The sequence below is a fragment of the Paenibacillus qinlingensis genome, from assembly GCF_031455095.1.
Lineage (GTDB): Bacteria > Bacillota > Bacilli > Paenibacillales > NBRC-103111 > Paenibacillus_E > Paenibacillus_E qinlingensis_A.
In genome coordinates this window covers 57,672-114,920 of sequence record NZ_JAVDSB010000019.1, presented here as the reverse complement: position 1 = coordinate 114,920, position 57,249 = coordinate 57,672, and the positions used below count along the sequence as shown (strand labels likewise).

Sequence of the window (57,249 nt, the reverse complement as noted above, 5' to 3'; positions counted from 1 at the left end):
TTGAAGCTAGCGAGATTTTGCAATCTCATTTATAGTCGATTACTCGACTGTGCTTACTCACTCGTTGTTCAGTTTTCAAAGATCAATTTCTTTCGTTCGCTACCGTGTTACCGAAGCAGCGAGAAGTAATATACCACATCAACTTGTTCGAATGCAAGAACTTTTTTCAGAAAGTTTCTTTCGTTCATTCGTTCTTTTGTTCGACCGCCGAAGCGACAAGGAGTAATATAACAAATCCTCCAAGGGATTGCAAGTTTTTATCCCATGGGAAAAAACGACAATTAAAAAAGGCCCTGGCGCATGATGCACCATAGCCTTATCTTCTTTTAACCTTGGCTTCCAATAAAGACGTATCGAGCAATAATTAGAATAGCTAGTATCCACATTAACCAGTGGACACTGTATTTCTTCTCACTTTTGCCACTAGCATTAGCTGCTGCTGCAAGTACTACATAAGTAACGATACCGAAGGAAATCCCATTTGCAATGTTGTATGTGAAAGGCATCAATACAATTGTAAGGAACGCTGGGATCGCGATAACGAAGTCTTGGAAGTCGATCTCTTTAATAGATTGAACCATGAGAACACCAACCACAATCAATGCCGCTGCAGTTGCAGATCCAGGGATTAGCATAACAATTGGCGCTAAGAACAGGGCAAGCAAGAAACACACACCTGTAGATACTGCTGTTAAACCTGTGCGACCACCCTCGGCTACACCTGCTGAACTCTCTACAAACGCTGTTACTGTACTCGTTCCAACTAATGCACCACCGCTGACGCCGATCGCATCCACGAACATCGCTTTACCCACGCGTTTGGTACCCTCTTCTTTATTCTTCATAATACCAGCACGATTCGCTGTTCCTACCATTGTACCGAATGTATCAAATAGCTCAACGAACGTGAAAGTAACGATAACAGATACGATTCCTGTTGTCATAATGCCTGCGAAATCAAAATCTGCGAAACGTAGCTTTGACATATCCGGTACCCATGTTGTTTCGCTGCTAGTTAATGTAGCTAAATCAACCATACCCATGAAATAACCGACTACAGTCGTTCCTAGAATCCCGAATAGAATCGCGCCACGCACACGCATTACCAGCAAAATAGAAATCAACAAGATACCGACGAGTGTTAAAATAACACCTTTATTTTCTAATGAACCCATATGGAAAATAGTTTCGAAAGAAAGAACATCCGTAAATTGATGTGCTTTAATATCAGTACCTGATTCAACGGCTACCGTAAGGATACCGCTGTTTTTAAAGCCGATCATCGCGATAAACAAACCAATTCCCACAGTAATCGCATGCTTCAAACTATCTGGGATAGCGACTAGAAGCATTTGACGCATTTTCGTAATCGTAAGGATGATGAAGATAATCCCCGAAATAAACACGGCTGTAAGAGCCATCGAAAACGTAAATTTACCTTGTGATGTCAAGATGATCGTCGCGAAGTACGCATTCAAACCCATTCCCGGAGCTAGAGCTACAGGGAAATTAACGAAAAGCCCCATCGCAATTGTCATGACGCCTGCCGCGATAGCTGTTGCTAAAAACACAGAGGTCCATTCTCCACCAGTTGCCCCTGTTTTAAAAGCACTCAGGATATCTGGATTAACTGCTAGGATGTAAGCCATGGTCATGAACGTCGTGATCCCCGCCATGATTTCTGTTCTTACGGTGGTGCCATTTTGTTTCAACTTAAAAAAACGATCCAAATCCATCTTCCTACTCCTCCTAATGAATGGTGGGGAACCACAGATAAACGCCTCCATCGTCCTTTTAGGACGAACGCGTTTATAAAGGTTGTGTAAAGCAACGTGTACCTATATGCTTTCCGGCCAACAGCAAAAAACCCGGAATCGTGGTGTCTGATTCCGGGTACGAAAAAGGAGCCGTCCATATGAGGGCTGCCTTCAGAAAGTGAAGTTACAGAAAAAACTCATAGGGATACCGTTCCTTTTTTTCGTAGCCAGATCATTTGCGGTGATCTCGTAGAAACTCCCAGGCCAATCCCCGAGATTATACGAAAAACTGTTATCCAATTTCATATTCTATTGAAGAATTGGGCAAGTGTCAATAAAAAAAGACGAACGTTTACAGGGTAAATTATAACAAATCGTTCGTCTTTTTATTTCACGTAAAAAGAACAAAATTAACGTGGGGATCACTTGCGTGAAAAGCAAAAAAGAAGCGCATCTCTTCTGTATGAAGAGACACGCTTCTCATCGTATGTTGATGTCAGTCTGCTACAGCCAGCCAATGCCCAGGCTGCACTTCAACAAATTGCGAACGGTCCAACCCGTACGGATCTTGAATGGACGGATCGAGGAGCGGCACGAACTTCTTGCGAGACTCTACCGCTGGATTGGGTACAGGAATGGCCGCAAGCAGTGACTTCGTATAGGCATGCAAAGGGTTCGCATACAACTCTTCGCTCTCTGCTAGCTCTACGATTTTGCCTTTATACATAACCGCCACACGGTCACTGATATGTTTGACCATTGAGAGGTCATGCGCGATAAATAGGTATGTTAACCCTAACCGTTGTTGCAGCTCCTCCAGAAGCTTAACGATCTGTGCCTGAATAGATACGTCCAGCGCCGATAACGGCTCATCGCATACGATAAATTCCGGCTCTACTGCCAATGTTCGTGCGATGCCGATTCGCTGCCGCTGTCCGCCAGAGAACTCATGCGGGTAACGCATCGCATGAGCTGCGCTAAGTCCCACCATCTCCAGCAATTCTTCGATTCTATGCTGACGCTCAGACTTGCTTTTCGTCATCCGATGAAGATCAAGTGCCTCGCCAATGATGTCGGCAACGCGCATACGCGGATTTAATGATGCATACGGATCCTGGAAGATCATCTGCATATAGCGTCGCATCGTCTTCATCTCTCCGCGGGATAAGCGGTTAAGTGAGATCCCCTTGTAGAGAACTTCTCCACCTGTTGCCTCGTTTAGGCGTAGGATCGTTCGACCCGTGGTGGATTTGCCACTACCTGATTCTCCTACAACGCCAAGCGTCTCCCCCGCACGGATATCAAAACTGATATCATTAACGGCTTTGATGATCTGACCCTTACCTAAGTTGAAATGTTGTTTCAGTGATCTAACCTGAAGCAAGGAACGTTCATCTGCTGAATGACTTACAGCGGACACCAGCTTTGGTTTCTTTTTCTCATCAAGCCTAGGCAGTGAATTTAACAATCGTATCGTGTAGGGATGCTTCGGTGCAGCAAAAATTTCTTCTGTCGTGCCCGTCTCCACAACCTCGCCATCCTTCATAACCACGACCCGATCACACATACCTGCCACGACACCTAGATCATGGGTAATCAAAATAATGGACGTGCCCAGCTTCCGCTGAATTTCTTTCATCTGATTCAAAATTTGCGCCTGAATGGTGACATCAAGCGATGTGGTCGGCTCGTCCGCAATGAGCAGCGACGGCCGGCAAGCAAGCGCAATTGCAATCATTACCCGTTGACGCATACCACCGGAAAACTCATGGGGATACTGATAGTAGCGTGTTTCTGGGAAAGGGATACCAACTAGCTTCAGCATCTCAATGGCTTCCTGCTGTGCTTCCTGTTTCCCCAGTCCCCGATGCTTGATTAGACTCTCTTCAATCTGCCGGCCAATACGCATCGTTGGGTTAAGTGAGGACATCGGATCCTGAAAGATCATCCCGATATCGCGACCGCGAATATGTTCCATCTCCAAATCTGACTTATCAGCTAGATTCTGACCTTGAAAGAGGACCTGTCCTCCCTTCACCATCGAAGGCGGGGACGGCAATAACCGCATGATCGTACGTGCAGTAACACTTTTCCCGCTGCCGGATTCTCCTACGATGCCCAGCGTCTCTCCTTCGCGAACGGAGAAACTTACATTTCGAACCGCTTCAACCTCCTTATCGCGAGCGTAAAAAGAAACTGACAATTGCTTCACTTCTAAAATGGATGTCATATAATCACCTTTGAGTTGGGATAAACTTGAAAAGAAAGTTTCTATCATACGTAAATACATGTTAAAATATAAGTTAATTATATCAAAACGATAAAAAAATTATATAATTCAAATAAAATAAACAATTTTTCGACTTTCATTGACATTTTTCGTTACCACTCTTAAAATCTACTATATCGATCGGAATAATGCAATATAAAAACTGACCGACAAAGGAGCACACGAACTTGACCGGGCACACTGCAGCTACAGAATCCCTACTCGTCGATCGACTCGGGAATCTCTTTTTCAAAATGCTTTTACATCCTACTTACCGTTTTTTGCTACTGCTAGTGGGAGCTCCCTTGCACCTCATCGTCTATTCTGTCTATCTTTACAGTAAGAAGCATAGTATGCACAAGGTTGAGCTGGACAAGCTAGAGCAGCAATGGACGTCCTCCGGCTATCGAGATCGACTTTTCGAAGAGACGAAGGAACAACTTGAACGCAAGCACCGATTCTTTGGTCAAACCGTTGCACCTGAGAAGCTGGAACGTGAAGCTAATCAGATTACGGCGATCAAATTTAAGGAAGCTTTACTGAGTCAACTTGAAGCTGCGCAAGAGGGAAACAACAGGTCGAAGGTCACCTATGCGGATACTTTCAGCCAGTTGATTCGAAACCCAGCGTTTCTTGCTTTATCCATAATACCTGGCGTTCTCATGTATGTACTCATGTTCGTCTATAGCAACGCCTATCTCAAATATATTATGGAGCGGCTCGTGATGACCGTTTTCGTCATATTTGGCGTCGCCTTTCTCGTCTTTACGATTCTATACCTGTCCCCTATGAATCCAGCGGCCAACATTATTGGAGAGACCGCTACAGCAGAGCAGATTGCTTCGTTCAATAAGCTATACGGATTGGATCAACCTTATCTGGTTCAATTGTGGGATACGTTTCGGGGGATTATCACCTTCGATTTAGGCAAATCATTCGCAGGCAACGAAGTTGTCACAACCTCAATCGCTGCGAAGTTTCCTGTAACGCTCACGCTCACAGTTATCTCTACGATAATTGCCGTATTGATCGCACTGCCGATCGGGTTGATATCGGCTACACGGCCAAATTCTTTTGTGGACTATACGTTCATGTTAATTGCACTGATTGGCTTGTCCATCCCTAACTTCTGGCAAGGTTTGGTTCTTATTTTGAATTTCTCAATCAAGCTGCACTGGCTGCCCGCTACCTATAACCCGCAGAACGCCTTATCGATGATTATGCCAATCATTGTCTTGGGGACAGGACTGACAGCCGCGGTCGCTCGGATGACACGTTCTTCCACATTGGAAGTCATCCATGAGGATTACATTATTACAGCTCGGGCGAAGGGACTCTCACGCAGACAAGTGCTGTGGAAGCACGCCGTGGGTAATGCGTTGATCCCAATTATCACAGTCATCGGATTACAGTTCGGTGGGATGCTGGGAGGCGCAGCTGTTACGGAGAAGGTTTTTAATATCAACGGAATTGGGAGTTACATCGTGGACAAACAGTTTATCCCCGATATTCCGGCCATTATGGGTGGTGTCGTCTATACCGCTATCACCATCTCTATCGTAAATGTCATCATCGACATTCTGTACGCATTTTTTGATCCAAGAATCCGTTCCAAAATGAAACAATACTAGCAGGTGACCAACGTGACGAAATCGATACTTAGTAAACAGGACATTCACTTTAGATTACAGACCTGCTCCGAATACGGACAGGCCAGCTTTGCCGGAATCGCCACCTTGAGCTTGGCGTTGGTTCTGTTGTTTAACAGCTTTGACGGTGCACAATTGGCTACGAATTCAGTCGTTTTCGTTGCCTTTGTCTCTTACTTGGTCTTTGCTCTGCTCCAATTGGGGACAATGGCCTTGATTCGCAGAGACCTGCTCCAATACGGAGAGATACGTCGCACCACGCGTTGGCTAGGTTACGTACTGCTGGTTAGCTTGCTGACGGCGAATATCTTCATCGCAACAGCAGCTTTTCAACTCATTAAGCGTAAGAATAGTGCCATTTACACACTCTCGGTCTACGCACTATTAACAACTGTGTTTGTGTTCGCCGTTTCGGCGTTAAACGTCTTCAAGCCCTATGTATCCAATATGTTTGTACCTGGTATGGCTCTCATTCTATTCGCTGGCGTCATTCAAATACTTGGCTTACTTCTGATCTCCCGCTATGCAGATCAACAACTTCTGCCCAAATGGTTCTGGATCGTCGCCGTCCTGGTGCTTGCAACCTCGCTAACGGGCAATCTCTTCGCTCTTGCACTTGGCATCTTATTGATAACCAAGCTTCAGAACAAGGAAGGCTCGTCGGGAACCAAATTAAATGAAGTTGTCGAGCGGCTATCCCGCAGTACGACTTCCATGCTTGGCCTGTGGTTCATCGGATTCTTGATAGCCATTTCATTGTGCAGCTACTTAACGTTCGACTATGGACTAGCTATCGATAATAACTACTCAGCTATCCTGCAATCACCAAGCCTTACTTATCCCCTTGGTACGGATAACTTTGGCCGATGTCTATTCTCTCGCATTGTATTCGGTGCACGTATCTCACTCTTCGTTGGTATTCTCTCGACATTGATCCCCGTGATCATTGGGGGGACATTAGGAGCGATATCCGGCTACTACGGACGCAATACAGATAATCTCATCATGCGAGCGCTCGACATCCTTTATGCGATTCCTGGCATTCTATTGGCGATTGCGATCATCGCGGCATTCGGCGCCAACACGGTTAATCTTATTATTGCGCTCAGTATTGGGGCGATCCCAACCTATGCACGAACCATGAGAGCCAACGTGTTGCTCGTCTCTACGCTGGAATATGTGCAGGCAGCGCGAGCTTTCGGTGCAGGCGATCTAATCATCCTACTTAGACATATCGTACCCAACTCGATTGCGCCGATGATTGTCAAATCTACGTTAACCGTAGGCGGGGCTATCATCTCTACGAGCAGCTTAAGCTACCTCGGACTCGGCGTTGAGCCGCATATCCCCGAGTGGGGCAATATTTTGAAGGTAGGAAGCTCCTATCTCGAAACTCACTCTTATACAGCCATCTACCCTGGCTTGGCCATTATTGCGCTAGTGCTGTCTTTCAACTTCCTTGGCGACGGTCTTCGCGATGCGCTTGATCCCAAGCTCGACTAAACAAGCTATTCCTCTTGGAATATTCATTCTTACTCCATGACTTCATCGTAACGATTTAACTTGAAGGATTATGGAATGAATGTGCGTTCATATACTTAAATTTATTAGGAGGGTCAAACTATGATTAAGAAAAGCAAGGTCGTCATCCCCGTTATCCTCGGTGTCTCCATGATGCTTAGCGGATGCAATTTCACAACCAAAGACCAAGCCGCTGCAACACCAACACCAGCCGCAGGTGCAACAGCAGCCGCTAATACTACGCCAGTAGATATCGAACTACTCGGTACGAGCGCTAACGAAACGGACCTCAACATCGTTCGTGATCAACTTACAAAGAACGGTTTCAACGTTAAGCTGAACATTCAGCCGGATTACGGTACGTTCAAAGCCCAACAGGATGCAGGTAACTTCGACGCTGCCCTATCCAGCTGGACTACAGTAACCGGGAACCCTGACTATGCGGTACGTTCCCTATTTAAAACAGGCGGCGACTACAGCATCATGTCCGATCCAGAAATCGACAAACTGATTGATCAAGCAGCCGCTCAGACGCCAGAGCAGTATGCAGAGACTTACAAAAAATTCGAGCAGCAACTCGTTCTAGACAAAGCGTATATCGCACCACTCTACAACTCACTTAAAGCACAAGCGTTCAATCAAGATGTATTGAAAAAAGAATCTGTACGACTTTCGAAGTCACGCTCTCTCCCATGGGAAGAACTTGATTTCAAAGATGCCGCTAAACGTGCGAAAGAACCGATTATTCTTCAGTCCACTCTTCCGTCTTTGACATCCCTCGATCCGATCAAAGGGAACGACGGTTCGATTAACATCATTAACACAAACATGTATGTACGCCTACTTAACTTGACGGACGACGACAAGCTAACGCCTGAGGGTTCCCTCTCACACAACTTTGCAATTGCTGAAGGGAATTCAGACTACTATTTCGTACTGCGTGACGATATTAACTTTGCGCAAATCAAGAACAAGCTAGGGGCTGATTCTGGCGAACGCGTTGGCGCTGAAGATGTTATCTTCTCGTTGAATCGTGCTAAGAACAAAAATTCCGTACCGAATCACCGTACATTCACATTGCATGAACATATTAAAAATGTTGAGCTTGTGACTGACCCTGCAGTACTAGACTCCATTAAAATTTCCGGCAGCTCCGACACGATCAAAGCAGGCTTGGAAAAGGGTCTAGGCTCCAAAATCTCTTCCCTTGTATCTGACAAAACAAAAGTAAGCAACAAAGAAGGCAAATATCAAGTTATCAAATTGACAACAACAGAGCCATTCCCACAAGTATTGAACTATTTAGCTCATCAATCGGCTGGTATCGTCTCCAAGAAACAAGTCGAAAGCATCAACACATATGATGTAGCCAAATATGATGTAAACAAAGACATCGCCTACGGCGACCAAGCAGGGGTTACTGAAGGTGCGAAATACAACAATACGCTGGCAACAAGCGGTCCTTATATCCTGTCGTACAAAAATGATTATGAAGCCGTCTTCTACAAAAACCCTGGATATATGAAGGGCACAAAGTATGAGCCAAAAGTAGATTCTATCAAAATTCGTTTCATCAAAGATGCTGAAGCTTCCCTATCCGCACTAAGAAGTGGTGAGATTCACCTGTACTACGGTGTGTCCGAGACGAAGTACGATGTCGTTAAAGCAGATACTAAGCTTTTGCTACAAACAATGCCTAGTAACGCTGTGTCCTACCTTCTGTTCAACACCAAGAACCGTGACATTGCCAAAAGTTCTGATTTGAGAAAAGCTGTGCTGCACTCGATTAATCAAGACGAATTCCTTGCTTACTACAAAAACAATAAGTTCAAAGCGATCTCGACATTAAGCCCACTTGTCAAAACAGGCTTAGAAGTCAAAGCAGATCCTGCAAAAGTAAAGGATTTCCTAAGCAAATATAAAGCCAGCAAGTAAGAATCACCGCTGAACATGCTAAAGACTGCCTCATCGTCGATATGACGATTGGGCAGTCTCTTTCATACAACGCCATGCGCATAGATAGGAGCGAAACCAAATGCCAACTTCCGAATCAAGTCCAGTTAAACTGTCGCAATGGGATGCTCTCATCCTAGAATCACTTAAGAATCAAGGATGGTCCACAGACGAGCTGCTTCAACGGGTTCGCACTGGCCACCAGCTTCCGGTAGACGATAGCAAATTCCAATTTGACTATGCGCGCTTAACGGAGCTCGAGAGCAGCGATCCGGGTGCATTCGAACAAGCTGTACGGCACGGCTACCAAATCAAATACAACACGCTCCGCGGCATTGCCAGCTGGATACTTGTCGTGTTCGGACAGGAAGCTGAGCTGCAGCTCGAGGCGGGTCAAGAGTCAGTTGTAGCGAGCCTTTCGTCAGAAGAGTATAGCCTTCTAACGGCTGTGCTTTCATACGGGTGGGTAGTACGCGGCGAGCAATCGTCTTCACCTGAGGCGAGATCGACATTCGTCATAGAGCCTCTCGTTCGCGGCTGAAGCCGTCATCCTTCCGCGCTAAGTCGCTGTGCTTTACGTTAGTGGACTCAACTACGTACAGATATGCATTTACCTTCGGAACCCCTCAAGCAAGCTTACAGCGGATTCTAGCGTTCTGTGTGAGGTGACAGGCTATAGCTCCTCCCAAATAAATTTAAAATACTCCCTTCTATTCGCAAAACGCGCAAATAAAAGGGAGTATTTTTGTGTAACTACAGCTCTTCAGCTAGGAAAGAAGAACGAAAACAAGCGCTGCTAGTGCAGGCAAACCCTGAACGAGTAAAATTGATTTCTTCGCGGTGGCCCCTCCGAATGCGGCTGCAACGAGCACACACACAAGGAAGAAAATTTCAATCGATCGGCCAAACGATGCATCTGGATGGACAAGCCCCCAAACAAGACCAGCTGCCAGAAAACCATTGTAGAGCCCTTGATTAGCAGCCAAACTCTTCGTGATTCCAGCATTTTCTTTCGTCATTCCAAATGATTTCATTGCACGTGGAGTTGTCCATAGGAACATTTCCAGCACCAAGATATACAGATGTTCAAGCGCAACTAGACCTACCAAAATCGCTGCGATTATTGTCATAACTATTCCTCCAATCAAATTATGCCATATGATTAATGTAACATATTTGTCCAGTTCTCTGGCTTAACAAATAAAAAACTCCCTTTGAGCTGTATACTTTAGCTTAGCTCAAAAAGAGTTCTTATAGCTTTGAAGTTTTTTGGGCAGGTTCATCGCTCTCTTTGTTGACTGCAAGCCTGTGATCTCGCCATTGGCCAGTTCTGAATTTCATAAGTGCAAAGCATGCAGACGATAGCAACAACAGCAAAAAAGCACTATAAGCTGCTATACTCCAAAATTGCGCGTTCATGGATTCCTCCTATAAATGAACTTCCCATTAGTGAAAGTAAACGTAATGTTCATATTACACGCACCAAAGGATAGAAGGCAATACAAATTCTGGTCATAAAAAAATGACTCCCTTTTATTCGCTAAATAACGCAAATAAAAGAGAGTCATTTTTACAAGCTATATCCTATTCCCACTCAATCGTAGCTGGCGGCTTCGAAGTGATATCGTAAACGATACGATTCACGTTCTCAACTTCGTTGACGATACGAACGGAAATTTTCTCAAGCACATCCCAAGGGATACGCGCCCAGTCCGCTGTCATCCCGTCGATGGATGTAACTGCGCGGATACCTACCGTGTAGGAGTATGTTCTAGCGTCGCCCATAACACCAACGCTCTTCATGCCTGGAAGCGCCGTGAAGTACTGCCAGATCTCGCGATCTAGGCCAGCTTTGGCGATTTCATCGCGCAAGATAGCGTCGGATTCACGAACGATTTTCAGCTTATCCTCAGTCACTTCACCTAGAACACGAATCGCTAGACCAGGACCTGGGAATGGTTGTCTCCAAACGATAGCCGCAGGAAGGCCGCACTCTTCGCCTACTTTACGCACTTCGTCTTTGAATAGTGTTTTCAATGGTTCAACTAGCTTGAACTTCATATCTTCCGGCAGTCCGCCTACGTTGTGGTGAGACTTAATCGTTTGCGCGGTAGCTGTACCACTTTCTACGATATCCGTGTACAACGTGCCTTGCGCCAAGAAAGTGAAGTCATCGAACTTGCTGGACTCTTCTTCGAACACGCGAATGAATTCAGTACCGATGATTTTACGTTTTTGCTCTGGATCCGCAACGCCAGCTAATTTGCCGAGGAAACGATCTTTCGCATCGATTTTAACGACTTTCATGTCGAACTTGCCGACAAACGTCTCCATAACGCTTTCGCCTTCACCTTGACGAAGCAAACCGTGGTCAATGAACATGCACGTCAATTGCGCACCGATTGCTTTATGAAGCAGGATCGCAACAACGGAGGAATCCACACCGCCGCTAAGTGCGCAAAGCACTTTTTTATCGCCAACTTCAGCACGAAGCTCTTTAATCATATCATCAACAAAAGAGGACATCGTCCAATCGCCATGACAGCCACACACTTCATAAATAAAGTTGCGAATCATTTCGTTCCCTTGAACAGAGTGACGAACCTCTGGGTGGAACTGCACAGCATGGATGTTGCGATCACGGTTGCTCATTGCAGCAATTGGAAGGGACTCCGTACTTGCTTCAACAACAAAGCCGTCAGGTAGAACGGAAACATGGTCACCATGACTCATCCATACCGTTTGTTTCGCCTCTAGACCTTTGACTAGCGGACTTTGGTTCGAGAACTCAAGATCTGCTTTGCCATATTCACGCGTATGTGCACGTTCAACTTTTCCGTTCAATTGGTGGGCTATCAACTGCATCCCGTAGCAAATTCCTAAAATTGGAATACCCAAATCGAAAATGCCAGCATCGACTGAAGGAGCTCCTTCGCCATATACGCTTGCAGGTCCGCCAGAGAATACAATCCCTTTTGGGTTAATTTCACGAATTTTATCAACCGTTGTGTTGTGCGGCAGCAACTCGCTGTATACGCCCAAATCACGGATTCGTCTAGCAATTAGTTGGTTATACTGGCCTCCAAAATCTAAAACAACAATCAATTCACTCGGTTTACTCATTATCCGACCTCCTAGGTTCATAGCGATTGAAGCTTCGGGTGAACCCTTGTCCACTTACCGCTATTTCTAGGTACTAATTTTAAACATTAGGCACCTAGGATGTAAAGGGGATTTAATGTGTCTTTTGAATGGCTTTCCAAATCGCTGTAATTTCCCGCTTCGAATAAGCGAATGCACGCGTAGGATCGTAGCGGACACTTTCATAGATTTGAGCGAAAGTCATCAGTGCCTGTTGCTGCCCTTGATGGTTCACCTGAAGGTTCGTGACGTATTCGCGAACCGTTTGATTCGCTGGTTTTACACCATATTTGCGGAAAAGCTGTCTCCACAAACGATCCATATACGGCGTCAACGGATGCTGCTGCGTTAAAGTTCCATTGTTGTAGCCGGGGAGCTCCACCGTTCTACGCAACAAATAACCTTGACGTCGCAGCAAAATAACCACACCAATAAGCAGGCAGATGCCCCCAAGCACAACGAAAACAGCACTCTTATAAGCCTTTACCAATTGGATAAGATTATTCTTCAATGTATGCAGCCACTCGCTCGACTTCGTCATGACAGAACTTGGCACTGGTGTACGAGTGATTGAAGCGGTTAATCCCAGCTGTTCCATAGCTTCGCTAGTCAACATATCTCTCGGTTGGTCTGCGGATATCCCTGAGAAACCAGGAGTAGGCTCAAACGGCACCCAGCCCATGGTTGGGAAATAGACCTCGACCCAGGAATGCGCATCTTGATTCCGAACGATAACTTCTTGCAATCCATTGTCATCACTGGAGCCTGCTGATCCTGGAGCGAACCCCTTCACCCAACGGGCAGGTACACCCACAGAACGCAGCATGACAACCATTGCAGTCGAAAAATGATCACAATATCCTGTCTTATCCACGAACAGGAAATGATTGACGAAATCCTCGCTGCGGCTGGGTGCGGTAGGCTTTTCGAGACTATACGGAAAGGTTTGGCTCAAATACTGCTCGATGGCCACCGCTTTGGCATATGGCGTCAACCGATTCTCGGTTACCTGCTCTGCCGTGCTCCGCACCGTTCGTGGCAATGTTGCCGGCAATTGCAAGTATTCACTAGTGATTTCATCCGGATAAGGACCGATATCTGTGTTCAACAGATCCGGGTTCTCCTTGATGGGTTGTACGGTCATTTTGTAGTAGGAGAGCGATTCCTCCATTTCCGGCAAGGTCATTAAGCCACTCGTTTTGGAAGTCAAAAGTTGACTGGACGAAATCAGCTTCCCTTTATCACTCAGCAGCATGTCAACACTCCGCAGCTGACCACCGGCGAACAATTGTTTACTTGATGAGCTCCCACTCCACAAGATCTCCTGCTGTACGTCTGGCAGTGCCGATGAGGATAGACTCGAGGTCGTAAAGGGCTCCAGCTTCTGAACGGGCTGTGTCCAGCCTTTGCCATCGTAATAGCTTTTGGATTCGCCACGCCAGTAGGTTAATTCAGAAGTCTTGGCGGTAAACACTGGCGATGTGTCCACTTGGAGTGGACCTCCTAGCGAAGTGTCGTTGTGACCATAGCCAGATGTCGACACGGCAGAACTCGCTTCCATGTCTTCGTTATAGAGCTCAAATAAACGATCATACCAATGCGTCCAACTGACCGGTGCCATCAGAGGCTCAGAATCTGTTTGTTTGGCTGAGAACCAGCCAACCCCTGACAGAACCCCAACCACAATCACACTGACGATTAGCCATTGCATATAACTAGTTGAACGTGTCATTGACACGCGATATGTCTGCTCGATTCTCGATAGATTCAGTAAAGCCATCAGGAGAAGCCCATAGCCTAATGTGCGAATAATCCCTTGCACGGTATCTGCCCCTAATACGAGCTGTAGACCGACAAGATATATCAGCGTAGCCATCACAAACCAAAGACTATGCTGGCGCTGCAGCATAAGCGCTTGGACGACAGAGAGCAGCAAAGCCCAGCCCATTAAGAAAAGGAGTGTTCGCAACTCACCGCTGATTAGATCAAAATGCGCTTGAACGATGTACATGAAATCTTGCACGAATGTCCTCAGCAAAGAGAGGATCCATTCTCCAGTAAATAAGGTCTCCCGATAAAACATATAGCCAATGAACATCACGATCATGCTGCACTTCGCCAGCCATCCCCAGCCATAAGGAACCCTAAAACAATCCAGCGCCAGGCAAAAGGCAAAAACAACAAGGACCGGTCCAATTTGTATCGCTTCATCAGCCATCCAAGCCAACGGGCGCAGCCATTCCGTAAGAAGTAGAAAGAGCAGCAAGGTGATGAGACTGTCTCGAAAGAGATTGCTTTGCATAGGCGGCAGGCTGTCTGCACGGAAAATGAGTTGGGAGCTGGTGCGAGATTGCGATGCGTCTGAAGGCGAAGTGCCTGAGTGTGAAACATCAGAGCGTGAAACACCAGTGTGCGAAACCCCTGAGGGCAAAGTACCCGAAGGCGAAGCGCCTGAGCGAGAGCGGCTAAAAGGTGAAGTGCGCGCGCGCAGCCCGCGGCGTGGTTCAAGCGGTTGCATCCGCAACACCCCCCGGCTTTGGCCACTGGCTCTGCGGATGCGGCACTTCCGTGAAGCTGCAGCCTGCGGCCTGCAGCTGAGAAGCCCCCTCTCGCTCTGCGACCGAGAGGGAAGGCCGCGCGTGCACGTAGATCACGTGCACGGCTCGGCGCCTGGTGCCGCTATCTGCGATAGCGCGCACCAGCGCCACATCCAGCGTCGATGTGATGCACAGCATCGACGCATGCAGCGGCAAGTCTGCCGCCTCTTTCCTGACGAGGTCAGGAAAGGAAATGGCGGGCTTGCCGCCAACGCTCGCGAGTACTTCGTACGCGAGCGTTAGGTCAGGGCGAATCGTCGGCGCGATTCGCCTAGCACTGGAGCTGCTGCAGGCGAAGCCGCAGCTCTCTCGCCCGCTCGCGGCGGCTTCGAAGAAGCCGGCCGCCAGGGCGACGCCCTTCTCCAGCAGTGGCTGAGCCGCCTCTGCTGGGCCCGCCGCAGGCGCGACATCGAGCAGCAGCATCCACTTCGTGGAGGCGGTCTGCTCGGGGTCCTTGGTCATCAGACGGCTCAGACGAGCCGTCGATTTCCAGTGGATGCGGTGATACGGGTCACCGCTGACATAATCACGTACGGAGCTGATCAGCGGCGTTTCGGCTTTTGACTTATGTCCGGAAGAGCCCTCATCAGATTGGAAGGTCATCCCGCTTCGACCCAACGCATCCGGCCTTGGATACACGACATATCGTTGCAGATCTTCTCTATGTACTTTGCGAAGGGCGAAACCAAAAAGATCTCCCGCAGCAGCTTCAAGGTGAGCAAATCGGTAGCAGCCTCGCATCAAATGGGTCATTTTATAAGAAAGCAACAGCGACTTCTGAAACCATGGGAACAGCAGCTTGCTGTACGTCAACTTCCGCCCGCTTCCTTCATGGATCCAGGTTTCCTTCATCAGCAGCCACGGCATAGGCACCCAAGACTGATGCTTAATCTCCACGACAATCGTCACATCTTCACCGGAGAGTAACACATCACCAGACAGATGTCGCTTTAAACTCAAGCCTTTCAGGGCAAAAACATAAAATATTCCGGCCTGTATCCAGATCAACGATAAACAAATACCGAGATACCACGCGGCAAATCCACCTTGGCGATAAGCCAAATAAATCACCAACACACAACTTATGAGCAGTATAGACGTCTTCCCCCAGCTTCTCATAATGGCCCCCTACTTCGCTGTAACATAACGAAGAACTGGTGTTTGCATGCCATCTAGTATGCTTTGGAGAATGAGTTCTGCCGAACGCCCCATCATGCGAGCATCCGAAGTCAGAATAAGTCGATGCGTCCACACGGAAAGTACCAAATCCTTAATATCATCTGGAACAACAAAGCTTCTCCCTTTCACATAAGCCGCCGTTTGCGCAGCACGCATCAAGGCATACGATGCCCGAGGACTTGCGCCCACGTAGAAATCAGCATGATCCCGCGTCGCTAAAGCTAAGCGCACAATGAAATCTTTTAACGTGTTATCCACATGGATCATGGCCGCTTCTTTTTGCAATTGCACAAATTCGTCCTGCACAATAACAGGTTTCAAACTTTCGAGCGGGTGGCGGTCCTGCAAGCGATCCAGCATGAGAATTTCTTGATCATGCGTAGGGTAACCGAGCGAAAGCTTCATCATGAACCGATCCATCTGCGCCTCTGGCAGAGCATACGTGCCTTCATAATCCATGGGATTCTGCGTCGCGATGACAACGAAGGGCTTAGGCAGCTCATAGCTCGTGCCATCGATCGTCACTCGTTTCTCTTCCATCGCTTCCAAGAATGCAGACTGTGTCTTCGGAGAAGTCCGATTACACTCATCCGCAAGTACGACAGATGTCATTAACGGCCCTGGACGAAACTCAAACTCATTGCTTTTCACATTAAAAACAGAAACACCGGTCACATCCGAAGGAAGCAAATCTGGCGTACATTGAATTCTCTTAAACTCGCAACCGATCGTTTTGGCTAACGCGCGTGCTAGCATGGTTTTGCCTACACCTGGAACGTCCTCTAGCAGGAGATGCCCGCCACTTAACATCGCGATAAAAGCTTTCTCTATCGTCTCTCTTTTGCCAACAATCACTTTCTCTACGTTCATGATCATCCGTTCCACGAGAGGCTGCGGTTGATCGAATATTCGGGTTTTCGACGCCATAGACAAGAAGCCTCCTTAATAAGGGTATGCTTCTAGTTTTTCCAGCTCTCTACTCTTTTAGACATTAACCACCCATGGCAAATAGAGAGTTTTTGAGAATACTATTATTTTCTTTGAAAAAGTAGAGTGGCCGCAGCGCCATAGTCACTTGACGATTGTCTCCTGCCATCACCGCGTTCGTAATCCGTCCGCCTAGTGAATCAATTGTTTTGCGCAGCGGAACGATAATTTGATTGTTTTGCATATCCATATCCGCTAGCGAATAGGTGGCTGTTTGGGTCCCTAAGGTGTACAAACGAATGCTTCTATTGGTCAGATCATAATCCATATCATAAATGCCGTAATGCGCATTGGCTGTTTTCGTACTTGCTTGCCACTCTACCTTGCCGCCCATCTTCTCGATCAGATAGCGCAGAGGCAGTTCTATTTGATTTGCACGCAGCTTATAGACGGACGGTTCTATGTTAAATGTATTCCCCCCGAGCACATGAACCTGCAGAGGCAATGCCGCCTGTTGGGCAAGTATACGCGCAGCCTCTTCCTCTTCTTCCTTCTTCGCTTTGGCTTTTGCTTCTTCCTCAGCTTCCAGTTTCTGAGCCAAGCGTTTTTCTTCAGCTATTTTCGCTACATTCGCAGCATTCGGGTGTGCGGTGGCATATTCCTGTGTTTGATCTAACAGCGCTTGAAAACGCGGCAAACTCATACTTCTTGACCATTTCGGCTTCGAGATGGCAAATTGTTTGGGTTTCACTTGCTCAGTTAACGCAGCGAACGTATAGCCTAACTTTTTGTAATAGCTAATCACTTGGGGTAATACTTGGACAGAAGATTCATGCCCTGTTCCATCGTGAAACAGAATATTGATCTCGTGATCCAGCGGTGAAGCCTTCACCGTCTGCCAAATTTCGTTCACAGGCACGTTCGCTCTCTTCGAGTCGCCGCTGTCGACATTCCAATCATGCACGATATAACCCGCTTGCTCCATGAGGTAGAAGTAGTTAGCATCAAAATTAGTAGCAGTCCCGCCAGGCGCTCGTGTAAGCTGCGGGCGTATCCCCACGATACTTGAAATCACGTCCTCACTGCGCTGGATTTGGTTCCAGAAGGTTTGAAAATCACTATAAAGCTCTTTATAAACATGATTATAGGTATGATTGCCAATGGCATGACCGTCTTTTACAATTCTTTTGAGTTCGTTAGGATGCGCTTTCGCTTGCTCGCCAAGTACAAAGAACGTCGCTTTGACATCTTCTTTATCTAAAATATCCAGCACCTGATTCGTCAGCTTGCTAGGACCATCATCAAACGTCAGATACACAGTCGGCTGCTCCGGTGTTACATAAGTTCTATCGCTCTTCAGTCGCTTCCCTGCTTGAAGCTGCCCAAATACTTCTTGCACGGCTGGATCCGCTTCAGACTCCGCAGCTTTGGCTGGCATCCAACCAACCAAAAGTGAAACTAGTAAAACAACAACCATCATGAATTGAATCCGCAGCCTTCTGTTGTTAAGAGCCTGTACCTGTAAGCGCATCCGATGATCCCTCCGCATGTTCTATCATTTTGACATCTGATAGATTATATGGGCGAAGGTACGAGAGTATGACACGAAAAAAAACGATCCCTCTCCGCAAGGAGAAGCATCGTTATAGGTTTATCTATTCACAGCTTACGCTTCCTGCGGCAAGGTAGAACGCTCCGTTTTGGTCCCCATTTTAAACAGAGATCGACTTCCTATCAAGCCTACAAAGCTGACAATGAGCAGTACACCAAGCAGCAATATCGCGCTTCTCGCCCCTTGGAAGGAAACGATTTGCGTGCAGATTGCAATGAGCATAACGCGCATCCCCATCCCTACGGTGTTGAAGAAGCTGTTCACACGACCGATCAAGTGGTTTGGCACCATTTCCATCAGAATGGTATTCCGCGCTACGCGACTCCCCGCATTTCCCCAGCCATTCAACGTTTTAAATACTAGAAAGATAGAAACGATTGGGAACGAATAGAAAAACACAATTGATAGACTAAACATAACAAATGCGAGAATCGTTGTGGCATATGCCCCGAGACGCTTCATGATCAATGGGATCGTTAAACCTGCTGCAATTGCTCCTACAGCAAATATCATATCCGCTGCTCCAAGCACATTGGCACCGCCATGAAGAACGCTGGTTATGTACACAGGGTACAGATAGTTACCCACCATGACACAGAGGAAAGGCATTAGCGCACACAGGAAAAATAAGACCAATAGCGGTCTCGTCCTCAAATAGGTGTATCCTTCCTTAAAATTCGCCCACATGGAGACTGCGCCCGTTGCTGTAACGGACTTATTCTTGATATAAGGAATGAGTAGAAAAAGGCCGAATCCTAAGAAATAGGTCATCGCATCCGCTATTAGGATCCATCCAAAGTTGATATGGTCGATAAGCAGACTCGCCAAGCCCCCCGCGATCATGGAGGTCGATTGATTTTGTACCTCAAGAATTGCGTTTAATGTCTTGTACTGTTCTTTGGAGAAGATCTCCTGTGTAAACGCGAACTGCGTTGGAAAGTGCACATTGTAATACAAAGAGCCACTAAAGTAGATCACAATTAACTGCCACGTTTCAAAATGACCATCAGCAATCCCCCACAACGCCAATAGCAGCGTCACGGTACCGCCGACTATCTCGCTGCCTAGCAGCATTTTTTTCCGGGAAATGCGGTCGATATACGCGCCTATATGAGGCGATAGCAGGAACAAAATGAGGGTAGAAACAAGCGTTGCGTACCCATAGATCTCACTCCCCCCTGCTCTATTCACCAGTAACCATGGCACCCCGATCATCGTAATCCCGGAGCCAATCGAGGATAACATGTTTGCTAGCATGAGAAACTTCATTCTACGGTCTTTGAGCATAAGCCACATATTGGATACCACCTCAATACAAAGTATGGATTGTTTATTTCATTTCCATCACAGCATCTAATACCGATTGTACGTGATTTTTAATTTTCACTTTACTCCATTCCTTCACGATGTATCCTTTTTCGTTAATAAGAAACGTCGACCGAATAATGCCCATATACTCGCGGCCATACAGCTTTTTCAACGCCCACACCCCATACTTCTCTGCTACCTTATGATTCGTGTCTGAAAGCAGGAGGAATGGCAGCTCGTACTTGGCGATAAATTTATCATGCGCCTTCAGCTCGTCCGGGCTAATGCCAATCACTTCTACACCTAACTCAGCAAATTTCCCGTTATAGTCTCGAAAGTCGCAGGATTCCTGTGTGCAGGTTGGTGTATTGTCTTGTGGGTAAAAATAAATGACGACTTTGCGCCCTTTGTAATCCGATAAAGAAACTTTCTCGCCGTTAGAAGCTGGCAGCGAAAAGGCTGGTGCTTTACGCTTCGTTAGAGCTGTTTCATTCCCTTTTTTCATTGTAGTTCTCTCCTCAATCTTCTCTTGCTGTCTCTTGCTAGCCAAGTATCAACTTTATCCATTATGCGACATTCCATGAATGACATCAAACGGAAAAAAGCTGCTGCGAATCGCAATGACTCGTAAGCAGCTTTCTATATGATGTGGTTATGGTTTCACTCGTCTTCACTTGTCCTCACGCTTCCGTTCGGCTTTTCTCGAGGTGCCGCAATTTATCAGGATTCGAGACGATGTAAAATGACTTGATCTGACCATCCTCTACTTGAAAGGTCATGACATTATTAGGCAGCTCATTCACAAACGCAACAATGCCTAGTTGGTCATTCACTGACGTTAAGGTAAAGTGATAGCCCTCTGGTAATTTGGTCAAAACCCCAGACAAGAACTTGGCGATCCGCTCTACTCCTGTAATAGGGTGGACCGCAGCCTTCACCTTGCCACCGCCATCTGAGAACAGTACCGCATCAGATTTCACAAGGGTTAACAGCTGGCCTATATTGCCGGACATTAGAGCATGCACGAATTGTTCCACGACGGCTGTCGTTTGTTTGAGCGGTGCTTTTGCTTCCAGATCCCGCTCTGGCGGGAGGCTAATCGCATTCTTGGCCCGTCGGAAAATTTGCCGGCAATTGGTACTGCTTTTGCCTACAATCTCGGCGATTTCATCATACTCGTATTGCAGGACCTCGCGAAGCAGGAAGACCGCCCGCTCTATCCATGACAACTGCTGCAGGAGCAATAAGTACGCGGTGGACAGTGACTCTTTGTGTGTATATGCAAGATCAGGCGAGATCTGACGATCTGCACTTGGCGTCAACAGTGGCTCTGGCAACCAAGGCCCGACATAGACTTCGCGCTTTTTACTGGCCGAGCGCAGGTTGTCGATGCAGCGATTGGTTACGATTTTGCATAGATAGGCCTTGGGATTGTGCACATGGTCCAGGTTCGTCTCATTGGCGTACAGAAACGCCTCCTGCACGACATCTTCCGCATCCATCACACTACCCAGCATGCGATACGCAAGTGAGAACATCAATGGCTTATAGGAGAGATAGATCTGCTCCTCCATCTTGCCACACCTCCCGTTTGTACTGTGATAGGTTCATTCTAAGCGAACTAAGACGTTTTTAAAATAGCTTGCGCCGCGCGTCTAGCGCTTGCGGCCGAAGCATCAGCCAGCATTTCCCCATGGCTTACCCAGTCACCAGCGACATAAAGACCACGAAGGCCTTGGACGTCTGGGCCTGTTTGCAGATTCGTTTTTCCTACATGTAAAGTATCGTTAGCGACCGTTATGTTCGGCAGAAACTGCCTAGCTACGACTTCTTGTTCCCAACCTGGATGCAGGGTATTCATGACAGCTGTAAGGGTTGCCTCATCATCTTTCGGATTACTTTCTCCAGATCCGTTATATTTGACCATATGCACAACGAGAGTGCCGTCCTCACTAAGCTTGGCATTCAAGGTGTGATGCGAGAAAAAGATCGGTTGATCTAATGCGATTGCCGAATCTCGTCCTGAGATGGGGAGCTTCTTCAAACCTAAGTCAAGGCAAGCTGCCTTCGAGGGGCGCGCTTCTTCCTTCCACTTCTTCAATATCGTACGGTCCGCATTCGGGACTAGCTTGTAGGTCTCCATTGGGGACGCCGTGCTGATAACATGCGATACTTCTAGCACTTGTTCGTCAGCCAGCTTGATGCCCTGCACTTGACCATTCGCATGCACGATTTCTTTTACATCAGAGCTGCTTACGATGTGGACACCCGCTTCAATCGCTTTCTCTTGAAGCTGATCGATGATCGTTTGCCAGCCTCCGTGAATGTAGAGAACGCCTTTTAATGCGCGCTGCACCTGCCCAAGCACCGGACCAGCAAGCTGATGATCTGGATCATAGGCATATGTGGCCGTTCGGCACAATGAGTAAAAAATATGCCGAACCATCGGATCAGTAATTTCTTGCTCCGCCCATTCTCTCAGCGATGCATCCTCAACTTTGCTGGCATCCATTTTCGTTAACCGTATGACGAGTCGCAGAAGTCCCAGCTTCCCAGACCACGAAAGCAGCTTCGATGTGAGCATACTGAGCGGTGTTGCTGGCATTGGCACCACACCATCGTTCCACAACGCTTTGACCTTCGATGCAGGCGCGCCTCCTTCGATGCGAATCCCTAGCTCTTTGAGGATGCGAAAGGCATCCCCTGCCCGGTATAAAGCATGCCCGCCAAGGTTAAAAAGCGCACCATTCTTTTTATTCGTCATCGCTCGGCCGCCCATTCGCCCCGATCGTTCTAGCAGAACAACCCTCCCGCCACCTTTTGCTACTTCGAGAGCAGCTATGAATCCAGCTAAGCCTCCACCAATAACGGCTGTATCGTATTTGGTCATCATCTTCATCATCCTCCGTTTCGCTTTATATCTATATGGCGAAATGGGTCCTTGTTTTGTGACAAAAGTAGTTAGGATTTTGTTCATGGGGTGCTCAACATGGAGTTGAGGTACGTAAGGAGGGATGGCAGCTCGCGCGTGCGGGGCGCGGATGGCGGAATTGCACTCTCGACCGCGGGTCCAAGGTGCGTGGAGGGCTTGTTCGGCTCCAAGGCGCGGAATTATGGTTTGCGAGGACCTTGTTCTACCTTTAGCTGTATAAACTACAGTTAATTCTCGCGATTTCGACGTTTTTTCGAGAATAGCTGTAAAAACTACAGTTAATAAATTGGTAATCGATAGAATTGGAACAATCTTCGAAAAATAACTGTAGGAAATACAGTTAACCCATCCAAAACATGAAATTGGGTTCGAATAGCTGTAGAAAATCCAGTTAATTAGATTGGAACCAGCTACTGGGGTTGGGGTTGGGGTTGGGGTTGGGGTTGGGGTTGGGGTTGGGGTTGGGGTTGGGGTTGGGCCCTGAGTTTTAGTCTTTAGTTCTAGTCTTTAGTTCTAGTTCTAGTTCTTGATTCTTGGCTCTTACTCTTACTCTTACTCCTGACACTTGTTTTTCCCACCAGCTAACTCTTGTCAGCAGCGACGGGTACCACTATCCACAGACAAAAAATAATCCACAGTAAATTTTCTGTGGATATCTCAGCATGTGGATATGTTGATACGAGTCAAATAAGTTATACACACCAGGGACTTATGACCCTGTGGACTTGTGGGTAACTCTGTGGATAAATGCGGATAACAGACAGAGGACGCTCTCCCGACGAGGCGCCCCCTGTTTACTTTTGTAAATATTCAACTATTTCAACTTACTTCTCTCTAACGTAACACCCTTCTCCATACGCAACGCTTCCCGCCAATAATAACCTGCAATAGCTATGTCGAAGATGCCTAAGCCCATCGGATTAAAATACACAGGTTCCTCTACTGCCACACTCGCTAGTTGGTCGCGAAGCACCACATCCGCTAATGTTCGTACGTCTGATTCCTGTAAGTTATACAGGATGTGCAGCTGCTCAATATCTGTCTGTTCACGGCATACCTCGCGCCAATCATCCACAATGATCGCTTTCACACCAGATACGCTTTCCGGTTTATAATCGCGGAGGGAGACATTGAGAAGGAGCGCCCCCTGAGGCGGAGCTTCATCAATATACCGCTCAGTGGATACTGTGCAGGTCAAGATCACATTAGCCTCACGGTAGCCCGCTCGCCAATCGCTTACAATCTGCACCTTCTCATGAATGTCAGCAGGAATCGTCGCAGGATCAACTCCCTTGAGATCATAGATACTGACACGATCAATCCGATCTCCAAACAAAGCCACACACATATCCAAATGTAAGCGTCCGATCGGCCCCCATCCTATCAAAAGGATGAGCACACGTCCAAGTGACCGGGCTTTTACGAAATGATTCATCATCACGCCGCTAACCGCTGCCGTTCGCAGACCATTCAAAAGGCCGCTGTGGATAAATGCCGTAGGCTCTCCTGTCGATGGATTATTTAAAATCAGTGTATTATGAGCCCTAGGAAGTCCCATTAGGCGATTATTTGGGAAGCTCGCAATCCACTTGATGCCCGACATCGCGATATGACCGCCTACATAGGCCGGCATCGCAATGATACGATTTTGGGGATCGCGAAAGCGTAAGTATGGCTTCAAAGGGTGTGCACAGTCTCCACTATCTTGTATAGCAACAACATCCTGAATGATGTTAGTTAGCTTCTTCCAATCGATTCCGATTTCTCGGATATGGTCATCCTGTAAATACAACATCCGCTAGTCTCCCATGCTAGTTACTCGGTGTATGCCCGATCTCTCGTTCAACCCATTTATCGTTATACACAGTATTTAAATACCGTTCACCACGGTCTGGTAAAATGGCTGCGCAAACAGCTCCAGGAGGAATCAAGCTGCTCATTCGTTGTATCCCCGAAATAACGCCTCCGGAGGAAGCGCCCGCTAACACGGCTTCTTCCCGTACTAAGGCACGGCAGCCTTCCACGCAATCCTTGTCTGAAACATAGATAACCCTATCTGCCACATCATGCCGATGCAAACCCGGTGTTATACCAGCACCTAATCCAGGGAATTTTCTTGGACCTTTTTCCCCACCAAAAATAACACTGCCTTCGGCATCCACCGCCACGATCTGCGTCTTCCATCCGCGATTACGGATATAGTCCATACATCCCCTGATTGTTCCACACGAGCTTACTCCGCAAAATAAATAGTCAAGCTCGCCTAGCTGCTCGCCGATTTCCCGCATCGTCGTCTCACTATGCGCCAACGCATTATCGGGGCTTCCGTACTGGTTCGTCCAGTACGCATGCGGGATCTGACGCACAAGCTCAGCTACTCGCCGTATGCGGGCTGGCAGAAACTCACCCGTCGCCTCATCCGGCTCGGAAACAAGGTCGATTTCGCCATGAAAACTGCGAATGATTTGCAAATGCTGCTGCGTCGTCCGAGGATCAACAACACAGATGAAGCGAAGCCCGAGATACCGGCAGAATTGCGCGAGACTAATCGCCAGGTTGCCAGAGCTAGACTCGACGATGACACTCTCGCTCGTCACCTCGCCTCGGCGGATCGCCTCCCGCAGCATGAACAAGGCTGGTCGATCCTTCGCGCTGCCGCCAGGGTTCATCCATTCCATTTTGCCATACACTTCAAAGGGTTGATCTTTAAACAAACGTGATAGCCGAATAAGCGGCGTATGCCCGATCGCTTGGACAATACCTCCTTCAAGCTCCATGGCCATCCCCTCCTTTACGTGTAAAAAATCTTCTTATTTTTCACGGAGGTGCGGTTCTGTGAATCCTCAAAGGTGCCCCCGATAACCTGAATACCTTCCAAAAGCTTCGCCTGAATCATCATGCCAATCGCTGGAATGCGATTTTCTACGTCTGCTCGGATACTGTCCAGAATCGCTGTTGTTGCGAGTGGACTGTAAACAAATACAGTTAAAGCGTTGCTGCTAACCTGTACACGAACACTAGCTTCACGCAGGTGAGCATATACGACGTCCTCAATATCATAGATACTGATTTTCTCGCCGTGCTTCAAATCAGGTCCAATGCGTTTTACGATGCTCTGAAAACTCTGTGTAAGAACACCTTCAACCGCTATCGCTCTCAAATCACGTACGACATCGTAGGTCACGTATCGCAGCGCTGGGAACGAATCTCTAATCGTTGAGGTGAGAACCAACACACGCTCCAACTCATCCGGCAGAGGCTCCAACTCGCCATCTAACTGCTCCGTCGTGATACCCTCTGCAAGAATGCCCTCAGCAAATAAGTATCTGCCGTATGCATGTGAGAAGTAAGCAATGGTCCCTATCTCGATGGAGCCATACGTATCAGTGATCTGCGTCTCAGCTATCCCTAATCTTTCAGCTGTCCGCAGCCTCCAGCCTGGCGAAGCTATTTCGCCTACCAGAATGACATGCTGGATGCCATAGCTTGCAGGATCATCCGACGCTTGCAAAATCCGATCCAATATCGACGGCATCGTATACAGCACCTCGGGTCTGAAGCTCTGAAGCCGTTCCACATGCTGCTCGATTGGCAGCCGAAAGGATACCGATTCGACCTCCATCCCGAGCTCGCGAAACACCTCGACCGCCGTCGCCTCCGCATGCCCAGTCCCCATGTCTGCCATCGCAGTACGGTAACAAGTGCCTGCAAGAATCGCCCGAAAGACGTCCAATTTTACTCGCAAATAAGCCTCCTCGTCAGCTTGCGAATAAAAAATAGTCTTCCGCCGCTTCGAGCTCGTGCCTGACGTCTGATACCGATTCATATCAGCTTGCAGCAGAAACGGGTTAGCCTCCGAATAGTAAAACGATTCCAACATACCCGCTGTCACTAGCGGCAATTCATCAACCACGCCAAATTCCTCTTTATCCGATGGAACATCTTGCTCAAGTTCTGGCAGCAACCAAGGAAATTGCCGCTTCATCCTGTTTGTAACTTCTTTCATGTGCATAGACGTGCGGCTCCTCCTCTCAGCTCCACTAACGGAACATGCACCCAAATCTACCTGCCTACATATTCTATGCGCCCTTCTCACCCATCGTTCGTTATTCCTAAGCGATAACCCCACTTTCCCTGTTCACCTGCCTCCCCTCTGCCTCATATCATATTGAAATAATGAAACGCCGTACTCGGTAGAAAGAGGATCTTCCCCATGACAAGTTCACTGAAGGCTGTTTCAAGCAAATGGATTAAAACACGCATCATGATTCGGAATGTGAAGCTGCGCCAGTATGTGCCGACTACGCATCCTTTTGATCGCAGCAGGTTGTCATCCATGCTTGCCCAGCACAATATGCTCTATGTTAAACCCGACATCGGCTCCCTTGGGATAGGCGTTATGCGCGTCGAGAAACGCGGAGGCACTTACCGCTATCAGAGCGGGGTGAACATCTATCGTTTTCCGACCTTTGAGCGCATGTATCAATCGCTGCAGCGCCGCTGCGGCACCAAACGATATCTCATTCAGAAGGGGATCTACGTTTTGACTCACGAAGGCAGTCCTTACGACTTCCGTGTCATGGTTCAACGCGCCCCCTCCGGAAAATGGGTATGTACGGGTACAGCAGCTAGGGTTGCCCATCCACAGAAAGCTGTCACCAATGGCAGTCAAGGTGGTACGATCTACAGCCCTTACGACCTTTTGGAACCCCGGTTCGGCGTTGATGCCACATCTATTCTTATGTTTAAAATGGAGAAAATTGCCTATTGGACTTCTGCTCAATTAAGCCGCACCTATCCCGGCATGAATGAGCTCGGCATCGACATCGCTGTCGACCAAGGGCTAAAGCCATGGATCCTAGAGGTCAATACACGGCCAGATCCTTGTCCCTTCACCAAGTTGGAAGACAAATCCATCATCCGCCGAATCGTCCGGTTGGGCAGAGCTAATGGTCGAAAGTATGATCTAACCTGCTCGAAAGCGAAGAAGGCGCCTAAGGGGAGGTTATCCACCACTTCTGTTAATCAGCCGTTTCAGAACGTAGAACCTCCAATCGAACCTTTTTCAGAGCCTCCTTCTGAGAATAAATGAAATTTCTCGCCGTTACAGCTCGTTTTCCTGGCGATCAAACACAAAGAGCCGTCCCGCAAGGTTATTTACCTTGTAGGACGGCCTTATGATTTGAGTTATGAACCTGCTCCGCGGTACCGCTTCACGCCAATGTTCCATACCGTGATGCCGAGCGCACTAAAAGCGATGCCCATCACTGGGGTTAACAGCGCGAACCACTTCCAGTTGTCTGGATCAATGAAATAGGCGGCTGGATAGAAGCCAACAAACGCAAACGGCAGAATCCACGTGAGAATACTTCGTAACAATTTATTATAAATAGTTGCCGGATAACGCCCATAGTTTTGAATATTCCATATGAGCGGTAATATGCCCGTTGGTGCATCGGAGAAGAACGCCAATGAGGTTAACGAGATATATACGCCTGCATAAATAAGGATCGAGCCTACCACCATGACGATGAAAATCAACGGATCATGCCAGTGGAACGGCAAATCCAACTGTACCCAGGAGTAGACCATGACGACCAAACCAGCCAATGCACTGAACAAAGAAGCTGGATCCAGATTTTCGAGCATCAGCTGCCAGAGATTATAAGCAGGTCTCGTTAGGATACGATCCATCTCTCCTTTGACAATGTAGCGCTCACTAAAACCCCATAAATTAAAAAAGGAAATAAATATGCCATATGGGATCATAAAATAACCGTAGATGAACAAAATTTGTTCTTGATTCCAGCCGCCAAGCGATTGCGTTTGCAAAAAGACGACAAGAATAAAGAATAGATTCAACCCATTGAACAACAAGTCGGACAACACTTCAATCCAAAAATCGGATCGGTAGGTGAGCCTTGTTTTCATGTAGTTTTTGAAATAGTCAAAAATGAGGGTGAAATAAAACATGCGTTACCCTCCCTGTACGAATAGACGTGTTTTGGATTTTACCCACAGTACATAAATTGGAATAATGAGGAGCATGAACCATAGTACCTGTACGCCAAAATTCTGAAGTATTGCATTGCCCGTTATTTTTCCTGTAAACACGGCACTGGGCAAGTACGTAATCGCCTGAAAAGGCAGCCATTCAAGAACGGACTTGGACCATCCTGGGAAGAAGGATATCGGAATGATGAGACCTGAGAATAGGTCAACCGCTACACGCTTCATACGCATAAGACCCTCATTATTTTCAAGAAAAAAAGCAAACAGGCCCGTAATAATATTCAACTGTGTATTAATCAAAAAGCTAAAGAACAGCATGACTAAGTAAATGACCCATAAGCTCGGATCAGTAGGGAATTGAATTGGAAGCAGCAGCCAGATCAGAATCATGCCCGGTGTCGTGAAGAGCAATAGTCGAAAAACCCCTTCGCCTAACCCTTGCATCATTTTCACAAAAATATAATTGTAAGGCCGGATGAATTGAATCGCGACACTTCCATCCCGAATCTCGTTAGCAATCTCACGATCAAGGTTATTAAAATAGAAAGCGCGGCCCATCCAGGAAATCGCCACATAGGTTGTCATTTGACCTAGGGTAAGCCCCCCAATGACTGCTTGGTCGCCGTAAATCGCTTTGTAGACGAAATAGTACGAGCCAATATTAAGCGCATAGATCAGAATCCCGCTGTAGTAATTGACCCGATAAGCCAGCATCATGAGGAAACGCATGCGTATTACTTCTAAATAAGCCTTATGCATGTGTCGTGACTCCCTCTGGCTGAACGATGTCCAAACGTTTTACTTCGGCTGAACCTGATTTATAAATTTCACGAACAATATCATCCGTATTCGTTTCATTAATCTTGATATCTTGGATTTGCAGTACGCCAACAACGCGGCTTAATACATCAGAGATATTCGCTCTTTCATAAGGAATGAACACTTTGGCGGATAGCTCATTATCTAGCTGCCAAGCTACATCCAAGCCTAGCGTCAACTCTTGAAGGCGGGCTAACGTTGTCGCTTGCTCGAATTGAAGCACAACCTCTTTACCCTTGCCCCATCTCGCTTTCAATTCTTCCAGACCGCCATCATAAATAATTCGGCCGTCATCTAGCATAATAACACGGGAGCATAACGCTTCGATGTCTTGCAAATCGTGCGTTGTCAACAGAATTGTCGTCTCATACCGCTGATTAAGCGACTTCAAAAATTCGCGGATCTCTGTTTTTACAACAATGTCGAGGCCGATGGTCGGCTCATCCAGAAACAAAATTTCGGGATTATGCAGCAAAGAAGCCGCTAATTCACAGCGCATCCGCTGACCCAAGCTCAACTTACGGACAGGTCGTGACAAAAGATCTGACAGCTGCAAACGGTCAACAAGCTCGTCGAGACGTTTCTTGTAGTCGGCCTCGGAGACCCGATACACCTTTTTCAACAGCTGGAACGACTCTACCACACCGATGTCCCACCACAGCTGGCTGCGCTGACCGAAAACAACGCCGATCCCAGCCACGAATTTCTCACGTTCTTTAAAAGGCACGTATCCATTCACCTTGATATGGCCTGACGTTGGCACGAGAATTCCCGTCAGCATTTTGATCGTCGTTGACTTCCCTGCACCATTTTCACCAATATATCCACAAATTTCGCCTTTCGGAATCTGAAAGCTTATGTCCTTCACGGCTGTAATTTGCTTATACTCTCGTTTGAATAAATCCTGCACGGCCCCTTTGAGGCCACCGCGGCTTTGCTGAACTTGAAATTCCTTGCGTAGCATTTGAACATCTATGGCTAACATGCGTCTTCCCCCCTGACTTTGTCGTCTCGGTTACAGATTACGGCACCATTCGTCATAACTTGCTATCGAAGTTTCGTAGCATCTATAATATGGATCATAATGACGTTTCCTACCACATCAACATGCTCATGATAACTCAATTCTGTAAGAAAAAAAAGTACAGATTAGCACGCATCGTATATTCCCTTTTAAAATGACCTGGAAATTTACCTTGGAGAGGAGCTTACATAGTATGAAAATCTTCAAACGGACCATGCTCCTAATTGTCATGCTTCTTATCGTGGTCGCTGGCTATTATTCTTACGCCTTCTACAGCTTCGCTAACAATATCTCTCATAATTCAGATAATACTGGTGGTAAAGGAAGTGGAAGCACAACCTTAATTCCGAATAACGTAAAGGATAATGGAGAAAAATACACGCCACCGAAATGGGAAAGCAAGCAGCGGGTCAATATTTTGCTGTTAGGCGGCGATTCTCGTGGCATGGTAAAAAATGAGTTACCGCGATCAGACAGTATTATGCTGGCTTCCATCGACCCCGTCACGAAAAAGGCTCATCTGTTCTCGATCCTGCGTGATACTTACGTGAAAATCCCCGGCGAGGGCGAAGATCGAATCAATACGGCGATAACATCTGGTGGACCTAACCTGGCTATGAAAACTGTTAGTGACCTGCTCGGCATCCCAGTTCAATACTATGTTTACACGGACTTCAAAGGCTTCATCGCACTTATCGACGCTGTTGGAGGAATCGATATTGATGTCGAGAAAGACATGAAATATTCCGATTCCGAAGATGATCATGTCTACGATATTAATTTGAAAAAGGGACAGCAGCATCTAGACGGCAAAACAGCCCTACAATATGTACGTTTCCGCCATGATGCCTTGTCCGACTTTTCCAGAACAGAGAGACAAAGAAAGTTCCTGACCGCTGTTGCGGCTAAAATGCAATCCACTTCATCGCTGATCAAGCTGCCGCGCATTCTGAATGCAATCGATCCGTACATTGATACGAATCTTAGCGTAACGGACATGCTCAAGCTCGGAAGCCTTGGCTATGAAGCCAAAGCAGACGGTATCGTCTCGTCGCAGCTCCCTCCATCCGACTTGCTTATGGAGAAAACGATCCGCGGCGCATCCGTAATTACAGCGGATAAACTGAAGCTACAGCAGTACATCAAAAACCTTTTCGCCGGTACCGCAGAAGCCGATACTGGCCCAACCAAGCCTTCACCTTCGCCAACACCGAAAGTTGCTGGGAAAACTGTGAAATAGTAACGCTGCGTGCATAACGCGAAAAACGGATAATAAGAGTGGGTATCCACTCTTATTTTTTGTATGAGCAAGCATTCGCGTCGAGTGAAGCGATTGGCAGATGTGCACGTGCGCACTCCAAACTTGTTCCCGAAGCGGTGCATAACGCTGCAAAAACACTACGAATGACAAAATTGGAAATTTGTCATTTGTGAACACAAGGAACACCAAATCATTTTACCCGAATCTCATTCTCCGAGGTGGTGTATAACTGCTCATAATATTTACAAATGACAAAATTGGAAATTTGTCATTCGTAATTTGTTAGTTGCCACGGGGGTTGGTGAAAGGTACGAGGGGTTGTCGGGGTTGCCAGGGGTTTTTCCAATCCTAAGGGAACGTCAGTGTGCTATTTGCTCTAGATCAACCAAATTTTTCGACGAAGCGGAACGTCAGTGCACTATTTTGTAGTTTTGGCAGGTATTCACGACATTTCGGTGAAATAGCGCACGCTCGTTCTCCTTCCCACTCCATAACAATCGCAATACCACAAATAGCGTCCTCTCGTTCCCCTTCGTTTGGTGCAGGTCAGGTTCGCTACTTAATGAATTAATACCACTACTACATATAAAGGAATGATTTACTCATGGAACGTAAGCAATCTGAAATCCTCTATCAAGAAGCACTGCAACACATCGTCGGCGGGGTCAACTCCCCTTCCCGCTCGTTCAAAGCCGTCGGCGGCGGCGCGCCCGTCTTCATGAAGCGTGCGCAAGGCGCACACTTCTGGGACGTAGACGGGAATCGCTTCATTGACTACCTCGCCGCCTATGGCCCGATCATTACCGGTCACGCGCATCCGCACGTGACCGAAGCGATTATACGCGCCGCACAGAACGGCACGCTGTACGGCACCCCCACCGAACTCGAGATCGAGTTCGCCCGCATGCTGAAGTCGGCGATTCCCTCGCTCGACAAAGTGCGTTTCGTTAACTCCGGCACCGAGGCCGTGATGACGACGATTCGCGTGGCGCGCGCTTACACGAAGCGCACCAAGATCATTAAGTTTGCCGGGTGCTACCACGGCCACTCGGATCTCGTGCTCGTGGCGGCCGGCTCCGGGCCGTCCACCCTAGGCACGCCGGACAGCGCCGGCGTACCGGCGAGCATCGCGCAAGAGGTCATCACCGTGCCGTTCAACGACATTCCGGCACTAGAGGCCGCGCTTGCGCGTTGGGGTGAAGACATTGCCGCGGTAATGGTCGAGCCCATCGTCGGCAACTTCGGCATGGTCATGCCCCATGCCGGCTACCTCGAGCAGCTCTGCGCAGCTGCTCGCAAACACGGCGCCCTCGTCATCTACGACGAGGTGATCACGGCGTTCCGATTCCATTACGGAACGGCACAGACCTATGAAGGCCTCCCTATCCTAGAGGGAGGCAACCCACAATCGCGGTTCGCCGCGATTGAACCGGACCTGACGGCCCTCGGCAAAGTGATCGGCGGCGGGCTGCCGATCGGGGCCTACGGGGGCCGCAAGGAAGTGATGGAGCAGGTCGCACCGCTCGGACCTGCGTATCAAGCCGGCACGATGGCGGGGAATCCCGCCTCCATCTCCGCCGGTATCGCCTGCTTGGAGGTGCTCCAGCAGCCGGGCGTTTATACCAAGCTTGAGCAGCTTGGCTCAACACTCGCCAATGGCATCGCGGAATCTGCTGCCCGCCACGGTATCCCCATGACGCTGAACCGCATCGGCGGCGCATTCTCTACTCATTTTTGTGATCATCCGATCACCAATTATGAGGAAGCGCAAGATACGGACGGCGAACGCTTCGCCGATTTCTTCCGACTCATGCTGGAGCAAGGTATCAATCTCGCCCCTTCCAAATACGAAGCTTGGTTCATGACAATTGCCCATACCGAAGAGGACATTGCCCAAACTCTCGCTGCTGCAGATCAGGCTTTTAAGATCATGAAAACACGCTGATTGTCCCAAAAACGAACTATGATCCTGTATGGATTATAGTTCGTTCGTCTTTATACCCTTACATGAGTTGTTAGAATTATACTTTTATTCAACTATATACAGAAAAGATAACGCTTACATTCGTGATTTGCGTCTGCAAGTATTGTCGGATGAACTTTTTCATGCTATTCTAAGATTACTTTTACCCTTTTAGCGAAACCACTTGTTTTCACAGTATTTTCCTAGAAAGTTAGGGCATGATTTACAAATACCATACAGATTTTTGTGCGTGATGCCTTAGTTTGTTACTAGTCGATTTATGCCGTATTTTGAGAGTTTTACCTCCTGTAAATTGGCATGATATTCAGTTATTTTGCATATTTATACACGATCATGCATACTTCGGATTTAGCCCACAATATGGATTAACCCGGAAAATGCGATGACTAGTAGGTTTAACCGTGACAGAATGCAAGAAGCGCAAGTAAGAGGAGTTTAATTTTGTATGGGGGGTGACGGTCAGGCGACTGACCAGAGCAATGAATGAAATTATGCGTAATGAAGGCCGTTTTCAAGATCTACTAGGAACCGAACACGACAGCTGCGGTATTATTTGTATTATTGAGAAGAATGGTCATCCTTCCCGTGATAACATCCAAAAAACGATTGATGCCCTTGTTAAAATGGAACATCGTTCAGGATTTATCAATGGTGAGGGCGATGGTTGCGGTATTCTAACAGACATCCCACGTGCTTTGTGGGAGAAGAAATTAACAGATGCGGGTCTGGACGGTAAGCTTGCTTATGATAACCGTTTTTCTGTTGGACATATCTTTGTTCCACGCAAGTTGGACCTGACTGCTGCTGAGATTCAAAACGGCATTCGTGAGCTTTTTGCCTCCCATGATGTATCCATTATTCTTGAACAAGAAAACCTGGTTGACAGTGGTTCACTAGGTGCTAACGGTTTACTCGATGAGCCTACGTTCTGGCAAATTGCAGGTATAAGCAACAAAACCGAAGGTCAAGTTGCCGATCATCTTTATGAACTGCATATTGCAATTGAAGATCGTTACAACGTACATGTTGCAACACTAAGCAATGTGACATCTGCTTACAAAGTACTAGGTGCAGCAAGCATCCTACCTAAATATTTCAATGACTTGCGTGATCCTTTGTTTGCTTCCCAAGTAACAATTGGTCATAACCGTTATTCAACAAACACATTGTCCAGCTTCTTCCGTGTTCAACCGTTCTCCCTTCTTGGACATAACGGTGAAATCAACACAGTGAAAAAACTTCGTCTTGAAGCTGACATGGTTGGTGTTCCACTGGTTAGCGGCGGGTCTGACTCCCAAGACATGAACAGAACGATTGAAACGTTCATTCACCGTTTTGGCTTATCCCTATTCGAAGCCATGGAAATGGTATTCCCTCCTATTATTAATGAAATGAAACAGTTCCGTCCGGAGCTTCAAGATCTTTATGTGTACTACCGTCAAGTTTGGGGCCACTTTGCACAAGGTCCAGCAGGTATCGTTTCCCGTTACGGCAACGAGTGTATTTTCAGCGTAGATGCATTAGGTCTTCGTCCAGTATGGATGGTTGAAAGTGACACGTCCCTCTACTTCTCATCCGAGCAAGGTGTTATCACGGTTGGCGAAATGGTCGCTGATCCGAAACCGATCGCTCCAGGTGAGAAAGTCGGTGTTGTTCTAACACCAGGCGAGCACATTCAAGTGATTCCTTACCATGAAGTTCAATCCTTGGTCTATGATCGTGTAAGCAAGCGTGTAAATTTGGGCGGTCTTCGCTCTTATTTGAACCCTGCCGTAACGAATACCGAAGCTGAACTTAATGAGAATGCTGTAACAACCGACCAATTATACAGTGCATTTGGTTGGGATCGTGACGGTATTTCACACATTGAATCCATGTCTGAAACTGGCGCTGAGCCAATCCGTTCATTAGGTCATGATTCACCGCACGCGGCTCTTGCATGGGAACGCACCAACGTACCTGACTTCATTAAAGAAAGTGTTGCCGTTGTAACGAACCCAGCTATTGACCGTGACCGTGAAATGGAGCATTTCTCCACGCGCGTTATCGCTGGAGCTCGTCTTCCGGTATTTGCACAAGTGGATGACAATCTTCGTCTTGAGCTTCTAACTCCACTTGTCCTTGAAGGAACGAACGGTGTAGGCAGCGAAGAGAATTTATCCCAGCCTTCTTTGGAGCAATTGCTTGCACAATTCCGTGCGCAAGGCGATAACAAAGTAGCTGTTCTATCCACAACTTTCGCTAGAGGAACTTCACTACAAGACGGCTTGAACCAACTTGCAGCAGATGCAATCTCTGCAGTACGTAATGGCGCTGTTCTTCTCGTCTTGGACGATGCAGAAGCTCATCAGAATGACCGTTTGTGGCTAGATCCGCACCTAGCTGTTTCCAAAATCGACATTGCACTTCGTGCAGAAAAACTCGGTTTCGGCGACAACTTGCGCCGTCAAGTTACACTGATCCTTCGTTCAGCTGCTATTCGCAGTCTGCATGATATCGCGGTAGCTTGTGGTCTTGGTGCAGATGTGATCTCACCTTACTTGCTCTTCTCCACGGCTTCTGACAAAGAAGGCCAAGCAGCAGCTGCACGTAAAGTATACGCGGCTCTTACTAAAGGTCTTGAAAAAGTTATTTCAACAATCGGAACACACGAGCTTCGTGGTTACACACGTTTCTTCTCCTCCATCGGCTTCCATCCGGAAGTATCCGAGGTGCTGGATATCGTGAACTACTTGGGTAGTGAAAAAGCAGGAACTGGCTTTGCACAGCTTGAAGCTGAGGCTGAAGCACGTTATGCGGATTTCACAAATCCAAAAGCGAAAGCTGCGAAAAACTTCCGTTTCTTCCAACGTATGTGGAAAGCGCTAGGCGATGCTGCATCAGGAGCTGCTCCTTACGCCGACTACCGCGACAAACTGCGTGAAGAAGAGAAGAAGAATCCGATTTCCATTCGTCACATTGCTGGCTTCAACGTTGCCAAAGCATTGAGCGATGGTCGTCAGCCACTCGATCCGTCACAAGTTGATATCTCCATTGGCGGTCATTCCTTGCCGATGTTGATTTCTTCGATGTCCTTCGGTTCACAAAACGAAACAGCTTTCCGTGCCTACGCTGAAGCCGGCGAACGCCTGAACATGGTAACCATGAACGGCGAGGGCGGAGAGATTAAAGATATGCTTGGCCGTTACAAAAGAACGCGCGGAGCGCAAGTCGCTTCCGGACGTTTCGGTGTTAACATCGAGCTCGCTAACGCAGTAGCTTTCCTTGAGATCAAAATCGGTCAAGGGGCAAAGCCAGGTGAAGGCGGTCACTTACCAGGTTCCAAAGTTACAGCGAAAATCGCTGAAGCACGTAACGCTACAATCGGTTCAGACTTGATCTCGCCTTCCAACAACCACGATATCTACTCCATCGAGGATTTGGCGCAAATCATTTCCGAGCTTAAAGAAGGCAGCGGCCGTAAAGCTAAAATCATTGTTAAAATCCCAGTTGTTCCTGGTATCGGTACGATTGCAGTTGGTGTTGCAAAAGCTGGCGCTGACGTTATCACGCTTTCCGGTTTCGATGGCGGTACAGGTGCTGCTCGTATTCACTCCTTGACGCACGTTGGTCTTCCAACTGAGATCGGTACGAAACTTGCTCACGTTGCTTTGATCGAAGCTGGTCTTCGTCACCGCGTTGAGCTATGGTCTGATGGCGGTCTGAAATCCGGTTCCGACGTTGTTAAAATGATTATGCTTGGTGCAAACCGTGCAGGTTTTGGTTCCATCGCGATGCAGTCCATCGGTTGTACAACTTGCCGTGGTTGTCACTTAGACACTTGTCACGTTGGTATCGCAACACAAATCGATTCCATGGAAGAAGCCGAAGAAAAAGGTCTTCGCCGTTTCGTACCGCGTGTTTTCGATACAGCTGTAGATAGCCTGGTTCGCCTGTTCGGCGGCATCGGCGAAGAAGTACGTGAAGTCGTTGCTTCGCTTGGTTTCTCAAGCTTGCAAGAGCTTGTGGGTCGTTCCGATCTTTTGGAGCAAGTCAGCCACAATGAACGTATTGATCTGTCCGATATTCTACGTTTTGTTCCAATGCACCAAATATCCGATGCTGAAAGAGCGCTTGAAGAAGCAGCAGTTTCATCCGATATCCGTATCGCGGCTGGCGCAGAAGGTTTGGAATTCTTCCCTGATTCCGTATCGTTCGACGCTCCTGTTGTTCGCAACTGGTCCAAAGTGGATGCGGAGTCCCGTATCCTAGGAACTCGTTATTCCAGCCATCGTGTAAGAGACCGTTTCAACGGCAGCTACGATGAACTTCCAGCTGTTGCATTGAACCTTGTTGACGGTTCCGTTCCTGGTAACGGGCTGGCGGCATTCAACGCACGCGGCGTTAACATCACAGTTCACGGTGGAGCTGAAGATGGTCTTGGTAAAATGGCGTTCGGTGGTAAAGTTGCCATCGTGAAGTCCCTTGGCCAAAACAACACGTTCATTAACGGTAGCGTTGGTAAATCGTTCGGTTACGGCGCACAAAAAGGCTTGTTCTTGATCCAAGGCAGCGCAGATACGCGTGCATGTATCCGGTTCTCCGGTGCTGACGTTGTCTTCGGTGGCGAAATCACGACTCCTCTACGAGATGAGCTTGGCGGTCTAGCAGCTCGTGCGAACCTTAAAGGCTTCGCGTTCGAGTACATGACAAACGGCCGTGCCGTTGTTATGGGCGATCCTGGTCCATGGATCTGTGCGGGTATGACCGGTGGGGTTATCTACCAACGTCTAGTTCCAGAAATGGGTCTTGATCAAGCAGCGATCGAGCGTCGTATTGCAAAAGGGGCTAAAGTTAAACTTGAGCCTATCGGTCTTCAAAGTAAAAAAGACCTTACTGAATTGCTCACAGCTTACCACGCTGAGCTTGCGAACTCCGGTCAATCCGAAGCCGCGGCGAAAATCGAAGGTTTGCTAAGCAATCTAGAAGCTAACTTTATCCGTATCTCCCCGGTCAACATGCAAGCTGACCAATCCGTTGCTACAGAATAGTAGAAACACAAACAGCACAAGACCTGTAATTGGTCTTGTGCTGTTTTTTATCGAAACCACATGTCCATTGCATAAAATTCGTCCATCTATCGCATTTTATTACTGCAACACCATCCGCGTACCACAGGAGGTTTCAGCTATGAGCCACTCGAAACGCCGCCAAGAAGCTGCATGGAAGGGTCGTAAACAAGCGGGGCATCCACCACATGGTAAGGTGAAAGCCCTGGCCGAATTCGCCAGTGAGTATGATGCGGAACATCAGAAGTAATTAAGCCCCCTCTCCTCCCACACGTTAAAGAGGGACCAACACAAAGTAACCCGGTTCTCTCGTTTCTCTTGAAACGAGGCGCCGGGTTCTTTGTGTGTTAGCACACTGCCTCCTGAGTCGTAAGGATTGTGCTCATGTTATGGTTCTATCCACACTATCCCCTCTGCTCAGTGACGGCACCCTGATGGGTCCTGAGCGAAGGGGATAGTGATGATACTTCCAAATCCTCGCGCTAACAACCATGCTTGTCGCGAATCCGCTTCATCGCACGAATATGATGATTCACATGTCCCGCCATCATTTTCAAAATCTGAGCAACGCTCTCTTTTCGATCAGCGGTTTGAATGGTTCGGCCTAACGCATCTGGCAGATGCTTGCACAGGCATAAAATATGCTCTCTCGCCGCACGGAATAGCCGAACTTCACTCTCGATCGGCCTCGTTTCATAGGATAAGCCTCGCTCCCATTCATCTGGGTGAAAGGAATTACCTTGATAATTCCGCCCAGGCTCTGCCAAAGCAAACTTCACTTTATGCATGGCGACCATTTCAAGGTCAATGAGGTGCAGCGCATGTTCACGAATCGACCACTTCCCAGGGACTTCTCTCAGACTGAGCTGAGACGCTGATAAACCCTCAAGCATCTTCTCCAGTGCAACTACTCCCGCTTCGAACATCAGCATGATCTCACTGTCGGTCGGAAACAATTCCTCCCAGTAGACCAACAGGTAACCGTCTATCGTTGGTACATGCAATTCACGAATATGTCCCGGCTCTTCGTGTTTCATCATTTCAGCCTGATAGCCATATGCATGCAAATACAACTCCACCTCAGCTACCGAGGGGACGCCAATGTATACAAGACTTCCACGTTGTGGATTCGTATAATTAGGCTGCAGCCAACGATTCAAAATTGACTCTAGCTGTTCCTTAGAAGCTCCTACAGCACATAACACAGCCCGATCCTTTGTCCCTCTAATATGCAGTAATGCTGCTTCATGCGCCTCAGCCAGCTCGATCAATTCCCATCCCAGCTGCTCGGTATAAAAGGCTAACGAGGCCTCCAGCTTATCCACGCTCAGCAAAAGTCTTGCCCGCCCTTGGTACATGATTACCTCCCCCAATTCTGCCAACAAAAAATACGCTCCGTCCTATTTCGACGGAGCGCATATAAATGCCTACTTCTTGGCCGCTTGGTAGGCCTCGATATATTGGGCAGCCTTCTTCGCAACAAGGCTGTAGTTTCCTGTTTTGACAGCTTCGCTGGTCAAATCCGAGCCGATGCCGACGGCAACTGCGCCGGCCCCAATCCACTCGCCGAGGTTGCTCAGCGACACCCCGCCTGTAGGCATAATGTTCGCCTGTGGCAGCGGACCTTTAATGGCCTTAATCATCGCCGGGGAATAGAGATTGCCCGGGAATAGCTTAACAATGTCCACGCCAAGTTCAAGCGCGGCTTGAATATCCGCGATCGTCATGCACCCTGGCATGATCGGCACTCTATAACGGTTACATAGTGTAACCGTGCTCGGGTTCAAAGATGGGCCGACAACGAACTCGGCCCCGCTTAGGATCGCGGCACGCGCCGTTTCGGGGTCTAGGGCTGTGCCCACCCCGATAATCGCGTACTTGGACGCATCCTTCGCTGTGCTCGAGTAGCGCTTCGCCAGCTCCTCAATCGCGCGCAGCGCGAAAGGTACAGTCATCGTGACTTCGATGACTTTGATACCGCCGGCGATCGCTTGATCCGCCATTTCGACGACTTCTTCTGGTGTATCTCCGCGTAAGACGGCGACTACACCCTCATTTGTAATTTGCTGAAGTAATTGAAGTTTCTTCACAGTCATCTTCCCTTCTATGTGTAAACCATCATTTAGCCATCGTTATTGCACAATCTATACGTCATCGATTAACGCTCTATATGTTTAATGTTGTTAAGTACCGCTTCCACTTGTTCCCACGTTGGAGCGCCTTCCCAGTCGCCTTCCGTCTGCACGATCATGGAGCCCACCAAATTCCCGATGCGAACTGCCTCTGGGTATTCGTAGTCCTTCAACACGCCAACCAAAAAGCCCGCACAGAACCCATCGCCCGCACCAACGGTATCAACGACTTGCTCGGCTTTGAAGTAAGGCACAGTTGTAATCGTATCCGCTGTCACAACATACGTCACATCTTCTCCACCTTTGACGATGGAAACGGCCGACAACTCGCGCAGCTTGCTCACAATGACATCCCAATCTTCTGTTTGGTACAGCAGCTTCAGCTCATCCAAGCCAGGCAAGAAAATATCAGACAGCTTCGCTAGCTCGAGCAATACTGGACGCGCCTCATCGATGCTCCACAGCTTCAAACGCAGGTTCGGATCAAAGCTCACCTTCACGCCATGCTTACGTGCTAAGCGAACAGCTTCAAAAGCTGCCTCTTTGCACGATTCACTTAAAGCCGGTGTGATACCGGTAATATGCAATATTTTAGCTCCTGCGATGTAAGCTTCGTCCAAATGTTTCGGGGACATCTGACTTGCTGCTGAGTTTTTGCGATAGTAGTAAACGGACGTTTTGCCCATTAGCACTTCACGCATCATGAGACCTGTCGGTGCCTCTGAAGTCAATTCCGCGCGAGAAACATCGACGCCTTCACCACGGATTTTTTTGAAAATCATACGCCCTAGCGGGTCCTTACCCAGTCTACCGAACCAACCTACACGGCCGCCAAGACGAGAAATACCGATTGCCACATTGCTCTCTGCACCACCGAACAAGCTATGCAGTTCAGAGGAGTACTCCAAGCCCTTGCCGCCTGAAGGCATTAGCAGTGCCATTGTCTCTCCAAACGTAATAATATCTGGTCCTGATCCTGTATTTACTGACATAGAAGCACTCCATCCATTCCGATCACGACTCGCGTGTCCCGTTAATTGAAACGTTTAAATAAATGAGATATCTCATATTATAGTGGATTTGAACGGATTTCACCAGACCTTTGCACACTAGCCCTCAACTTCCAAATAGAGGAAAAAAACCTCTTGTACGATCACTCCCTAAGGAATGACTATGCAAGAGGTTGGTTTATTGGTTTATCTCTTTATTGCCCCTGTCGCCTCGGCAGCTGCCAGTTCGTTCTTAAACTCCTCATGAATGCGACCATTCGTTGCCATCACGTTACGAACACCTAAATGATAAGGTTTCCCTTCGGTATCCGTCACGCGACCGCCTGATTCGGTAATGAGCAAAGCACCTGCCGCAATATCCCAGGCATTGAGGCCGATTTCCCAAAAGCCGCTAAGACGCCCCGCAGCCACATAAGCCAAATGCAGCGCAGCTGAACCTGCGACCCGGATGTTGCGAACCTTAGGCGACAGCGCCTGAACACCTTTTAGGTTAATGGGCAGCGCCCCATCACGATCAGCCGGGAATCCTGTAGCGATTAAACTCGTGAGCAGCGTCTCCTCTTCGGAGACCTCTGTTTTTTTGCCATGCATGTAAGCGCCTTTCCCTTTCTCCGCAACGAACAGCTCATCGCGTGACGGTTCATATACAACACCTACGATGACTTCACCTTTATGTGCTAATGCAATCGATACCGAGAAGAACGGAAAACCATGAACGAAGTTCGTCGTACCATCAATCGGATCCACGATCCAAAGATACTCTTCGTCGCTCATTTCTTGCAGTGCTTTGGCCGATGCTTCCGGACCTGGCTCCACACCTTCCTCACCTAAAATCGAATGATTCGGAAAATGTGTCATAATCAGATTGCGAATCAGCTTCTCAGAGCCTTTATCGACCTCTGTTACCAAGTCTTGTGCAGAGTGCTTCGTTCCCACATGATTGATATCCCCTAGCTTCGTCTTGATCCATTGACCTGCTTTGGCCGCCGTATTAATGGCTACAGCTGTAAAGCTTTTACTCCCAACAACAAAAGTTTCCGTCCTGCCATCTACCATATATATCAACTCTTTCTTTTCATTAATTTAGATATTAGGTTAAGTATAGTAAATTATACGTTTCTAATACTAGTGCGTTTCATCCTAATTTATTCGTACAATTTCACATTGGCGTGTAAAAAATGGCAAAAAAAAATCCGCTGCGGCAGTAAGCCGTGCGGATTTACTTATGATTAAATACCAACGATGTGGTAGCCGCCATCAACGTAAATGACTTCACCCGTGATACCTCGGGACAAGTTACTCATAAGGAACATGGCCGTGTCGCCAACTTCAGCTGTATCTGTCGTTTTGCGAAGCGGAGCTTTCTCTTCAACTTGACGCAGGATGGAGTTGAAATCCTTTATTCCTTTGGCAGCCAAAGTACGAATTGGACCCGCGGAAATACCGTTCACACGAATGCCATATTGACCAAGATCTGCTGCCAAGTAGCGTACGCTTGCTTCAAGTGCTGCTTTGGCAACGCCCATCACGTTGTAGTTCTTCATAGCGCGTTCTGCGCCTAGATACGTCATCGTCATGATGCTTCCGCCTTCTGTCATCAGCGGGTAAATCCGTTTGGAGACTGCAACGAGAGAGTAAGCACTGATATCATGTGCAAGCGCGAAGCCATCGCGTGATGTATCTACGAACAAGCCGTCAAGTTCTTCTGTTTTAGCAAAAGCAATACTATGTACTAGGCCATGCACGACACCGAATTTCTCTTTGAGCGCGGAAGCCAATGTATCAATCTCAGCATCAACTGTTACGTTACATGGCATTAAGCTTGAGCCTGGAATTGTATCAGCCAGTTTGCGCACGCGTTCTTCTACACGCTCGTTTTCGAACGTGAATACTAGATTCGCACCTTGTGCGGCTAAAGATTGTGCAATGGCCCAAGCGATACTGCGGTCATTGGCAACACCCATTACAAGTATATTTTTTCCCTTTAATAATTGACTCATGTTCGTAGAAGCCCCTCTCACAATGGCATGGATAGTCGTTCATTCCTTCAAATTACCCCATTTTGTCCAACAATTCAAGAAAAATATGGGATTAGAGCTGAAGCGACGCCTCATCGAGGGCTGTGACACCTTCCTGCCCCTTTAAGTCTTCCATGAGTTTGAACAAAGCGCTATCCTTCATCTTCGCTTCGATCATAATATCCAGTTTCGGTGTGATTGGGGCTATCGCTTTCAGAAACGCAAATAAAGGCTCCACCTCCACATAGTCGGCATGGCTTCTTGGTTCCGTTTCGCCTTTGGGGCTGGACACGTGAATTTTGGGAGGCAGTGTGGCTGATGCATCGTCCAAGTGCAAGCGTGCGTGTGTGAACCATGTTTCCTGGATGCGTGGCCATAGCTCGACAATGTCTTCTCCATTGTTATTGACCGCATGATGATGCACATCCAGCACCATAGGGGCACCGACTTCTTCGGCAATCTCAAGCGTTTCTAGCGCATTGAAGGTTTTGTCGTCATTTTCGAGCGTGATTCTTCGTTGAATTGGTATACGCAACGCGCTGAAGTTCTGAACAAATCGCTTAGCGGCCTTCGTTTTATCGCCGTAGGAACCCCCAACGTGGATGTTACACATCGCTTCCATGCCAAGCCCCATCGCGTTCAGCATGGCGGAGTGCCGCTCCAAATCCTGCACAGACTTCTCTAACACGTCCTTCCGTGGCGTGCTGAGCACGGTAAAATGATCGGGATGAAAGCTGACGCGCATGTTATTCTGTTTGGCATAGCTGCCAAGCTCCAGAAATTCCTCGGACAGCGTTGGGATTGGGTCCCAATCACCTAGCATTTCATGGCCAATCAGCGGGATAAAACGAGAAGAAAACCTAAACACCATGATGTCGTGAGCACGATTATGTCTAAGCAGTCGGAGCGTGTTATGTAAATTTTCAGCACCAATGCGCTCTAATTTGCGGATAGCTGCGTCGCGATCGAGCAAGTTGCTGAAGTTCGTAGCGGTCATCGTCTTGGATGGAGAAGCATTCTTGACCACGGTGGACATGGCTACGTATCCTAGGCGAATGAGCATATTCCTTAACCTCCAGATTCATTTCCGATTGGAAATTCTATGGTTTATGACTACCTATTAGATTACCCTAGCGAATCGTTACACATACTTTACACATACAAACAGACCCTTTGACGTTCGAGAACGTCATAAGGGCCTAGGCCTTTACGCATTTGAAAACTTGAAAACGGATTTAATGGTACCAAATTTCGATCCGGGCAAGGATACCAGCTGGATTACCTACGCTACGGTTAGCGTTGGATGGCGAGTTGAAACCCGCGATTACTATATCATTTTCACCTTGTTGAAGATACTTCTCGATATGGAATGTGCGGCCTGGATTATAAAAAGCTAACGTATCCTGCGGCCGATCGATTACCACGGGTCTTCCGTTAATGAGCACGATAGCATAGTTGTCCACAGCTAAGAATAAAGTGGCTTTTTTAACTTTGGAATGGACTTTGAATCTTTTGGCGACCACTGCTGCTGGACCAATGGAATCGCTCGCGCCCCAAACATAGGCTTCACCTTCTTTAGGTTGCGCCCATGCTGGAATCGCCTCGTTTTCGATCGCATTTACCCAACTGCCGTCCGTGCTGATAATTGTGTGTTTTTTCATTTCTATTCACTCCTTTCTAGTAAGATAAGCTATTATATGAAGCTAGTGTTCCGTTTGAAAGGGACAAAGGAAACCGTATAAACATACTAATTTGTTTGACTGAGAGGTCGATTTGCGACGTCTCAGAGCGGGAATGGTGTGATTGTGCTTCTGAGCGGACGATTTCGGACGTCTCACGCGGGAGGTTCATCCATTCAGCTAATTCGTTCGACTGAGAGGTCGATTTTCGACGTCTCAGAGCGGGAATGGTGAGATTGTGCTTCTGAGCGGGCGATTTTCGACGTCTCACGCGAGTGGTTCGTCCATTTCCCCTTCCTCTGCGCTAGCAAGCATAACAAAAAACACCGACCCCAAAAGGTCGGTGTTTCTCTTACTACTTAAGCTTGCTCTCCAAAAAACATTTCGTACGCGAGCGAGGTCTGAATGCGTGATTCCTCATCCGTCAGAGGGCGGATAAGCTCCATCTCCACCTGTGTAACCTCTTCGCCTTGGAAGTTAATTTCCGCGATGGAGGCTACAATTCGTACGATGGCAACCGCCTGGTTCTCAGGCGTGTAGGCAATAACCTTCTGGCCTGTAGGGAAAACGCGGAAACCGCTCTTCACCATTTTGCCGCGGCCATACTCCAGCAACTCGTAAAGCTCCTGTTGAGACTTAAACTTGCAAACCGAATTGAATTCCGTTTGAAAACCCATGGCTTATCTACTCCGCATCGAAAGAATATTGGATATTTTGCTTAGCTGCATGTCGCTCAAGCGCCAATCGAATGAGATCATCCAGCAGCTCTTTATATGGTTTACCTGTTTCTTGCCATAGCAACGGGTACATGCTGAATGGCGTGAAGCCAGGCATCGTGTTGATTTCATTGATGTATACTTTTTGATCGAGTTTACCTAGGAAAAAGTCCACGCGTGACAAGCCGCTGCCATCAACCGCCAAGAATGCACGGAGTGCCAGTGCTCTGACCTCATCCGATACCTCTTGAGGGATCTCAGCTGGAATAATCATCGCTGATTTGCCATCCAGATACTTGGCTTTATAATCATAGAATTCATTGGAGGATACGATTTCACCCACCACCGAAGCAATAGGTTCATCATTTCCTAGAACGGCAACTTCAATTTCACGGGCATCGATATTTTCTTCAATAATCACTTTACGATCATATTGGAAGGCAAAAGCAACCGCGGCGATAAGCTCTTCTTGATTTCTCGCCTTGGAAATCCCAACACTAGAGCCTAAGTTAGCTGGCTTCACGAAGCATGGATAACCTATCGCCGTTTCTAGCTCCATGAGGTGATACGCGCGATTTTTCTCCCACTCGGTACGGGTAAAGTGCCGGAAAATGCACTGCGGAAGTCCTTCCTGTGCAAAAACCTTTTTCATCATGACTTTATCCATACCTACTGCAGAAGCCAATACACCAGCACCTACATAGGGGATGTTCGCCATTTCCAATAGTCCCTGAATTGTCCCATCTTCTCCAAAGGTACCGTGTAAAAGCGGGAATACGACATCTAAACCAAGGTCCTCCGCACCAGCTGATGTAATAGAAGAAACAGCTACATCACCCTTCGTTTGAATGCCGCCAAAAATCGGCGCCAAAGCATTCGAAGCAGGAACGCTAGCGTCATCTGTGCTAAACGTTAATGCTTCCTTCGATTGAGCTGGACCTAAGAGCGGCGTTCCGCTTCTCCATTCCCCTTTTTTGGAAATGTAGAACGGTGTAATCTCATATTTCGTGAAATCCACAGCTTTCATAACGGCCAATGCCGTTTGTAAAGACACGTCATGCTCGCCGGACTTCCCTCCATAAATTAATCCAATTCGTATTTTGCGGCTCATTACGTACCTCCGTCTAGTATTTACAATTTCTATGCTAATTACATTTCATCAGCAACATGTATGAACATGTATTTCGTTCGTTCCGACCAAGCAGGTGAATCCTTGTATGCCCAGTACCGATTCCGGCTATTAAAGGTATGCGCATTAACAAGCGGCATCCCATTGGCATCTTTACCTATAACGAATGTGTTGTGCTGGTAGCGACCATCGCCATCCCAATCATAGCTGATGGTGTCTCCTGGCTGCAGCTCCCGAGCATCCTTAACGACTGTACCTGTCAAACCATGCTTATGAGGACGTTCGAAGTAATGATGTAAGCTATTGGCAACTGCCCAACTATAGCTCCAGAGCTCTTGATGCCCTTTTTTGCCCCCATACCACCAGCCCGATTCCCTTTTCCCAGTATAGTCCATTGGAGCCCCGCCTGCAAAGAGGCATTGAGACACATAATTCGTGCAATCTACTTCAAAATAATCATACCGCGGATTCGGTTTCTGCCACCACATTTCCGCATATTGGACGGCTTTAGGACGATTATAAATGATTTTCCGGGGAGCGGATTCCAGACCACTCGTATTGCGTATACTAGGATTGATATAAGGAAGAGATGGCGAACTGCGCAGGGTATCTATGAATGTTTCGTTCTCTGACAAATGGTAGCTGCGACCGTGGCTGGTCCGGGACTTTTCGCTTTGCAAAGACTCAGCACTCTGTACCTTCCAGCCTGCTGTATGCTGCTCAATGACCACACGTTCTGATTCTATCCGCTCCTCCTGATGCTCTATGGAATCTATTTGATAGGTCAAAAATCGGTGCAGCTGGATGTCCGCAATAATCCCATATGGCAATTCTTTGACACCTTGCATACGGAGCTTCGTCTCTCCGCGCAGCAGCTTTGCATCACGTTCTCGGTAACTGTTCAGGAGCCTTCGCACCTTGACATCCTGTTTCCGTACATAAGCGCTGTCCGAGACAAATGCATCCAAAGGTGCAGCCGAGCCCTCGAGCTCAGCCTGATTTTTCGCATGAACGTAATTATATAGCGCTGTTTTCCAGGACATCTTGGTATCCCTCCTTAAACTTTATTAAGGTAGTGAGAAGTTTCGTTAGGACAAGCCCGAATTGCTTTGAATTGATTCAATATATGACATTTTGACCGTAAAAATGATTGAAATTAATCTTTACTCGCACGTGGCGAAGCGCTATACTTGAGGTAGAGGGAATTATGAAATCGAGTTTCACTAGATGAAATTCGATGGCATGGTTAGATATTATTAATGAGGAGGAACTACCTATGTCCAACAAGGACTCTTTTTCTGTGCGTAAGCAGTTAACTGTCGGCACGAAATCGTTCCAGTATTACAGCCTTCCTGACTTTGAAAGTCAAGGTCATGGCACAATCAACAACCTTCCAGTTTCTATCCGCGTTTTGCTTGAAGCTGCTATTCGTCAATTTGACGGTCGCGCAATTACAAGTGAACACGTTAAACAAATCGCTGGTTGGGCTCAAGGCCGCGATGAGAACAAAGAAATTCCTTTCATCCCTGCTCGTATCGTTCTTCAGGATTTCACAGGTGTACCTGTCGTCGTTGACCTTGCGGCAATGCGTGCGACAATGGCTCGTGAAGGCGGAGATCCTAAACGTATCAACCCGCTTGTTCCAGTAGACCTTGTAATTGACCACTCTGTCATGGTTGATGCTTTCGGATCCCCGGATGCACTCGAAATGAACATTGACTTAGAATTCGAAAGAAACGAAGAGCGTTACCGTTTCTTGCGTTGGGCACAAACAGCATTCGATAACTTCCGTGCTGTGCCACCTTCAACAGGTATCGTTCACCAAGTTAACTTGGAGTACTTGGCATCTGTTGCAGCTACAAAAACAATCGACGGCGAAACTGTCGTGTACCCGGACTCCCTTGTAGGTACAGACTCCCATACAACTATGATCAACGGTCTTGGTGTTGTAGGTTGGGGCGTTGGCGGTATCGAAGCGGAAGCTGGTATGCTTGGTCAACCTCTATACTTCGTCGCTCCAGACGTTGTTGGTTTCAAATTGACTGGTCAATTGGCAGAAGGCGCTACAGCGACTGACTTGGCATTGACGGTTACTCAAATTTTGCGTAAAAAAGGCGTTGTTGGTAAATTCGTTGAGTACTTCGGTCCTGGTCTAAGCAACATCTCCTTGGCTGACCGTGCAACAGTAGCGAACATGGCTCCTGAGTATGGCGCAACAATCGGTTTCTTCCCTGTTGATAACGAGACTTTGAACTACTTGCGTGCTACTGGCCGTGATGAAGATCAAATCGCGCTTGTTGAAGCTTACTACAAAGCACAAAACATGTTCCGCACAGACAGCACACCAGATCCAGTGTTCACAGAAGTTCTTGAACTTGATCTTAGTACGGTAGTTCCAAGCTTAGCTGGTCCTAAACGTCCGCAAGATCGCGTAGAACTTACGCACATGAAAGAATCTTTCAACGCGATCATCCGTCAGCCAATTGAAAAAGGCGGCTACGGGTTGACTGAAGAGAAAGTGGCTGAAGTTGTTGATGTTGTATATCCAAATGAAACAGTTAAAATGGGTACTGGCGCAGTTGTTATCGCGGCTATTACTTCCTGTACAAACACATCCAACCCAAGCGTAATGATCGGTGCTGGACTAGTAGCGAAAAAAGCGGTAGCTCTTGGTTTGAAAAAACCAGCTTACGTGAAAAGCTCTTTGACACCAGGTTCCCTAGTTGTTACAGACTACCTAGTGAAAGCAGGCCTTCTTGAGTCCCTTGAAGCTCTTGGCTTCCACGTTGCTGGTTACGGCTGTGCAACTTGTATCGGTAACTCCGGTCCACTTCCAGACGAGGTAAGCAAAGCGATTATCGACAACGATATGACAGTAGCTGCTGTTATCTCCGGTAACCGTAACTTCGAAGGCCGCGTACACGCACAAGTAAAAGCGAACTACCTTGGATCACCTCCATTAGTTGTTGCTTATGCTCTTGCAGGTACTGTGAACATCGATCTTGCGACAGATCCAATCGGTCATGACCACACTGGCAAACCTGTCTTCTTGAAAGATATCTGGCCTACAAACCAAGAGATTCAAGATGCGCTTAACATTGCAATGAGCCCTGACATGTTCCGCGACAAATACAGCAATGTATTCCGTGCGAATGAGCGTTTCAACGCAATTCAAATCCCTGAAGGCGATCTATACGAGTTCGACACGAACTCCACGTACATCCAAGAGCCTCCGTTCTTCACAGATTTGGGCACAGTTCTTGATGATATCGCTGATATTAAAGCAGCTAAAACACTTGCACTTATGGGCGATTCCGTAACAACGGATCACATCTCCCCTGCTGGTAACATCAAAGTAGACAGCCCTGGAGGCCAATACTTGATCAACCACGGTGTTAAAAAAGAAGACTTCAACTCCTACGGTTCCCGTCGTGGTAACCACGAAGTGATGATGCGCGGTACGTTCGCGAACATCCGTATTCGTAACCAAGTGGCTCCAGGAACAGAAGGCGGGGTAACAACTTACTTGCCAACTGGCGAAGTTGAGTCCATCTACGATGCTTCCATGAAGTATCAAGCTGAAGGTCAAAACCTTGTCGTTATCGCAGGTAAAGAGTACGGAACTGGATCTTCCCGTGACTGGGCAGCAAAAGGTACATTCTTGCTAGGCGTTAAAGCTGTTATCGCTGAGAGCTTCGAGCGTATCCACCGCAGTAACCTTGTAGGTATGGGCGTTCTTCCACTTCAGTTCATTAACGGCGAAAGCTGGAAGTCCCTAGGTATCAATGGTCGCGAGACTTTTGATATCACAGGTCTAAGCAATGATGTTCAACCAGGTTCCACTGTAAAAGTAACTGCGACTCGCGAAGACGGAACTAGCTTCGAATTCACAGCGCTTGTACGTTTGGATAGCTTGGTAGACGTAGATTACTACCGCAATGGTGGTATCTTACAAACGGTTCTTCGTTCCATTCTTGCAGAGAACAAGAACTAATTTTCAATAAATTCCAGCAAAACACACACAAATGCTCGGGATTGCCTTCATGGCAGTCTCGAGTTTTTTACATATTTATGGGAAAAATCACGTTTTTTTGCTCATTTTAATCAAAAATTGACCTTGCTCGAGCCTTACTCCCCCAAGGGATTGACTTACATTTCCAAAAACTGCGGGTTGAGACCGCGTATAGGGATGTCTATACTGAGTAAAGCGAAAGGGGAGATGAAGATGATGTTCATAAAAAAACTAGTCGTAGTCGCACTCGTAGCTTCCTTTGGTTTAGGGATAAACGCAGGAATGTGGAGCCCGATGGCATCCGCAGTAGAAGCTACTACTTTACAGCAAGGAGTACAAAATGGTGACGTTTGGGACGCACAATTCCGACTAAAAACCTTGGGCTTATATGAGCCTTATATAGATGGAAAATATGGTCCGATTACAGCCGCGGCAGTTCGTAATTTCCAAACGAATTATGGACTCAGCGTAGATGGCATCGTGGGTGCGCAAACGTGGGAGTACTTGCGTAAATTCACAGTGAATCAACCAGAGCTGGATATGCTGGCTAAAGTTATTTACAGTGAAGCACGCGGCGAATCCTTTGAAGGGCAAGTTGCCGTTGGAGCGGTCGTTATGAACCGATTGAAGTCCAGTCAGTTCGAGAACACGATTCAAGGCATCGTATTTGAGAGTGGGGCTTTTACAGCGGTCAGCGATGGCCAGTATAATTTAACACCAGATACGCAAGCCTACAAGGCGGCTCTAGAAGCTGTAAGAGGCTGGGATCCTACAGGTGGCGCCCTCTACTATTTCAACCCAAAAACAGCCACTAGCGCTTGGATCTGGACACGTGAACAAACGGTGCAGATCGGGAATCATATCTTCGCTGTATAAATAAGTAAATCGTGTGCGACCACGATGAATTGAAAAATACCTCTACACGAAGCCGCTGGTGAAGCGAGCTCGGGTAGAGGTGTTTTTGTCTACACACTCCTTATGCGTCGACTTGCTCTTCATACCAAGGATTCAAGTGAACCAGCACTTCATCTACATCACTGTGTGCTTCTTTTATTTTGCGCTTAATGCTGCGACTAATATCATGACCTTCTTGGATCGTCAGCTGGCCCGGAATACCAAGTCTCGCATCAACTAATATGTAATGCCCATGCTCCCTCGCACGCAGTCGATCAATTCGCTTAACTTCTGGTACACCCCGGATCAAAGCAGCATACTGCTCAATATAGGCGGGACTGACACTGCGCTCCATCAAAATATCAAAGGATTCACTGCCCATTTCATAAGCTAGCTTCAGCACGAGGAAAGAGACGATGATCCCCGCCACTGGATCTCCATACGCTAAATAACTAATGCTATAATAATCTCCGATCAAAGCTAGACCAATCCCCACAGAAGCTGCGATAGAGGCGTAGACGTCGGCTAAATGGTCGTAGGCTGTGGCAATCAACCCTTTGCTATTGATCCTCTTTCCTATGCGCATCGTGTAAACATACAGGATTTGCTTCCATACAAGGGAAATGACAGCCGCACAAAAAGCAATAATATGCGCCTCACCTGCTGGCTCGAACAAGGCATGAATCGAATGATACCCCATATAAACAGCGGCTCCGCCCAAAATAATTGCGACGATAAATGCTCCGAGCACCTCCGCTTTCCCATGACCATAGGGATGCTCCACATCCGCTGGTTTGGAAGAGACTCGCATCGAACTGTACGCAGTTGCTGTCGCGATTACGTCCCCAGCGTTATGAATGCCATCCGCGATAAGCACTTGGCTATTGAATAGAAGGCCGACAATGATTTTGATGGCGGTCAGCACGATGTTACTGGCCAGACTTATCCAGATCGCCAGCATCGAAGCTGTCTTCTTCATGACATTCCCACTCCCTTTCCCCCTTTTAGTATGGCTTTTCAACTGCAAAGCATCCATGGAAGGGAAAAACCTGCGTATGTAGGGAAATAGATAAATACCTGCGATTATGCAGGTGGGGGCTCGATCCCAGCTCCCGCCGACAAAAAAAACGATGCCGCTTAACGCAGCATCGTTCCCATCCGCCTCGCCGCCTCCATAATCGTCGGCGCCTGCTCTTGCATTAGCTCCAGCGTGAGCCTGTTCGCTGGACCTGAGACCGCGAGGGCGGCCACTAGACGGCCTCCGCGGTCAAGAATCGGCGCGGACACAGCCGCCGCGCCGGGCTCGCGCTCTTCGACGCTCGTGGCGAAGCCTGCGCGCCTTGTATCGCTGAGCTGCTGCAGGTACGCCTGCGTGCCTAACCCTGTCGGCCAATCGGCCGAGGTTAGCAGCTGCTCCAGCAGCCCTGGCTCAGCGAAGGCGACGAGCACCTTGCTCGAGGCGCCGACGTAAAGCGGCATTCGCGCCCCGACAGGGGCAACACGGCGAATGGCATGGTTGCTCTGCACGGCTTGGATGCGCACGCGCTCCAGGCCGTCTTGCACGTACAGCGAGATCGTCTCGCCGAGGACATCGCGCAGTCGTTCCATCTCCGGCAGCAGGATGATGCCTGGATCGCCCTCTTTGGACAAGTTGGCGGACAGTTCCCATAAACGGTAGCCGAGTCGATACTTATCTGTCGCTTCATCGCGCATGATGAAGCCCTTGCCTTCTAGCGAGGCTAGAAGGCGGTGCACCGTGCTTTTATGAAGCTGAGCACGTGTAGCAATCTCGGTTAGCGTCAACTCCGATGCCCCGGTAAAACAAAGCAAAATATCTAAAGCGCGCTCAACAGCACGCACGGTAAGCTTGCCATCTTCCATCCATGAACACCACTTTCCATGAGCCAAACAGTTTCACTATATGAAACCTTGTTATGTCCAGTATAACCAAACTAGATGGAACCGTAAAGGTCAAACACCTCATTTTCCCATTATTACAGAAGCGTTACAAAAGGCTTACAAATGCCGCATCCACATTGACTTGAAAGCGCATTCATAATACTATAAGAGTATAGAAATACTTTTCAGAATATTTAAATAATTAACTCTCCCTTCTAAGTTTACACCTCTACCTAGCGGCATTACACATACACATTCATCATGGAGGGAGGCTTTAACGATGTCTACAACCACTCTAAATCCTGTAACAGGATCACTTCAACCCACGCTTGACCAGGTGATCACACAACCTTTTTTACGTAGAAAAAGACTAATCACCACAATACTTTTGGCCTTATTGCTGACCTGCACCTCCATCATGCTCATTTTCCATGCGTATATAGCTTGGAACTTAGCAAGACCTAACATTGAGCCTTTGCATTCGAATCCAATGAAGGCTGTTCGACTACCTTACACCGATGTATCCTTCCCAAGTCAAAATGGTAAAGCCCTTTTGAATGGCTGGTTCATCCCAGCTGTTGGATCAAGTAAAACCGTTATTTTCTCTCATGGCTATGGCGGAAATCGTGAAGAACTTTGGGTGCCGCTCTACACCTTAGCCCGTGAGCTTCATAAAAAGCAGTACAACGTTCTCATGTTCGACTATGGCTACGTCAATACGAACAGTACTCGCCTTATGACTGGCGGCGTTCAAGAATCTAAGGAACTACTCGGAGCCATTGATTACATCAAACAGTCTACTGGCGGTTCGATCTATATCTGGGGCTTTTCCATGGGGGCAGGTACTGCCTTGCAGACAGCTCTACAGCAAAAAGGGGATATTTCAGGGATGATCCTAGACAGTACATTTCTGCTGAACTCGGACACCCTTTATCAAAATATTAATCAAATCGTACACTTGCCTAAATACCCTTCTCTGCCGCTTGTCCGACTCTTCTTCCCTCTCTTAAATGGGGTAAGCTTGCAGGACGTTCCTTACACCAAAGTAACCACAACATCTTATGAAATGCCCATCTTTATGATTCATGGCACCAATGATAATAAAGCTCCCCATGTCTTAGTCGAAGCAATGTTCAAACATCAGCATAATAGCGCTTCTAAACTATGGATTCTGCCTAACGCACAGCATGAGCTTCTGTACCGTGCTGAGCCTAAAACGTATGTGAGCCGCACCCTGGACTTCCTCAGCAGCATCGAACCACCGGCCGCATCCGAGCACGTTAACGCTGGTATTCCCTCCTCCCTATAAAATCGACCTCTCATGAGGTCGGTATTTTTTTGCGGTTTAGCAGGCACCGCTGCCTCTGTAACTCGAAATATTCGAGTTACAGCACGAGAAAGCTGCCTCGCTGCACCTGTAACTCGAAATATTCGAGTTACAGCACGAAAAAGCAGCCTCACTGCCTCTGTAACTCGAAATATTCGAGTTACAGCATGAAAAGGCTGCGCTACTGCCTCCGTAACTCGAAATATTCGTGTTACAGCATGAAAAAGCAGCGCCGCTGCCCCCGTAACTCGAAATATTCGAGTTACAGCACGAGAAAGCTGCATCGATGCCTCCGTAACTCGAAATATTCGAGTTACAGCACGAGAAAGCTGCACCGCTGCCTCCGTAACTCGAAATATTCGAGTTACGGCACGAGAAAGCTGCCTCGTTGCCCCCGTAACTCGAGATATTCGAGTTACAGCACGAAAAAGCAGCGCCGCTGCCTCCGTAACTCGAAATATTCGAGTTACAGCACGAGAAAGCTGCATCGCTGCCCCCGTAACTCGAAATATTCGTGTTACAGTGCGAGAAAGCTGCATCGCTGCCCCCGTAACTCGAAATATTCGAGTTACAGCATGAGCAAGCAGCTCTACTGCCTCCGTAACTCGAAATAATCGAGTTACAGCACGAGAAAACAGCCTCGCTGCCTCCGTAACTCGAAATATTCGTGTTACAGCATGAAAAAGCAGCTCCCCCTTCGCCAAAAACCAAAAAAGGAGCGTCGCATAAATGCTAACGCTCCTTTTTGCTCGCCTATTAGTTCCACTCAATCCATCTCATAAATCGAGCCGGATTTACTCGCAAACAGCTCCGCATAGACCTTCTCCGCGTACGCGTCGGTCATGCCCGAGATGTAGTCCGCGACGAAGCGCGGCCAGCTCCAATTGCTGTTGCTGCTTCGCCGCTCGTAGCTATCGATCCAGTCCGTCGGGATGATCCACTGTCCTTTGTCCTTATGGATGAAGCTATCCCATAGCCGCTCCACGATGATCTCGCTGCGCTTTTGCAGGCGCAAGACACGGAAATCCTTGATCAGCGTAACCCACGCCAGCTTCTTGAGAATTTCCATCGTGCGCAGCAGGTCCATGTCCTCCGCGCCGTCTTTGACGAGGGCGACTTTCTTCCAGCCGCGATCCGTATCGTCTATTATATCCAGCTTCGAAGCAAAAGAGCTGACCCAGCGAGCCTTCATCTCTCTCCGCGTCCGTGATTCCTCACGGTTGCATTCTGCAAAGATGAGCTCCCATTGCTCCAAATAATCGTGCAACACGCGGCGCACCATTTGTTCAATATCAACCTGCTCCCACCCGAATTTATGCTGATTGGGATCATTCAATATCTCCATCACGAGATGTCGAATTAAGCGTTGATCCTCGAAGAAGGTAGCGTTCATTTGGATTTTGCCTGCTCGAATGCCATCCTCGATATCGTGCGTAGAAT

General features: G+C 47.7%; 43 protein-coding genes and 1 riboswitch (1 of these 44 cut by a window edge). Of the genes, 12 read left to right on the top strand and 31 right to left on the bottom strand.

Annotation, left to right across the window (positions count from 1 at the left end):
• Positions 1 to 326 precede the first annotated feature (326 nt).
• Entirely contained in the window at positions 327 to 1,730 is a 1,404-nt protein-coding gene (locus J2736_RS29745) for an NCS2 family permease (protein ID WP_310502213.1), read from the bottom strand.
• Positions 1,731 to 1,961: 231 nt separating this feature from the next.
• Positions 1,962 to 2,062: riboswitch (purine riboswitch) on the bottom strand.
• A gap of 191 nt (positions 2,063 to 2,253) precedes the next feature.
• A complete protein-coding gene (locus J2736_RS29740) occupies positions 2,254 to 3,987 on the bottom strand; it encodes an ABC transporter ATP-binding protein (RefSeq protein ID WP_310502210.1) in 1,734 nt (577 codons plus the stop codon).
• A gap of 227 nt (positions 3,988 to 4,214) precedes the next feature.
• Here J2736_RS29740 and J2736_RS29735 point away from each other — a divergent pair, with 227 nt between their 5' ends.
• From J2736_RS29735 to J2736_RS29720, 4 genes are all read left to right on the top strand, one after another.
• The gene (locus J2736_RS29735) at positions 4,215 to 5,657 is read left to right on the top strand and encodes an ABC transporter permease (RefSeq protein WP_310502209.1); all 1,443 of its coding nucleotides are present in this window, start codon (positions 4,215 to 4,217) and stop codon (positions 5,655 to 5,657) included.
• Between the two features lie 12 nt (positions 5,658 to 5,669).
• Positions 5,670 to 7,178, top strand: a complete 1,509-nt coding sequence (locus J2736_RS29730) for an ABC transporter permease (protein ID WP_310502208.1) — start codon at positions 5,670 to 5,672, stop codon at positions 7,176 to 7,178.
• A 120-nt stretch (positions 7,179 to 7,298) separates the two neighbouring features.
• The gene (locus J2736_RS29725) at positions 7,299 to 9,131 is read left to right on the top strand and encodes an ABC transporter substrate-binding protein (RefSeq protein WP_310502207.1); all 1,833 of its coding nucleotides are present in this window, start codon (positions 7,299 to 7,301) and stop codon (positions 9,129 to 9,131) included.
• A 100-nt stretch (positions 9,132 to 9,231) separates the two neighbouring features.
• Entirely contained in the window at positions 9,232 to 9,690 is a 459-nt protein-coding gene (locus J2736_RS29720) for a hypothetical protein (RefSeq protein WP_310502206.1), read from the top strand.
• Between the two features lie 226 nt (positions 9,691 to 9,916).
• On the opposite strand, the gene J2736_RS29715 is transcribed toward J2736_RS29720, so the two are convergent.
• The 13 genes from J2736_RS29715 to J2736_RS29655 form a co-directional block, all read right to left on the bottom strand.
• On the bottom strand, positions 9,917 to 10,279 hold the full coding sequence (locus J2736_RS29715; RefSeq protein ID WP_310502205.1) for a DUF1304 domain-containing protein: 363 nt from the start codon (positions 10,277 to 10,279) through the stop codon (positions 9,917 to 9,919).
• A 454-nt stretch (positions 10,280 to 10,733) separates the two neighbouring features.
• The gene (gene guaA / locus J2736_RS29710; RefSeq protein ID WP_310502204.1) at positions 10,734 to 12,272 is read right to left on the bottom strand and encodes a glutamine-hydrolyzing GMP synthase; all 1,539 of its coding nucleotides are present in this window, start codon (positions 12,270 to 12,272) and stop codon (positions 10,734 to 10,736) included.
• A gap of 112 nt (positions 12,273 to 12,384) precedes the next feature.
• Complete coding sequence (locus tag J2736_RS29705; RefSeq protein ID WP_310502203.1) at positions 12,385 to 14,808, bottom strand: DUF4129 domain-containing transglutaminase family protein; 2,424 nt, start codon at positions 14,806 to 14,808, stop codon at positions 12,385 to 12,387.
• Positions 14,795 to 15,964: a DUF58 domain-containing protein gene (locus J2736_RS29700; protein WP_310502202.1), complete on the bottom strand. Its 1,170-nt coding sequence runs from the start codon at positions 15,962 to 15,964 to the stop codon at positions 14,795 to 14,797. The genes J2736_RS29705 and J2736_RS29700 overlap by 14 nt, the downstream gene beginning before the upstream one ends.
• A 51-nt stretch (positions 15,965 to 16,015) precedes the next feature.
• Complete coding sequence (locus J2736_RS29695; RefSeq protein WP_310502201.1) at positions 16,016 to 16,993, bottom strand: AAA family ATPase; 978 nt, start codon at positions 16,991 to 16,993, stop codon at positions 16,016 to 16,018.
• 64 nt (positions 16,994 to 17,057) lie between these two features.
• Complete coding sequence (locus J2736_RS29690) at positions 17,058 to 18,524, bottom strand: polysaccharide deacetylase (protein WP_310502200.1); 1,467 nt, start codon at positions 18,522 to 18,524, stop codon at positions 17,058 to 17,060.
• Between the two features lie 135 nt (positions 18,525 to 18,659).
• Positions 18,660 to 19,901, bottom strand: a complete 1,242-nt coding sequence (locus tag J2736_RS29685; protein WP_310502199.1) for an MFS transporter — start codon at positions 19,899 to 19,901, stop codon at positions 18,660 to 18,662.
• Positions 19,902 to 19,935: 34 nt separating this feature from the next.
• Positions 19,936 to 20,418 (bottom strand): thioredoxin-dependent thiol peroxidase, encoded by a 483-nt coding sequence (gene bcp / locus J2736_RS29680; RefSeq protein WP_310502198.1) that lies wholly within the window; start codon positions 20,416 to 20,418, stop codon positions 19,936 to 19,938.
• Positions 20,419 to 20,593: 175 nt separating this feature from the next.
• Positions 20,594 to 21,487, bottom strand: a complete 894-nt coding sequence (locus J2736_RS29675) for an RNA polymerase sigma-70 factor (RefSeq protein WP_310502197.1) — start codon at positions 21,485 to 21,487, stop codon at positions 20,594 to 20,596.
• A gap of 47 nt (positions 21,488 to 21,534) precedes the next feature.
• The gene (locus J2736_RS29670) at positions 21,535 to 22,806 is read right to left on the bottom strand and encodes a phytoene desaturase family protein (RefSeq protein WP_310502196.1); all 1,272 of its coding nucleotides are present in this window, start codon (positions 22,804 to 22,806) and stop codon (positions 21,535 to 21,537) included.
• Positions 22,807 to 23,659: 853 nt separating this feature from the next.
• Positions 23,660 to 24,640 carry a 2,3-diaminopropionate biosynthesis protein SbnB gene (locus tag J2736_RS29665; protein ID WP_310502195.1) on the bottom strand — a complete coding sequence of 327 codons (981 nt, stop codon included), beginning with the start codon at positions 24,638 to 24,640 and terminating at the stop codon, positions 23,660 to 23,662.
• A 16-nt stretch (positions 24,641 to 24,656) separates the two neighbouring features.
• On the bottom strand, positions 24,657 to 25,622 hold the full coding sequence (gene sbnA / locus J2736_RS29660) for a 2,3-diaminopropionate biosynthesis protein SbnA (protein WP_310502194.1): 966 nt from the start codon (positions 25,620 to 25,622) through the stop codon (positions 24,657 to 24,659).
• Positions 25,623 to 25,636: 14 nt separating this feature from the next.
• Complete coding sequence (locus J2736_RS29655) at positions 25,637 to 26,857, bottom strand: phenylacetate--CoA ligase family protein (RefSeq protein WP_310502193.1); 1,221 nt, start codon at positions 26,855 to 26,857, stop codon at positions 25,637 to 25,639.
• A 201-nt stretch (positions 26,858 to 27,058) separates the two neighbouring features.
• Between J2736_RS29655 and J2736_RS29650 the strand changes: the two genes are divergently transcribed.
• Positions 27,059 to 27,937: a YheC/YheD family protein gene (locus J2736_RS29650; protein ID WP_310502192.1), complete on the top strand. Its 879-nt coding sequence runs from the start codon at positions 27,059 to 27,061 to the stop codon at positions 27,935 to 27,937.
• Positions 27,938 to 28,032: 95 nt separating this feature from the next.
• Here the strand turns inward: J2736_RS29650 and J2736_RS29645 are convergent, their stop codons facing one another.
• Genes J2736_RS29645 through J2736_RS29635 form a run of 3 tightly spaced genes read right to left on the bottom strand, consistent with a single transcriptional unit; the run spans position 28,033 to position 30,661 of the window.
• Positions 28,033 to 28,818, bottom strand: coding sequence for an ABC transporter permease (locus J2736_RS29645; protein WP_310502191.1), 786 nt, complete (start codon positions 28,816 to 28,818; stop codon positions 28,033 to 28,035).
• Positions 28,819 to 28,821: 3 nt separating this feature from the next.
• Positions 28,822 to 29,616, bottom strand: coding sequence for an ABC transporter permease (locus J2736_RS29640; protein WP_310502190.1), 795 nt, complete (start codon positions 29,614 to 29,616; stop codon positions 28,822 to 28,824).
• Positions 29,609 to 30,661 (bottom strand): ABC transporter ATP-binding protein, encoded by a 1,053-nt coding sequence (locus J2736_RS29635; protein ID WP_310502189.1) that lies wholly within the window; start codon positions 30,659 to 30,661, stop codon positions 29,609 to 29,611. The genes J2736_RS29640 and J2736_RS29635 overlap by 8 nt, the downstream gene beginning before the upstream one ends.
• A 232-nt stretch (positions 30,662 to 30,893) precedes the next feature.
• Between J2736_RS29635 and J2736_RS29630 the strand changes: the two genes are divergently transcribed.
• The 4 genes from J2736_RS29630 to J2736_RS29615 all read left to right on the top strand — a co-directional run bounded on the left by J2736_RS29630 (position 30,894) and on the right by J2736_RS29615 (position 39,243).
• On the top strand, positions 30,894 to 31,940 hold the full coding sequence (locus J2736_RS29630) for an LCP family protein (RefSeq protein ID WP_310502188.1): 1,047 nt from the start codon (positions 30,894 to 30,896) through the stop codon (positions 31,938 to 31,940).
• A 625-nt stretch (positions 31,941 to 32,565) separates the two neighbouring features.
• On the top strand, positions 32,566 to 33,906 hold the full coding sequence (locus J2736_RS29625; RefSeq protein WP_310502187.1) for a glutamate-1-semialdehyde 2,1-aminomutase: 1,341 nt from the start codon (positions 32,566 to 32,568) through the stop codon (positions 33,904 to 33,906).
• 518 nt (positions 33,907 to 34,424) lie between these two features.
• Positions 34,425 to 38,975 (top strand): glutamate synthase-related protein, encoded by a 4,551-nt coding sequence (locus J2736_RS29620; RefSeq protein WP_310502186.1) that lies wholly within the window; start codon positions 34,425 to 34,427, stop codon positions 38,973 to 38,975.
• Positions 38,976 to 39,114: 139 nt separating this feature from the next.
• Positions 39,115 to 39,243, top strand: coding sequence for a DUF6254 family protein (locus J2736_RS29615; protein ID WP_310502185.1), 129 nt, complete (start codon positions 39,115 to 39,117; stop codon positions 39,241 to 39,243).
• A 232-nt stretch (positions 39,244 to 39,475) separates the two neighbouring features.
• Here J2736_RS29615 and J2736_RS29610 read toward each other — a convergent pair whose 3' ends face one another.
• From J2736_RS29610 to J2736_RS29565, 10 genes are all read right to left on the bottom strand, one after another.
• Positions 39,476 to 40,351: a DinB family protein gene (locus tag J2736_RS29610; RefSeq protein ID WP_310502184.1), complete on the bottom strand. Its 876-nt coding sequence runs from the start codon at positions 40,349 to 40,351 to the stop codon at positions 39,476 to 39,478.
• 69 nt (positions 40,352 to 40,420) lie between these two features.
• Entirely contained in the window at positions 40,421 to 41,083 is a 663-nt protein-coding gene (locus tag J2736_RS29605) for a bifunctional 2-keto-4-hydroxyglutarate aldolase/2-keto-3-deoxy-6-phosphogluconate aldolase (protein ID WP_310502183.1), read from the bottom strand.
• Positions 41,084 to 41,151: 68 nt separating this feature from the next.
• Positions 41,152 to 42,117, bottom strand: coding sequence for a sugar kinase (locus tag J2736_RS29600; protein WP_310502182.1), 966 nt, complete (start codon positions 42,115 to 42,117; stop codon positions 41,152 to 41,154).
• A gap of 204 nt (positions 42,118 to 42,321) precedes the next feature.
• A complete protein-coding gene (locus tag J2736_RS29595) occupies positions 42,322 to 43,191 on the bottom strand; it encodes an inositol monophosphatase family protein (protein WP_310502181.1) in 870 nt (289 codons plus the stop codon).
• Between the two features lie 173 nt (positions 43,192 to 43,364).
• Positions 43,365 to 44,135 (bottom strand): enoyl-ACP reductase FabI, encoded by a 771-nt coding sequence (gene fabI, locus J2736_RS29590; protein WP_310502180.1) that lies wholly within the window; start codon positions 44,133 to 44,135, stop codon positions 43,365 to 43,367.
• 91 nt (positions 44,136 to 44,226) lie between these two features.
• On the bottom strand, positions 44,227 to 45,216 hold the full coding sequence (uvsE, locus tag J2736_RS29585) for a UV DNA damage repair endonuclease UvsE (RefSeq protein WP_310502179.1): 990 nt from the start codon (positions 45,214 to 45,216) through the stop codon (positions 44,227 to 44,229).
• Between the two features lie 172 nt (positions 45,217 to 45,388).
• On the bottom strand, positions 45,389 to 45,814 hold the full coding sequence (locus tag J2736_RS29580) for a hypothetical protein (protein ID WP_310502178.1): 426 nt from the start codon (positions 45,812 to 45,814) through the stop codon (positions 45,389 to 45,391).
• A 377-nt stretch (positions 45,815 to 46,191) separates the two neighbouring features.
• Complete coding sequence (locus J2736_RS29575) at positions 46,192 to 46,509, bottom strand: hypothetical protein (RefSeq protein ID WP_310502177.1); 318 nt, start codon at positions 46,507 to 46,509, stop codon at positions 46,192 to 46,194.
• Between the two features lie 7 nt (positions 46,510 to 46,516).
• A complete protein-coding gene (locus tag J2736_RS29570; RefSeq protein WP_310502176.1) occupies positions 46,517 to 47,659 on the bottom strand; it encodes a D-alanine--D-alanine ligase in 1,143 nt (380 codons plus the stop codon).
• A gap of 38 nt (positions 47,660 to 47,697) precedes the next feature.
• Positions 47,698 to 48,720, bottom strand: a complete 1,023-nt coding sequence (locus J2736_RS29565; protein ID WP_310502175.1) for an amidase domain-containing protein — start codon at positions 48,718 to 48,720, stop codon at positions 47,698 to 47,700.
• A gap of 233 nt (positions 48,721 to 48,953) precedes the next feature.
• Between J2736_RS29565 and acnA the strand changes: the two genes are divergently transcribed.
• Together acnA and J2736_RS29555 are read left to right on the top strand one after the other, a co-directional pair.
• Positions 48,954 to 51,671 carry an aconitate hydratase AcnA gene (acnA, locus tag J2736_RS29560; protein WP_310502174.1) on the top strand — a complete coding sequence of 906 codons (2,718 nt, stop codon included), beginning with the start codon at positions 48,954 to 48,956 and terminating at the stop codon, positions 51,669 to 51,671.
• 234 nt (positions 51,672 to 51,905) lie between these two features.
• Positions 51,906 to 52,565, top strand: a complete 660-nt coding sequence (locus J2736_RS29555) for a cell wall hydrolase (protein ID WP_397341917.1) — start codon at positions 51,906 to 51,908, stop codon at positions 52,563 to 52,565.
• Between the two features lie 100 nt (positions 52,566 to 52,665).
• On the opposite strand, the gene J2736_RS29550 is transcribed toward J2736_RS29555, so the two are convergent.
• Positions 52,666 to 53,562, bottom strand: coding sequence for a cation diffusion facilitator family transporter (locus J2736_RS29550; protein WP_310502172.1), 897 nt, complete (start codon positions 53,560 to 53,562; stop codon positions 52,666 to 52,668).
• Positions 53,563 to 53,720: 158 nt separating this feature from the next.
• Positions 53,721 to 54,464, bottom strand: a complete 744-nt coding sequence (locus J2736_RS29545; RefSeq protein ID WP_310502171.1) for an IclR family transcriptional regulator — start codon at positions 54,462 to 54,464, stop codon at positions 53,721 to 53,723.
• Positions 54,465 to 54,762: 298 nt separating this feature from the next.
• Here J2736_RS29545 and J2736_RS29540 point away from each other — a divergent pair, with 298 nt between their 5' ends.
• A complete protein-coding gene (locus J2736_RS29540; RefSeq protein ID WP_310502170.1) occupies positions 54,763 to 55,791 on the top strand; it encodes an alpha/beta hydrolase in 1,029 nt (342 codons plus the stop codon).
• 784 nt (positions 55,792 to 56,575) lie between these two features.
• Here J2736_RS29540 and J2736_RS29535 read toward each other — a convergent pair.
• Positions 56,576 to 57,249, bottom strand: the 3' portion of a protein-coding gene (locus J2736_RS29535; protein WP_310502169.1) for a deoxyguanosinetriphosphate triphosphohydrolase family protein. Its footprint extends 652 nt past the window's final position; 674 of the gene's 1,326 nt are visible here — the last part of the coding sequence; the start codon falls outside the window, past its right edge; its stop codon occupies positions 56,576 to 56,578.

What these genes read in the sequence shown, in the direction of transcription:
- J2736_RS29740 (WP_310502210.1), bottom strand. Translation starts at nt 3,987, where the DNA reads ATGACATCCATTTTAGAAGTGAAGCAATTGTCAGTTTCTTTTTACGCT.
- J2736_RS29725 (WP_310502207.1), top strand. Translation starts at nt 7,299, where the DNA reads ATGATTAAGAAAAGCAAGGTCGTCATCCCCGTTATCCTCGGTGTCTCC.
- J2736_RS29720 (WP_310502206.1), top strand. Translation starts at nt 9,232, where the DNA reads ATGCCAACTTCCGAATCAAGTCCAGTTAAACTGTCGCAATGGGATGCT.
- J2736_RS29715 (WP_310502205.1), bottom strand. Translation starts at nt 10,279, where the DNA reads ATGACAATAATCGCAGCGATTTTGGTAGGTCTAGTTGCGCTTGAACAT.
- guaA (WP_310502204.1), bottom strand. Translation starts at nt 12,272, where the DNA reads ATGAGTAAACCGAGTGAATTGATTGTTGTTTTAGATTTTGGAGGCCAG.
- J2736_RS29705 (WP_310502203.1), bottom strand. Translation starts at nt 14,808, where the DNA reads ATGCAACCGCTTGAACCACGCCGCGGGCTGCGCGCGCGCACTTCACCT.
- J2736_RS29695 (WP_310502201.1), bottom strand. Translation starts at nt 16,993, where the DNA reads ATGGCGTCGAAAACCCGAATATTCGATCAACCGCAGCCTCTCGTGGAA.
- J2736_RS29690 (WP_310502200.1), bottom strand. Translation starts at nt 18,524, where the DNA reads ATGCGCTTACAGGTACAGGCTCTTAACAACAGAAGGCTGCGGATTCAA.
- J2736_RS29685 (WP_310502199.1), bottom strand. Translation starts at nt 19,901, where the DNA reads ATGTGGCTTATGCTCAAAGACCGTAGAATGAAGTTTCTCATGCTAGCA.
- bcp (WP_310502198.1), bottom strand. Translation starts at nt 20,418, where the DNA reads ATGAAAAAAGGGAATGAAACAGCTCTAACGAAGCGTAAAGCACCAGCC.
- J2736_RS29675 (WP_310502197.1), bottom strand. Translation starts at nt 21,487, where the DNA reads ATGGAGGAGCAGATCTATCTCTCCTATAAGCCATTGATGTTCTCACTT.
- J2736_RS29670 (WP_310502196.1), bottom strand. Translation starts at nt 22,806, where the DNA reads ATGATGACCAAATACGATACAGCCGTTATTGGTGGAGGCTTAGCTGGA.
- J2736_RS29665 (WP_310502195.1), bottom strand. Translation starts at nt 24,640, where the DNA reads ATGTTGTATTTACAGGATGACCATATCCGAGAAATCGGAATCGATTGG.
- sbnA (WP_310502194.1), bottom strand. Translation starts at nt 25,622, where the DNA reads ATGGAGCTTGAAGGAGGTATTGTCCAAGCGATCGGGCATACGCCGCTT.
- J2736_RS29655 (WP_310502193.1), bottom strand. Translation starts at nt 26,857, where the DNA reads ATGCACATGAAAGAAGTTACAAACAGGATGAAGCGGCAATTTCCTTGG.
- J2736_RS29650 (WP_310502192.1), top strand. Translation starts at nt 27,059, where the DNA reads ATGACAAGTTCACTGAAGGCTGTTTCAAGCAAATGGATTAAAACACGC.
- J2736_RS29645 (WP_310502191.1), bottom strand. Translation starts at nt 28,818, where the DNA reads ATGTTTTATTTCACCCTCATTTTTGACTATTTCAAAAACTACATGAAA.
- J2736_RS29640 (WP_310502190.1), bottom strand. Translation starts at nt 29,616, where the DNA reads ATGCATAAGGCTTATTTAGAAGTAATACGCATGCGTTTCCTCATGATG.
- J2736_RS29635 (WP_310502189.1), bottom strand. Translation starts at nt 30,661, where the DNA reads ATGTTAGCCATAGATGTTCAAATGCTACGCAAGGAATTTCAAGTTCAG.
- J2736_RS29630 (WP_310502188.1), top strand. Translation starts at nt 30,894, where the DNA reads ATGAAAATCTTCAAACGGACCATGCTCCTAATTGTCATGCTTCTTATC.
- J2736_RS29625 (WP_310502187.1), top strand. Translation starts at nt 32,566, where the DNA reads ATGGAACGTAAGCAATCTGAAATCCTCTATCAAGAAGCACTGCAACAC.
- J2736_RS29620 (WP_310502186.1), top strand. Translation starts at nt 34,425, where the DNA reads ATGAATGAAATTATGCGTAATGAAGGCCGTTTTCAAGATCTACTAGGA.
- J2736_RS29615 (WP_310502185.1), top strand. Translation starts at nt 39,115, where the DNA reads ATGAGCCACTCGAAACGCCGCCAAGAAGCTGCATGGAAGGGTCGTAAA.
- J2736_RS29610 (WP_310502184.1), bottom strand. Translation starts at nt 40,351, where the DNA reads ATGTACCAAGGGCGGGCAAGACTTTTGCTGAGCGTGGATAAGCTGGAG.
- J2736_RS29600 (WP_310502182.1), bottom strand. Translation starts at nt 42,117, where the DNA reads ATGTCAGTAAATACAGGATCAGGACCAGATATTATTACGTTTGGAGAG.
- J2736_RS29595 (WP_310502181.1), bottom strand. Translation starts at nt 43,191, where the DNA reads ATGGTAGATGGCAGGACGGAAACTTTTGTTGTTGGGAGTAAAAGCTTT.
- fabI (WP_310502180.1), bottom strand. Translation starts at nt 44,135, where the DNA reads ATGAGTCAATTATTAAAGGGAAAAAATATACTTGTAATGGGTGTTGCC.
- uvsE (WP_310502179.1), bottom strand. Translation starts at nt 45,216, where the DNA reads ATGCTCATTCGCCTAGGATACGTAGCCATGTCCACCGTGGTCAAGAAT.
- J2736_RS29580 (WP_310502178.1), bottom strand. Translation starts at nt 45,814, where the DNA reads ATGAAAAAACACACAATTATCAGCACGGACGGCAGTTGGGTAAATGCG.
- J2736_RS29575 (WP_310502177.1), bottom strand. Translation starts at nt 46,509, where the DNA reads ATGGGTTTTCAAACGGAATTCAATTCGGTTTGCAAGTTTAAGTCTCAA.
- J2736_RS29570 (WP_310502176.1), bottom strand. Translation starts at nt 47,659, where the DNA reads ATGAGCCGCAAAATACGAATTGGATTAATTTATGGAGGGAAGTCCGGC.
- J2736_RS29565 (WP_310502175.1), bottom strand. Translation starts at nt 48,720, where the DNA reads ATGTCCTGGAAAACAGCGCTATATAATTACGTTCATGCGAAAAATCAG.
- acnA (WP_310502174.1), top strand. Translation starts at nt 48,954, where the DNA reads ATGTCCAACAAGGACTCTTTTTCTGTGCGTAAGCAGTTAACTGTCGGC.
- J2736_RS29555 (WP_397341917.1), top strand. Translation starts at nt 51,906, where the DNA reads ATGTTCATAAAAAAACTAGTCGTAGTCGCACTCGTAGCTTCCTTTGGT.
- J2736_RS29550 (WP_310502172.1), bottom strand. Translation starts at nt 53,562, where the DNA reads ATGAAGAAGACAGCTTCGATGCTGGCGATCTGGATAAGTCTGGCCAGT.
- J2736_RS29545 (WP_310502171.1), bottom strand. Translation starts at nt 54,464, where the DNA reads ATGGAAGATGGCAAGCTTACCGTGCGTGCTGTTGAGCGCGCTTTAGAT.
- J2736_RS29540 (WP_310502170.1), top strand. Translation starts at nt 54,763, where the DNA reads ATGTCTACAACCACTCTAAATCCTGTAACAGGATCACTTCAACCCACG.